The sequence below is a fragment of the Amorphus suaedae genome (assembly GCF_053629675.1).
This window is the reverse complement of record NZ_JBRJIT010000001.1, coordinates 115107-171045: the sequence shown is the minus strand read 5'-3', so window position 1 is coordinate 171045 and position 55939 is coordinate 115107. Positions and strand designations below refer to the sequence as shown.

The 55939-nt window shown below is 66.3% G+C and carries 56 protein-coding genes (2 of these 56 only partly in view); 30 read left to right on the top strand and 26 right to left on the bottom strand.

Features of this window, described 5'->3' with window-relative positions:
- The 4 genes from AB7M35_RS00745 to AB7M35_RS00730 all read left to right on the top strand — a co-directional run.
- Positions 1-382, top strand: the 3' end of a protein-coding gene (locus AB7M35_RS00745; RefSeq protein ID WP_453956429.1) for a TRAP transporter large permease. Its footprint begins 902 nt before the window's first position; the window shows 382 of its 1284 coding nt (coding positions 903-1284); the start codon falls outside the window, past its left edge; its stop codon occupies positions 380-382.
- A gap of 83 nt (positions 383-465) precedes the next feature.
- Positions 466-1479, top strand: a complete 1014-nt coding sequence (locus AB7M35_RS00740) for a TRAP transporter substrate-binding protein (protein WP_453956428.1) — start codon at positions 466-468, stop codon at positions 1477-1479.
- Between the two features lie 113 nt (positions 1480-1592).
- Positions 1593-2033, top strand: a complete 441-nt coding sequence (locus AB7M35_RS00735) for a nuclear transport factor 2 family protein (RefSeq protein WP_453956426.1) — start codon at positions 1593-1595, stop codon at positions 2031-2033.
- Between the two features lie 16 nt (positions 2034-2049).
- Entirely contained in the window at positions 2050-2832 is a 783-nt protein-coding gene (locus tag AB7M35_RS00730) for an enoyl-CoA hydratase/isomerase family protein (protein WP_453956424.1), read from the top strand.
- Positions 2833-2971: 139 nt separating this feature from the next.
- On the opposite strand, the gene AB7M35_RS00725 is transcribed toward AB7M35_RS00730, so the two are convergent.
- The 12 genes from AB7M35_RS00725 to AB7M35_RS00670 all read right to left on the bottom strand — a co-directional run bounded on the left by AB7M35_RS00725 (position 2972) and on the right by AB7M35_RS00670 (position 14125).
- On the bottom strand, positions 2972-3430 hold the full coding sequence (locus AB7M35_RS00725) for a PaaI family thioesterase (RefSeq protein ID WP_453956422.1): 459 nt from the start codon (positions 3428-3430) through the stop codon (positions 2972-2974).
- Complete coding sequence (locus AB7M35_RS00720) at positions 3414-4418, bottom strand: zinc-dependent alcohol dehydrogenase family protein (protein WP_453956420.1); 1005 nt, start codon at positions 4416-4418, stop codon at positions 3414-3416. Before AB7M35_RS00720 ends, AB7M35_RS00725 begins: the two co-directional genes overlap by 17 nt.
- A 46-nt stretch (positions 4419-4464) precedes the next feature.
- The gene (locus tag AB7M35_RS00715) at positions 4465-6564 is read right to left on the bottom strand and encodes a 3-hydroxyacyl-CoA dehydrogenase NAD-binding domain-containing protein (protein WP_453956419.1); all 2100 of its coding nucleotides are present in this window, start codon (positions 6562-6564) and stop codon (positions 4465-4467) included.
- Positions 6561-7781: an acetyl-CoA C-acetyltransferase gene (locus AB7M35_RS00710; RefSeq protein WP_453956418.1), complete on the bottom strand. Its 1221-nt coding sequence runs from the start codon at positions 7779-7781 to the stop codon at positions 6561-6563. Before AB7M35_RS00710 ends, AB7M35_RS00715 begins: the two co-directional genes overlap by 4 nt.
- Positions 7782-7917: 136 nt before the next feature.
- Positions 7918-8388, bottom strand: coding sequence for a DUF3237 domain-containing protein (locus tag AB7M35_RS00705; RefSeq protein ID WP_453956416.1), 471 nt, complete (start codon positions 8386-8388; stop codon positions 7918-7920).
- Positions 8389-8856, bottom strand: coding sequence for a DUF3237 domain-containing protein (locus tag AB7M35_RS00700; protein WP_453956415.1), 468 nt, complete (start codon positions 8854-8856; stop codon positions 8389-8391).
- A 7-nt stretch (positions 8857-8863) separates the two neighbouring features.
- Complete coding sequence (locus AB7M35_RS00695) at positions 8864-9640, bottom strand: ABC transporter permease (RefSeq protein WP_453956413.1); 777 nt, start codon at positions 9638-9640, stop codon at positions 8864-8866.
- Positions 9630-10493, bottom strand: coding sequence for an ABC transporter ATP-binding protein (locus AB7M35_RS00690; RefSeq protein WP_453956410.1), 864 nt, complete (start codon positions 10491-10493; stop codon positions 9630-9632). Before AB7M35_RS00690 ends, AB7M35_RS00695 begins: the two co-directional genes overlap by 11 nt.
- Before the next feature lie 2 nt (positions 10494-10495).
- Positions 10496-11218 carry an ABC transporter permease gene (locus AB7M35_RS00685; RefSeq protein ID WP_453956408.1) on the bottom strand — a complete coding sequence of 241 codons (723 nt, stop codon included), beginning with the start codon at positions 11216-11218 and terminating at the stop codon, positions 10496-10498.
- A 67-nt stretch (positions 11219-11285) separates the two neighbouring features.
- Positions 11286-12335 carry an ABC transporter substrate-binding protein gene (locus AB7M35_RS00680; protein WP_453956406.1) on the bottom strand — a complete coding sequence of 350 codons (1050 nt, stop codon included), beginning with the start codon at positions 12333-12335 and terminating at the stop codon, positions 11286-11288.
- Between the two features lie 128 nt (positions 12336-12463).
- Positions 12464-13399 (bottom strand): NAD(P)-dependent oxidoreductase, encoded by a 936-nt coding sequence (locus AB7M35_RS00675; RefSeq protein WP_453956404.1) that lies wholly within the window; start codon positions 13397-13399, stop codon positions 12464-12466.
- Positions 13400-13426: 27 nt separating this feature from the next.
- The gene (locus AB7M35_RS00670; RefSeq protein ID WP_453956402.1) at positions 13427-14125 is read right to left on the bottom strand and encodes an arylmalonate decarboxylase; all 699 of its coding nucleotides are present in this window, start codon (positions 14123-14125) and stop codon (positions 13427-13429) included.
- A 150-nt stretch (positions 14126-14275) separates the two neighbouring features.
- Between AB7M35_RS00670 and AB7M35_RS00665 the strand changes: the two genes are divergently transcribed.
- The 7 genes from AB7M35_RS00665 (at position 14276) to AB7M35_RS00635 (ending at position 21436) form a co-directional block, all read left to right on the top strand.
- The gene (locus AB7M35_RS00665) at positions 14276-14758 is read left to right on the top strand and encodes a TRAP transporter small permease (protein WP_453956400.1); all 483 of its coding nucleotides are present in this window, start codon (positions 14276-14278) and stop codon (positions 14756-14758) included.
- Positions 14751-16052 (top strand): TRAP transporter large permease, encoded by a 1302-nt coding sequence (locus AB7M35_RS00660; RefSeq protein WP_453956398.1) that lies wholly within the window; start codon positions 14751-14753, stop codon positions 16050-16052. The genes AB7M35_RS00665 and AB7M35_RS00660 overlap by 8 nt, the downstream gene beginning before the upstream one ends.
- A 361-nt stretch (positions 16053-16413) precedes the next feature.
- The gene (locus tag AB7M35_RS00655) at positions 16414-18021 is read left to right on the top strand and encodes an ABC transporter substrate-binding protein (protein ID WP_453956397.1); all 1608 of its coding nucleotides are present in this window, start codon (positions 16414-16416) and stop codon (positions 18019-18021) included.
- Between the two features lie 37 nt (positions 18022-18058).
- The gene (locus tag AB7M35_RS00650; protein ID WP_453956395.1) at positions 18059-19048 is read left to right on the top strand and encodes an ABC transporter permease; all 990 of its coding nucleotides are present in this window, start codon (positions 18059-18061) and stop codon (positions 19046-19048) included.
- Complete coding sequence (locus AB7M35_RS00645; RefSeq protein WP_453956394.1) at positions 19045-19878, top strand: ABC transporter permease; 834 nt, start codon at positions 19045-19047, stop codon at positions 19876-19878. Before AB7M35_RS00650 ends, AB7M35_RS00645 begins: the two co-directional genes overlap by 4 nt.
- A complete protein-coding gene (locus AB7M35_RS00640) occupies positions 19875-20666 on the top strand; it encodes an ABC transporter ATP-binding protein (RefSeq protein ID WP_453956393.1) in 792 nt (263 codons plus the stop codon). The genes AB7M35_RS00645 and AB7M35_RS00640 overlap by 4 nt, the downstream gene beginning before the upstream one ends.
- Positions 20666-21436 (top strand): ABC transporter ATP-binding protein, encoded by a 771-nt coding sequence (locus AB7M35_RS00635; protein ID WP_453956392.1) that lies wholly within the window; start codon positions 20666-20668, stop codon positions 21434-21436. The genes AB7M35_RS00640 and AB7M35_RS00635 overlap by 1 nt, the downstream gene beginning before the upstream one ends.
- Before the next feature lie 142 nt (positions 21437-21578).
- Here AB7M35_RS00635 and ppaT read toward each other — a convergent pair whose 3' ends face one another.
- Positions 21579-22757 carry a pyridoxamine--pyruvate transaminase gene (ppaT, locus tag AB7M35_RS00630; RefSeq protein ID WP_453956390.1) on the bottom strand — a complete coding sequence of 393 codons (1179 nt, stop codon included), beginning with the start codon at positions 22755-22757 and terminating at the stop codon, positions 21579-21581.
- Positions 22758-23073: 316 nt separating this feature from the next.
- Positions 23074-24177: an alpha/beta hydrolase gene (locus AB7M35_RS00625; RefSeq protein ID WP_453956389.1), complete on the bottom strand. Its 1104-nt coding sequence runs from the start codon at positions 24175-24177 to the stop codon at positions 23074-23076.
- A gap of 125 nt (positions 24178-24302) precedes the next feature.
- Here AB7M35_RS00625 and AB7M35_RS00620 point away from each other — a divergent pair, with 125 nt between their 5' ends.
- From AB7M35_RS00620 to AB7M35_RS00605, 4 genes are all read left to right on the top strand, one after another.
- Entirely contained in the window at positions 24303-25967 is a 1665-nt protein-coding gene (locus AB7M35_RS00620) for an alpha/beta hydrolase (RefSeq protein WP_453956387.1), read from the top strand.
- Between the two features lie 19 nt (positions 25968-25986).
- Positions 25987-26895, top strand: coding sequence for a dienelactone hydrolase family protein (locus AB7M35_RS00615; RefSeq protein WP_453956386.1), 909 nt, complete (start codon positions 25987-25989; stop codon positions 26893-26895).
- Between the two features lie 130 nt (positions 26896-27025).
- Positions 27026-27370 carry an ArsR/SmtB family transcription factor gene (locus AB7M35_RS00610; RefSeq protein ID WP_453956384.1) on the top strand — a complete coding sequence of 115 codons (345 nt, stop codon included), beginning with the start codon at positions 27026-27028 and terminating at the stop codon, positions 27368-27370.
- On the top strand, positions 27367-27912 hold the full coding sequence (locus tag AB7M35_RS00605; RefSeq protein WP_453956383.1) for an SRPBCC family protein: 546 nt from the start codon (positions 27367-27369) through the stop codon (positions 27910-27912). The genes AB7M35_RS00610 and AB7M35_RS00605 overlap by 4 nt, the downstream gene beginning before the upstream one ends.
- 28 nt (positions 27913-27940) lie before the next feature.
- Here AB7M35_RS00605 and AB7M35_RS00600 read toward each other — a convergent pair whose 3' ends face one another.
- Together AB7M35_RS00600 and AB7M35_RS00595 are read right to left on the bottom strand one after the other, a co-directional pair.
- Positions 27941-28789, bottom strand: coding sequence for a universal stress protein (locus AB7M35_RS00600; protein WP_453956381.1), 849 nt, complete (start codon positions 28787-28789; stop codon positions 27941-27943).
- 135 nt (positions 28790-28924) lie between these two features.
- Positions 28925-30409: a SulP family inorganic anion transporter gene (locus AB7M35_RS00595; RefSeq protein WP_453956379.1), complete on the bottom strand. Its 1485-nt coding sequence runs from the start codon at positions 30407-30409 to the stop codon at positions 28925-28927.
- 276 nt (positions 30410-30685) lie between these two features.
- On the opposite strand from AB7M35_RS00595, the gene AB7M35_RS00590 reads away from it, so the two are divergent.
- From AB7M35_RS00590 to AB7M35_RS00555, 8 genes are all read left to right on the top strand, one after another.
- Positions 30686-31213, top strand: a complete 528-nt coding sequence (locus AB7M35_RS00590; protein WP_453956377.1) for a DUF6790 family protein — start codon at positions 30686-30688, stop codon at positions 31211-31213.
- Positions 31214-31467: 254 nt separating this feature from the next.
- Positions 31468-31752: a hypothetical protein gene (locus AB7M35_RS00585; protein ID WP_453956375.1), complete on the top strand. Its 285-nt coding sequence runs from the start codon at positions 31468-31470 to the stop codon at positions 31750-31752.
- Between the two features lie 276 nt (positions 31753-32028).
- Entirely contained in the window at positions 32029-32559 is a 531-nt protein-coding gene (locus AB7M35_RS00580) for a hypothetical protein (RefSeq protein WP_453956373.1), read from the top strand.
- 246 nt (positions 32560-32805) lie between these two features.
- On the top strand, positions 32806-34275 hold the full coding sequence (locus tag AB7M35_RS00575) for a cryptochrome/photolyase family protein (RefSeq protein ID WP_453956371.1): 1470 nt from the start codon (positions 32806-32808) through the stop codon (positions 34273-34275).
- Positions 34272-35606 carry an NAD(P)/FAD-dependent oxidoreductase gene (locus tag AB7M35_RS00570; RefSeq protein WP_453956369.1) on the top strand — a complete coding sequence of 445 codons (1335 nt, stop codon included), beginning with the start codon at positions 34272-34274 and terminating at the stop codon, positions 35604-35606. The genes AB7M35_RS00575 and AB7M35_RS00570 overlap by 4 nt, the downstream gene beginning before the upstream one ends.
- The gene (locus tag AB7M35_RS00565; RefSeq protein WP_453956367.1) at positions 35558-36496 is read left to right on the top strand and encodes a DUF1365 domain-containing protein; all 939 of its coding nucleotides are present in this window, start codon (positions 35558-35560) and stop codon (positions 36494-36496) included. Before AB7M35_RS00570 ends, AB7M35_RS00565 begins: the two co-directional genes overlap by 49 nt.
- Positions 36497-36595: 99 nt before the next feature.
- Positions 36596-37831, top strand: a complete 1236-nt coding sequence (locus AB7M35_RS00560; protein WP_453956365.1) for a class I SAM-dependent methyltransferase — start codon at positions 36596-36598, stop codon at positions 37829-37831.
- On the top strand, positions 37828-39168 hold the full coding sequence (locus AB7M35_RS00555) for an MFS transporter (protein WP_453956363.1): 1341 nt from the start codon (positions 37828-37830) through the stop codon (positions 39166-39168). Before AB7M35_RS00560 ends, AB7M35_RS00555 begins: the two co-directional genes overlap by 4 nt.
- Positions 39169-39229: 61 nt before the next feature.
- On the opposite strand, the gene AB7M35_RS00550 is transcribed toward AB7M35_RS00555, so the two are convergent.
- A complete protein-coding gene (locus AB7M35_RS00550; protein ID WP_453960546.1) occupies positions 39230-40036 on the bottom strand; it encodes an SDR family NAD(P)-dependent oxidoreductase in 807 nt (268 codons plus the stop codon).
- A 126-nt stretch (positions 40037-40162) separates the two neighbouring features.
- Positions 40163-40837: a ChrR family anti-sigma-E factor gene (locus AB7M35_RS00545; RefSeq protein ID WP_453956361.1), complete on the bottom strand. Its 675-nt coding sequence runs from the start codon at positions 40835-40837 to the stop codon at positions 40163-40165.
- A gap of 211 nt (positions 40838-41048) precedes the next feature.
- On the opposite strand from AB7M35_RS00545, the gene AB7M35_RS00540 reads away from it, so the two are divergent.
- The 4 genes from AB7M35_RS00540 to AB7M35_RS00525 all read left to right on the top strand — a co-directional run bounded on the left by AB7M35_RS00540 (position 41049) and on the right by AB7M35_RS00525 (position 44582).
- Positions 41049-42089 (top strand): cysteine synthase A, encoded by a 1041-nt coding sequence (locus tag AB7M35_RS00540; RefSeq protein WP_453956359.1) that lies wholly within the window; start codon positions 41049-41051, stop codon positions 42087-42089.
- 14 nt (positions 42090-42103) lie between these two features.
- Entirely contained in the window at positions 42104-42841 is a 738-nt protein-coding gene (locus tag AB7M35_RS00535) for an alanyl-tRNA editing protein (protein WP_453956357.1), read from the top strand.
- 234 nt (positions 42842-43075) lie between these two features.
- On the top strand, positions 43076-43939 hold the full coding sequence (gene sseA / locus AB7M35_RS00530; protein WP_453956356.1) for a 3-mercaptopyruvate sulfurtransferase: 864 nt from the start codon (positions 43076-43078) through the stop codon (positions 43937-43939).
- A 10-nt stretch (positions 43940-43949) separates the two neighbouring features.
- Entirely contained in the window at positions 43950-44582 is a 633-nt protein-coding gene (locus AB7M35_RS00525; protein ID WP_453956355.1) for an FMN-binding negative transcriptional regulator, read from the top strand.
- Here AB7M35_RS00525 and AB7M35_RS00520 read toward each other — a convergent pair.
- The 5 genes from AB7M35_RS00520 to AB7M35_RS00500 form a co-directional block, all read right to left on the bottom strand.
- The gene (locus AB7M35_RS00520) at positions 44579-45451 is read right to left on the bottom strand and encodes an alpha/beta fold hydrolase (protein ID WP_453956353.1); all 873 of its coding nucleotides are present in this window, start codon (positions 45449-45451) and stop codon (positions 44579-44581) included. The genes AB7M35_RS00525 and AB7M35_RS00520 overlap by 4 nt on opposite strands.
- A 120-nt stretch (positions 45452-45571) precedes the next feature.
- Positions 45572-46321, bottom strand: coding sequence for an amino acid ABC transporter ATP-binding protein (locus AB7M35_RS00515; RefSeq protein WP_453960545.1), 750 nt, complete (start codon positions 46319-46321; stop codon positions 45572-45574).
- Positions 46322-46481: 160 nt separating this feature from the next.
- Entirely contained in the window at positions 46482-47780 is a 1299-nt protein-coding gene (locus tag AB7M35_RS00510) for an amino acid ABC transporter permease (RefSeq protein ID WP_453956352.1), read from the bottom strand.
- 9 nt (positions 47781-47789) lie between these two features.
- Positions 47790-48992, bottom strand: coding sequence for an amino acid ABC transporter permease (locus AB7M35_RS00505; RefSeq protein WP_453956350.1), 1203 nt, complete (start codon positions 48990-48992; stop codon positions 47790-47792).
- A gap of 91 nt (positions 48993-49083) precedes the next feature.
- Positions 49084-50103, bottom strand: coding sequence for an amino acid ABC transporter substrate-binding protein (locus tag AB7M35_RS00500; protein ID WP_453956348.1), 1020 nt, complete (start codon positions 50101-50103; stop codon positions 49084-49086).
- A gap of 239 nt (positions 50104-50342) precedes the next feature.
- On the opposite strand from AB7M35_RS00500, the gene metC reads away from it, so the two are divergent.
- The gene (metC, locus tag AB7M35_RS00495) at positions 50343-51521 is read left to right on the top strand and encodes a cystathionine beta-lyase (RefSeq protein WP_453956347.1); all 1179 of its coding nucleotides are present in this window, start codon (positions 50343-50345) and stop codon (positions 51519-51521) included.
- A gap of 131 nt (positions 51522-51652) precedes the next feature.
- Here metC and AB7M35_RS00490 read toward each other — a convergent pair whose 3' ends face one another.
- From AB7M35_RS00490 to AB7M35_RS00480, 3 genes are all read right to left on the bottom strand, one after another.
- Positions 51653-51991: a lipid-A-disaccharide synthase N-terminal domain-containing protein gene (locus AB7M35_RS00490; protein WP_453956345.1), complete on the bottom strand. Its 339-nt coding sequence runs from the start codon at positions 51989-51991 to the stop codon at positions 51653-51655.
- On the bottom strand, positions 51981-52727 hold the full coding sequence (locus AB7M35_RS00485; RefSeq protein WP_453956343.1) for a glycosyltransferase family 2 protein: 747 nt from the start codon (positions 52725-52727) through the stop codon (positions 51981-51983). The genes AB7M35_RS00490 and AB7M35_RS00485 overlap by 11 nt, the downstream gene beginning before the upstream one ends.
- 149 nt (positions 52728-52876) lie before the next feature.
- Positions 52877-54538 carry an ArnT family glycosyltransferase gene (locus AB7M35_RS00480; protein WP_453956341.1) on the bottom strand — a complete coding sequence of 554 codons (1662 nt, stop codon included), beginning with the start codon at positions 54536-54538 and terminating at the stop codon, positions 52877-52879.
- A gap of 183 nt (positions 54539-54721) precedes the next feature.
- On the opposite strand from AB7M35_RS00480, the gene AB7M35_RS00475 reads away from it, so the two are divergent.
- Both AB7M35_RS00475 and AB7M35_RS00470 read left to right on the top strand, forming a co-directional pair.
- A complete protein-coding gene (locus tag AB7M35_RS00475; RefSeq protein WP_453956339.1) occupies positions 54722-55552 on the top strand; it encodes a phosphodiesterase in 831 nt (276 codons plus the stop codon).
- Positions 55537-55939 carry the 5' end (the start) of a threonine ammonia-lyase gene (locus AB7M35_RS00470; RefSeq protein WP_453956337.1) on the top strand. 608 nt of this gene lie beyond the right edge of the window, so the window shows 403 of its 1011 coding nt (coding positions 1-403); the start codon lies at positions 55537-55539; its stop codon lies beyond the right edge, outside the window. Before AB7M35_RS00475 ends, AB7M35_RS00470 begins: the two co-directional genes overlap by 16 nt.

The following is a 55939-nucleotide window of genomic DNA, read 5'->3' as shown; positions in this document are numbered from 1 at the left end:
CCTCGATTTCGTCGCCCACCTCGGCCTGTCGGCAACGCCGTTCATCCTCGCCGTGATGGTGGTGATCTTCATCCTGGGCATGTTCTTGGAGGCGGTGGCGATCATTCTGATCACCACGCCGATCGTTCTGCCGGTGCTGATCGCGCTGGACGTCGACCTGATCTGGTACGGGATCCTCCTGGTCATCAACCTCGAGCTTGCTTTGCTGACACCTCCGGTCGGGCTGAACCTTTTCGTGCTGAAGGCGACCACGCGAGCACCGCTGAAAACGATCATTCGCGGTGCCCTGCCTTACATCGCGATCCTGTTCCTGTTCCTCGGCGCCATCTTGCTGTTTCCCGGACTGGCCACCTTCCTGCCGCGCACCGCAGGCTACTCGTGACGCTGGACAGTCCACGGGCAAAATGATTAACTTGTTATAAAATTGAGGTGCCGCGACAGGCACCCTTTCGGGAGGAAACGTCAATGAGACATCTGGCATTCGCAGGGGCCTTGGCCGGCCTCATCTTCACCGGGACGGCCCAGGCCCAATCCACCAACATGAAGATGTCGCTGTGGATCCCGCCGATGCATCCGCTCGTCGCCAGTCTCAAGGACTGGGGCGCGGATCTCAGCCAGTCGACCAACGGCGAGATTACTGTCTCGGTCTTCCCGGCCCAGCAGCTTGGACAGGCTGCCGACCACTATGACATGGCGCGCGACGGCATCGTCGACATGGCGATGGTGGCCCCCGGCTACTCCGCGGGCCGCTTTCCGCTCTGGAGCATGGTGGAGCTTCCATTCACCTTCAAGAACAGCACCGGTGGCGCGAAGGCGCTGCACGAATGGTACGCGAAGTACGCCGAGACGGAGATGCCGGACGTCAGGGTTTGCCTGATTACCCTGCACCACCCGGGTACGCTCCACACGGTTAAGACCGAGGTGCGCACCCCGAAGGATCTGCAAGGCATGCGGATCCGTCCCGCGGGTCCGGTGACGTCGGCCCTTGTGACCCGCTCAGGCGGTGCAACGGTGCAGGCGGCCCTGCCGGAAATCCGCGAGCTTGCCGAGCGTGGGGTGGTCGACGGGGTCACCTGGCCGTGGGACATCTTCGTCATCAAGGCCGATAGCGTCCTGAAATATCACATGGATGCGCCGTTCTACATCACCGCCCAGGCGCATGTGATCAACAAGGACTTCTACGACGGACTGACCGCGAGCCAGCAGGCCGCACTCGACGCCCACTGCACCCCTGAGTGGTCGGAGAAAGTGAACGAGGGCTGGGCGAAGGGAGAGCTCGCCGCGCATGAGAAGCTCAAGAGCCTCAAGGATCACCACCTCTACAGCCTGACGCCGGAGGAATTGGCCGCCTGGCAGGAGGCGGCCGCGCCGCTGGTCGACGAGGTTCTGACGGCAGCTGGCGAGCGCTACAACATCGATGCCAATGCCGTTCATCAGGAGCTTGTCGACGCCTTGAAGGCGAACGACGCCGCCTACTGACGCCGGCGCGGACCGGGGACATCCACCTTTCGGCCTATCCCCGGCCGCGCACCGCCCCCTTCCCGATCGGCCACGCAACTCGGCGGCAATCCTTACGCACGAAGGAGATCTTTATGTCCATGACGGCCGAGACGGCGTCGGACTATCCGCGCATTCAGATGCTGATCGCGGAATACTCCTGGGCACTTGATACCGCCGACGTCACGGCCCTGGGTGCGCTGTTCCTGGACGATGCGGTGTTTCAGGACACGGCTGGCAATGTCTACTCCGGCCGCGCGGAATTCGAAGGCTACTTCCGGAGCCTGGTCACGACGCCCGTCTTCCGCGGCCGCCAGCACCACATCGACAACCTGGTTCTGACGCCGACCGCCGACGGCTACGACAGCCGCTCCTACTGGACCGTCACCAAGTGGCACAGTGAAGCGGGCCAAAAGATCTTCGAGGTCATCGGCCACTCGACCGATCGCTTCGTCCGGGTGGGATCCGGCTTCCGCTTCACCGAACGCCGCGTGCATTACTGGCGCGACGTGGACTGCCCCTGGTCGCCGACCTGAACGGATGCGGCGACCGATGGGCACCCTGACGACCCGCATCGGAGACAACGTCCTCCTCCTCATCCTCAATGGAGGGCCGGCCAATGCGATGTCTTCGGAAATGGCGCAGGGCCTGCGCGACTGTCTGACGACCCTCCCCCCCGACATTGGTGCCCTCGTCGTGTCCGGCACCGATGGCGGAGCATTCTGTGCGGGCTCAGACATCTCCGAACTGGAACGAGACGGACCGGAAGCACTCCTGCGGCTTGAAAGCGCTGCCTTCGAGGCGCTTGCCGAGGCCCCGGTCCCGACAATCGCCGCCGTGGACGGCGTCGCTTTCGGCGGCGGGATGGAACTGGCCGCCTGCTGCGACTTCATCGTCGCCGGGCAAAAGGCCCGCTTCTGCCTTCCCGAGATCAAGCTCGGGGTCTTTCCCGGCCTTGGCGCGCACGTGCGTGTCACCCGGAGGATCGGCTACACCCGCGCCCTAGAAATGATGCTTCTGGGCACCGAGATCGACGCCGACACGGCCATGCGCTGGCATTTCGCAAACGCCGTCGTGCCGGCCGGCGAAGCTGCCCGGGAAGCAATCACCCTTGCACGACGCCTCGCGTCCGGACCCCGCCAGGCGGTTCGGATGGTCCGCCAATCGATGCGCGAGGCCGTCGGCAAGGACGACGCGGAGGCGATCTCCAACACGCTCGAACGCGCGATCGCACACGGCACCTCGGCAGATGCCGAAGAGGGACTTCGTGCCTTCAAGGCGCGCCGAAAGCCAGACTTCCGGGGCGTGGCCTCGCCGGGGGGGCGCGCCGGTTAGCACCGCTCCAGGCTGTGGCTCGCTGCGCGGTCGTGCGCACCTTCGCCCACCGCGCCGCGCGCAGATTCGCGCACGATCGCGCAGATTCGCGCAGCGAAAACTCGCGCGCTCAGGATCGACCGGCCTCCTGGCACGAAAGCTAGACGACGAGAAGTGTGCTCGTTGCCGTCGCGACCACCGAGGTTCCAGCCCTGATCTCGGCGGACGCGAACATCGCCCGGCGCCCCACCTTGTCGATCCGGCCAAACGCCTCGTAGCTGTCGGCTGTCGCGGGCCGTTGCAGCACCACGTTCATGCTGACGGTGGAGAGCGCGGTCTTCGCATCGACCGACGCGAAGCCGGCGAACGCCATGGCGAAATCGAGCATCGCCGCCAGCGCGCCCCCCTGAACGACACCAGCGCCCTGACGGAACAGCGGCTGTGGGACGTAGCGCATGGCGAGCGTGCGCGTCACCGGGTCGAAGCCGGTGAGCCAGGTCCCCAGCGCGACTGCGAGCGGGTTGGAACCGACCTCGACCGGCGTCTTCGGTGCCATCACGAATTGGCGGACCAGCACGACGTCGGGATTGGCGGGGGGCGCGTTATCCGATTTCGACACAGACCTTGCCGATATGATTGCCAGCCTGAAGGTACCTGAGCGCATCGCCAAGCTCTGCGAGCTTGAAGATCCGCGCGTCGATCACCGGCTTCAGGTCGTTCTTCTCCACAGCGTCGGCGAGCCTCTGCAGCATCAGGCGACTGCCGGCGTTGGCGCCCTGAAGCCGCAGCGCCTGCATGGCGACGATCGGAATGTTCAACTCCGTCTTGGTGCCGGTGACGACACCAATCAGGCTGACGGTGCCGCCCGGCCCGAGCGTCCGCATGGACTGCTTCAGCGTCTCCGCGCCGCCGATATCGACCACATGGTCGACGCCACTACCTCGGGTCAGACCCATGATCGTCTTGCCCCACTCGGGGTCCTCCCGGTGATTGACCACATGGGCGGCACCGAGCTTGCGCAGGAGTTCCAGCTTGGCGGGGCTGGAGGAGGTCGCGAAGACCTCTGCGCCGGCGAGCCGGGCAAACTGCAGGGCGAAGAGCGAGACCCCACCCGTGCCCTGGGTCACCACCCGATGCCCGGGCCCGACGTTCCCCAGCTCGAACAGCGCACTCCAGGCCGTAGCCGCCGCACACGGCAGCGTGGCCGCCTCGACGAAGCTCATCGAGGCAGGAATGCGCACCAGCGCGTCGGCCCTGAAGGCCCGCGTCTGCGTGGCCACACCGTCAAACATCCCGCCGAGATCCTCGCGCACGACCTCCGGCCTGAGCGGCCCGGCCTGCCACAAGGGAAAGAAGCACGACATGACCCGGTCGCCCACCTTCCAATCCCGGACGCCGGCGCCGACGGCAACCACCTCGCCAGCCCCGTCGGAAAGCGGGATCAGCTTTTCCTGCTTCTGCATCCGCCCGTAACCGCCCTCGACCGCGAGAATGTCGCGGTAGTTGAGCGAGGCCGCCTTGACGGCAACCACCACTTCGCCCGGGGCAGGCTCCGGATCCGGAAGATCAACGATGCGAATGTTGTCGATGCCCATCGGATCGACCATTGCGGCTTTCATGGCTGAGCCCTCCCAATCGTGGCTTCTGGTCTGCTCATACGGCGTGGAAACGCTCGCCGTTCCGGGCCATCTTCTGCAGGAGCGCCGGCGGCTCGAAGCGGTCGCCGTAGCGCTCCGTCAACTGCTGCGACCGGGTCACGATCACGTCCGCCCCGCGTGTATCCACATAGGCAAAAGGCCCCCCGAGATGCGCCGGGTAGCCCCAGCCGAGGACGGCTGCGGTATCCCCGGCAAGCGGATCGCCAACGACCCCCTCCTCCAGGGCGCGCACCGCTTCCAGCGACTGGGTAATGATCAGCCGGTCGCGCACATCGTCGACCGGCACGTCGCGGTTCGACGGAAACATGTCCGTCAGCCCCGGCCACGGCGTGGTGCCCTCGTCGCCGTAGTCGTAGATGCCCTTGCCCGATTGCCGGCCCGTGCGCCCGGCCGCCTCGAGCCTGGTGAGCGCATCGATCGCCAACGAGCCGGACATGCACCGAGGCGCGCCTTCACCGCTCATGGAGATGAGAATGTCCCTCAGGAGCGGAATTTTCGTCAGCTCGGCCAGCGTCACGCCGCCGATGGCGAAGCCGCTGGTGGTCATCACGTTGTCGATGATCTGCGGTGCGACACCCTCGGCCACCAGCGTCATCGCCTCGCTGGAGAGGCTCGAGACGATCCGGCTGGTGTAAAATCCAAGGCCGTCGTTGACAGAAATCACCGTTTTCCGGAGCGCCGCCGCAAGCGTCAGCGCGTCCGCGTGCGCCCGGTCGGAGGTTGCGGGCGATCGGATGATTTCCAGAAGCTTCATCGTCTCCACGGGAGCGAAGAAGTGCATGCCGATGACCCGGGCGGGATTGGAGACGGCTTCGGCGAGCGTTGCGATCGGGATCGTCGAGGTGTTGCTCGCGATGGTGACGTCCGGCCGCAGCACCGTCTGAAGCCGGCTAAGGACATCGTGCTTGATGTCGCTGCGTTCGAAGACTGCTTCGATCGCCAGATCGGCCTCGGCGAGCGACTCGTATGCTGCGGAGCCGGAGATGCGCTCGACAATCTCGCCGGCGGCGGCTTCCGTCATACGACCGCGCTCCACCTGACGCGTCGCGAGCTTCCCGATACGGGCAACCGACTCGGCCGCCTTCTCGTCGGACACGTCGAGCAGGGAGACTTTATAGCCCGCCCGCGCCGACGAGAACGCGATGCCCGTGCCCATCTGTCCGCCGCCGACAACGGCGATCTGGCGGATCGACGCGCTCGGATCCGCTTTCGGCCGCGCCGCCCGAGGACCGTAATAGAGCGAGCGGATGCGATTGCGCGCCCCGGATGAAACGACCAGCTTCGCGAACTGGCGGCCCTCGATCACGATGCCGGCGTCGATGCCGCGCTCCAGACCGTGGTGCAGCGCATAGAGGATCGCCGTCGCCGCCTCGTTGGTGGCCGCACTGGCGGCCCGCAGGCGCGCCCAGCTGCCGGCAAAGAAATGGCGCCCCGCTTGCGAATTGGGATCCAGTCCGGGAAGCGCGTAGCCCTTCCGGTCGTAGGGCTGGCTCGCCTGTGGATTGGTGGCGATCCAGGCAAGGGCGGCGGAAATCAGATCGTCCTTCGGCACCACCCGGTCGAGGAGGCCGGCATTCAGTGCCGCGGCGGTGTCCAAGACTTTGCCCGGCAGGATCAGCCCGGCTGCTGCCTCAAGACCAATCAGGCGCGGGAGACGCTGGGTCCCGCCGGCCCCCGGCATCAACCCCAGGCCCGCCTCCGGCAATCCGAACCGCGCGTCTTCGCGGTCAGCGGCGATCCGCGTGTGGCATCCGAGCGCTAATTCGTAGCCACCGCCGAGGGCGGTCCCGTTGAGGGCAGCCACTACCGGCTTGCCACCCGTCTCCAGCTTGCGCAAAGCCGTGTTGAAGGGCGCAACCGTCTCGATCACCTCGGCCGGCGTTCTTGCCGCCCGAAGCTCCTCCAGATCGCCGCCGGCGGCAAACCCGTCCTTGTCGGAGGTGATCACGATGCCGGTCACCGCCGTGTCGGTCAGCAACCCGTCGACGCAGGCCAGGAAGGCCTCATTGAACGCCTTGGTCAGCGTGTTGACCGGACCGTCCGTATGGATCGTAACGAGGGTGACCCCATTCTCCAGCGTGTCCAGACGGATCATGCCGCATCTCCCACGCGCTCGATCAAGGTGGCAACGCCCATGCCGAGCCCGACACAGAGGGTCGCCACCCCGCATTCCAGGTCCCGCCGCTCCAGTTCGTCGACAAGCGTCCCGATGAGCATGACACCGGTGGCGCCAATCGGATGCCCCATCGCGATCGCGCCACCGTTCACGTTGACGCGGTCGTGGCCGACCCCGGTTCGCTCCATGAAGTGGAGCACCACCGATGCGAACGCCTCGTTGACCTCGAAGAGGTCGACATCCGCAAAACTCCGGCCGGCGCGATCGAGACAGCGTTGGGTGGCATCTGCAGGCGCGGCGAGCATCAGGCAAGGGTCCATTGCCGCATTCGCGCAGGACCGGATCACCGCGCGCGGCCGCAGGCCGAGCCGGCGACCGGCCTCGGCACTGCCGATCAACATGGCGGCCGCCCCATCGACGATCCCCGAGGAGTTGCCTGCCGTGTGGACGTGGGCGACGCGGGAGACTTCCAGATAGCGCTGGCGAACGACGGCGTCGAAGCCCCCCTTCTCTCCCATCCCCTTGAAGGCGGGAGCGAGCTTGGAGAGGTCGGACGCGGTGGTTCCGGGACGCATGTACTCGTCGTGGTCGAGCAGCAACGTGCCGTTCACATCCTCGACGGCGACGATCGAGCGCTCGAAATAGCCACGCTGCCAAGCGGCGGCGGCACGCGCCTGAGAGTCGGCCGCATAGGCATCGACATCGGCGCGCGAATGCCCGCACAGCGTGGCCAGCAGATCGGCGGCCTCGCCGAGAGGCGTGAAGTAGGCTTCGTTGTTGAAGACCGCGTCGCTGCCGCTCGGGCCTCCGGTTCCCGCGATCGGCACGAGAGACATCATCTCCACGCCGCCGGCGACGATGAGATCCGCCTGCCCCGCCATGACGCGGGCCGCGGCTGAATTGACGGCGTCGAGGCCGGACGCGCAGAAGCGACTGACAGTGGAGCCCGGGATCGTGTCGGGCATGCCAGCGTGCAGAACCGAGCATCGGGCGACATTGCCGCCCTGATCGTTGACGCCGTCGCCGCAGCCGAAGATCACGTCTTCCGGGGCAGCCTTCGAGAAGCCGGTCCGCTCGTCGAGGGCTTCCAGAACCGTCGCACCCAGATCGATCGGCGACAGCGTGTGCAACGCGCCAGAGGCGCGCCCCTTGCCGCGCGGCGTGCGCACGGACTCGAAAATATAGGCCTCGGACATTCTCGTCTCCCGATCTGGGCAGGCTCGATCACCGGTTACAAGGTGCCGCCGCAATCGCACTTTTGTTTAATATGTTAATTTATTTCGTCAATGCGCCGCGACGATTTTTGCCGGTTCAACCGGCCGTCGCCCTGGATCAGAGCATCCGGAAATAGCGGATCGTATTGCCGGTCGCGTTGCGCTCGCCGAGCCCAACGAAGACATGCCGGGCCAGCCAGTCGTGTTTCCCCGGGGCCACCTCAAAGGTGGGCGTGCAGCGAAAATAGTACTCTTCCGGGGAGACGTGATCGCCCGGTCGAAGGGCCCAGAGCCGCTCCATGACCTCGGGCGATGCGTGCCGGTAACCCCGGTTCTGGAGGAGGATGATCGTGCCGTCGTCGACCCTGAGGTGATAGCGGGCATCGAAGCAGAACACGTCATCGCCGCGCACGTGCGGCCACTCGCCCCCGCCGGGCACGACGGTGCCCGCGATCTGCGGCCCCTCGAACGTTCCGCCCACGATCTGCACACCGAGGCGGCTGCCGCCCACGGCGAGCGGCGCCATCTCAAGGCGCGGCTTCTTCAGCGTCAGGGTGACGGCAAACGCAAACTCGAACCGCGGCTCCATCTACACCACCTCGAAGAGGTCAAGCACGGAGCCCGCGCGAGAGAAATGGCCGGTGCCGACGCAGACGCTGCCCGACAGCCAGTCGTGCCTGCCCACAGGCAACTCGATTGTCGGACTGGACCGGAACGGATGAGCCTGGGTCTCCCCCACACCCTCCGAAAAATCGGAGGCCGCATCCGGACCGAGCCGGATCATGCCGCGATCGCGCAGATAGATCAGCGAGCCGTCGTCCTCCGCGATCATCATGCGCGCGTCCAACTCAACGACACCATCCGGCCGGATGACCAGCCAATACCCGCCATCGTCGACCACGCGGCCGTTGAGGCGGTCCCCGGCGAGCACGCCCGACGCGATCTTGCAGAAGCCACGGTCGCCCGCATGGGAGCCGTAGAGCAACGGTGGCGCGAAGCGCAGTTCCAGCCGGGCCAGATGCACCAGCGTTGGTTGGATCGAAACGGTCTCGCTCACGACACCATCACCGGATCAGGCGCGTCGGCTTCGCGGAGCGCTCCAGGATGCCGAGCGGCACCATGATGACGCTGCTGAGCACGAGGAGCACGACCACCGCCGCGAACACGCCGGCTGAATTGAACTGGGAGGCTGAATATTCGATCAGAAAACCCAACCCCCGGTTTGAGGAGAGAGCTTCCGACACGACGGTCGTCGTCAGCGCATAGCCGATCGAGGTTCTCAGGCCCGTGTAGATCCACGGCAGGATGGCCGGCATGCGGATCTTCCAGGTGACCTCGTCAGAGGTCGCCCCCATCAGCTTCATCGCCTCGATCACATCGCGGTCGATGTCGCGGACGCCGGCGAGCGTCGCGTAGAACAGCAGGAACATGACCACCGACGCGACAAGGGCGATCTTCGAGACGAACCCGATCCCGAAAAAGATCACGAAGAGCGGGAGCAGCGCCACCTTGGGCAGGCCGTAGAGCGCAGCCAGGAACGGCGCGACCACGCGCTCGGTGCGCGGCGCGAGCCCGAGCGCGAGCCCTGCCCCAATGCCGATCACGGCGCCGAGCAAATACCCTACAAACAGCGTCATCACCGTGGAGCCGACGTGCACCCAGAGCGAGCCGTTGGCGATCCACTTCATGATCGCCGAGGTGATGTCGACCGGGTTCGAAATGTAGAACTCCGGCACCAGGCGGCCCGAGGCATACTGCCAGGCGACCAGCACCAGAACGACAACGACGACCTGCTCGACGATGACGAGGCCGCGGCGCGGCTGGCCCGCGTTAGTGCGCATTGCTGACACCGTCGCCTGCGGAGCTGGCTGCGAATTCCTGCTTCAGCTCGTTCCAGAGCTCCTCGTGGATGGCTGCGAATTCCGGCTTGAATCGGAGCTCCGCCGGCTCACGCGGTCGGGCGAACGGAATGTCACGCACGGTGCGAATGCGTCCTGGCCGGGCGGTAAACACGGCGACGCGGTCGGCCATGAGGATGGCCTCCTCGAGGTCGTGGGTGACCAGTATCACCGTCATCCGCCGACGTTCGACGAGGCGAAGGGTCTCCTGCTGCATCACCAGCCTGAGTTGCGCGTCCAGCGCGCCGAACGGCTCGTCAAGAAGCAACGTCTCCGGCTCGTAGATGAGCATCCGGGCGAGCGCCGCCCGCTTGCGCATGCCGCCGGACAACTCTGATGGGTAGTGCTTTTCGAACCCGGTCAGACCGACCAGCTCGATGATCTCCGCCACCCTGTCCGCCCGCTCGCGCCGCAGCGACTTGCGACAACGCAGCTCAAAGGCGATGCCGATGTTGTCGGCCACCGTCCGCCAGGGCAGCAGCGTGTCCTTCTGGGTCATGTAACCGACCTTGGTGTTCGGTCCCTCGACGGGCGAGCCGTCATAGTCCACCCGTCCACCCGTCGGCTTCAGAAGGCCGGCCACCATGTTGAGAATCGTCGACTTTCCACATCCGCTCGGTCCAACAACGGCGAGGAACTGCTGATCCGGAACCTCCAACGTCACCCCATCGACGGCCCGGACGGTCTGTCCGCGGGCAGAGAACTCGATGGAGACACCGTCAAGTGCAATCTTGCGCGGGCCCGACACCACGGGGTCGATCTCCGGCTCGGATCGAACAAGGTTCAATACAGGCATGGTCAGCCTCCGACGGTTTCGACGTGCCGCCAGCGCAGCAGCCGATTTTCCAGCACGGTGGTGGCTTCGTTGATCGCCGCACCGAAGATCATCAGGACGAACAGCGCGGTGTAGATGCCCGTCATGTCGAACTGCTGGGCTGATTGGGTGATCAGATGACCAAGCCCGTCGCGGGACAGCATCATCTCGCCGATCACCGCGGCGATGAGCGCATAGGGCAGCGCGTTGCGCAGTCCGGCGATCGCCCACGTCAGACAGGACGGGCCAACGATCTTCAAGAACCGCTCCCGGGCCGACGCCCCCATCAGGGTGAGCGAGTCGACGAGATCCTCGTCGACCGCGCGCGCGCCGGAAAAGGCATTGAAGAACATCAGAAGGAACGAGACGAACGCCACCAGGACGATCTTCGGCTGCATGCCGAGGCCGAACCACATGATCAGAAGCGGTGTCAGCGCTACGATCGGCAGCGAATTCAACAGAACCACAAACGGCCGGAAGACGGCAGCCATGTGGGCCGACCGGCCAAGGGCCATACCGACCAGGAGGCCGAGAGGCACACCGATGGCGAGCCCGCTCGCAATCTCCGTCGTCGTTACCAGCACGTGGTGGAGCAGATCGCCGGAGGCCCACTCCCAGAACCGATCAAGGATCGCGCTCGGCCGGCTGGTATAGCGAGCGGAACCGAAAGCTCCGTACGCCTCCCACAGGGCGAGCAACGCGGCCAACAGGAAGCCGCGCTGCAGCCAAAGTCGGGACGTGGGGTTCACGTCTCCAGCTCCCTATCGCCGGCCCCTACTTCAACACCTCGGCGGCAGCCTTGTCCGCAAAGGTGTTGTCGACGAACGAGCCGAAATCGACCGTCAGCGGCTCGGGCGACGTGATCGCGACCCATTCCAGCAGCTTGTTGTAGCCCTCCTCGGAGATCACCGGGGTGGACGCCGACCTCGCGCGGAAGTCGGGCTCGGAGGCGGCGTAGATCTTGTCGTCCGTCTGGGGGAAGTAGCTCTTCAGCGACGCGCCAACCTCGTCGGGATGCGCGGCCTGCCTGGCGATCGCCTTCGCGATCGCGGTGACCATCTTCTGGGTCAGCTCGGGCTTTTCCTCAACGAACGCACGGCGGGTGATCAGCGCCGTGTAAGGCACGCCTTCAAGCTCGGGAATTCCGCCCTTCAGCGGGTCGACGACCGTCTTGCCAAGCCCGGCGGCCTCTGCCTGCTGCGGGAACGGGGCGCCCAGCATGAAGCCATCGACCGCCCCCTGTTCGAATGCCGCAAAGATACCGGGAGGGCTGCCAAGCGGCTGGATCGTGATAGCGGCTTCCGGGTTCTTGCCGCGTGCCTGAAGCCAACTGCGAAGGAGCACGTCGGTCGTGCTGCCGATACCGGTGACGGCGATGGAGACACCCTTCAGCCGATCGACCTTCTCGTCGATCGTCATGTCCGGCGTGATCCCGGTCTTCTTCATGGCGTCGTTCGAGAGGACCAGCTGGATCGGATAGCCGTTGAACAGGCTGGCGACGGCGACAAGGTCCGCGCCGTTCTGGTGCGCGGTGATGGCGGCCTGCATACCGACGACCGCAAAGTCTGCGCTACCGCCAGCAACCGCCGCAATCTGGCGCGACCCGGAGCCCACATCGACCCAATCGATCGTGATGCCCTCGTCCTTGAAAAGCCCTGACTGCTCCGCAACGTAGAAGGGATAGAAGTGCAGCGCCGCGCCCGGCGTCGCGATGGTGACAGTCGTATCGTCCTTGGCCTCAGCCGGAACCATTGCTGCCGCGCAGGTCAAGGCGAGAAAACCGATCGACAGCCGACTGGCTGCCCAGAGTGACTTCTGGAACATTGTTTCTTCCTCCCGATGTGAGCGCCTGTTTTTCGCGCTTTTCTTATCGCCCGGTGGTCGGCAGCAGCCGGCGGCCATGCCTGCATCACTCGTCGAAGGCTTTCGATCAAAATAATTAACTTGTTATATTATCGCAAGGTCTTTCTGTCACTGTCCGCGGGTTCGTCGCCGCGCGCGCCAACCAGCACCTCGCCGCCGGCCCACGCCTCGAACACCGTGATCATCCGCGAGTAGTCGGTCTCCGGCCCCAAGATGTCGGCGACCCGGTGGAACAGCGAAGCGACACACGTCGCGACTTCGGCGGGGGCTCCCGTATCCCGCGCCAGCTCCAGAAACAGCTCGACGTCCTTCTCTCCGATCGACAGAGGGCCGCCCCCGCCGAACTTGCGGGAGAGAATCGCGCGCGGAAACTTTTCCAGTGTCGCCGAGTTGCGGCCGGTGCTGACGTTGATGACGTCGATCATGGCCTCGGCGTCGAGACCGGCCTTGACGCCGATGGTGACGGCCTCACAGCTCGCCACGAACGCCGTGATCGACAGGATGTTGTTCACGAGCTTGCACACCTGCGCCATGCCAGGTGTCTGGCCGACGACGAACACGTTCGTCGCGAGCTGGTCGATGACGCCACGGGCGGTCTCCACCGTCTCGGCTCCACCCGCGACGATCGCCGTCAGCGTGCCCGCGCGCGCGCGGCTCGGCCCGCCGCTGATCGGCGCGTCCAGAAAGCCGATTGGAGTTTCGGCGAGCCGTTCGCCGATAAGCGCGATCGGCGCGCGCCCAAGGGTCGACATCTCCACATAGGTCATCACGCGCGCGCCCTTGACGATGCCGTCGGCGCCAAACGCGGCCTCGAAGCTCGCTTCCTTGTTCGGCAGGCAAGCAATGACGGTTTCCGCGTGATCGGCCACCTCCGACGGACTGGTCGCCGCGCGCCCTCCGGCAGACTGCAGGGCCTCCAGCGTCGCAGGGGCGACGTCGAAGCCCACGACCCCCTCGCCCATCTCGAGGAGATGCTCCGCCATCGCCCGGCCCATGTGGCCCAATCCGATGATGCCGATGGTCATTCCGCGTTTCTCCCGATTGGCCTAGCTTCAGCTGTAGAGGCGACCATGGCCGGGCGAACCGCCCTGATGCCCGGCAAGCCGAACTGCCGCCCATGCGCCAGCCATCGCACTGGAAATGACGGGGATCGCGAACTCGTCCTCGAGCCGCGGACAGATCGTGCTGGTTGTCAGACCCGCGCACGACACCACCACCGCCTCGGCCTCGGGCGCCCGCGCGTGAACCCTTCGGGCGATCTCGGCGACGGCTTCCTCACCCGTGTTCTCGGCAGCGGTCAGCGAAACGAGACCCATGCCGCCGATCGAGAGGATCTCGAAGCCCTCTTCCCGGAAATAGCTCACGAAGAGCGCGTCCACGTCGGCATCGTAGGCTGTCGCCACAGCGATCTTCCTGGCCGAGAGACTGCGAAGCCCTTCGACCAATGCGCTCGTCAGCGTCTGCGTTGGCAGGCCCGAGGCCGCGGCCATCCTGCTTTCCAGCACTCGGTTGCCCGATGGCCCGCCAAAGAAGCTGAGAGACGTTCCGTAAAGAAGCAGGGCCTCCGCGCCGCGCTCGGCAAGGCGCCGACTTGCTTCCTCGACCCGCAGAAGGGCTGCAGCGTATGCATCCTGGGCCATCGCAGCCAAGCCGAGCCCTTCGACCAGAAATTCGACGTCCGGGTACATCGCAGCCGCATCCGGCGGAACCCGGCCCTCGAGAGGTGGAACGATCAATCCGACAGCCGTCATCGACCCACTCCTCACGTTCAGTCCCCGATTTTATTTAACATGATTAATATTGACAGCGCGAGTCCCGCGCTCCTACCGTGAGCATGACTGGCAGCAGCGCGCCGATGCGCCCGACAGGCCGGCCCAAAAATAAGTCGCGGGATGGAAACGATGGTCTGGCTGGCGCGTGCGGTCGATCTGGTATCGGGCTTCCTGCTCGCGGCAATTGCACTGGTCACGTTCGCAGAAGCGAGCCTTCGCTACCTGTTTGCCATCCAGATCCCCGATGCCTACACGCTCGCCGGATATGCCCAGGCGATCGCGATCTTCTGGGGCATCGCCAGCGCGACGCTGGCCGGCCGGCACATCACGGTCGATCTCGTCTGGGATGTGGCCGGACGGATGGGCAGGCAGGCCATCGACGTCTTTGCCGCGGCGGCCTCAACCCTTTTCCTGGCCGCGTTCACATGGATGCTCGTGAAGAAAGTCGTGCGGGCCCACAACGGCTTCGAGATCACGAGCGTGCTCCACTGGCCCATCTGGCCGTTCATCGGGATCGCATCCCTCGGCATCGCACTCGCCTGTTTCTTCGCGATCCTGCGGACCATCGCAGCGCTGCGCGGCCGATACGAGGGCACCTCCCCACATGGCTGACTCCACCATCGCCGTGCTTGGCTTCGTCGGGCTCTTCGCGCTCATCGCGTTGCGGGTGCCGATAGGTTTTGCCATGGGTCTCGCCGGCGTGGCGGGGTTCGCCGCGGTCAACGGCCTGAGTCCGGGGCTCAATCTTTTGATGAACTCGCCGCTGCGGACGGCCTCGGACTACACGCTCAGCGTCATTCCGATGTTCGTGCTCATGGGCGTCTTCGCGAGCGCGTCCGGCATGAGCCGCGAGCTCTTCCGGGCCAACCGCGCCTGGTTCGGCCATCTCAAGGGCGGCACGGCGATATCGACCATCCTGGCATGCGGAGGGTTCGCCGCCATCAACGGTTCGTCCGTTGCGACGGCTGCCACGATGACCACGGTTGCATTGCCGGAGATGCGCCGAGCCGGCGTCGATCCTGGCCTTGCCGCGGGCACCATCGCCGCCGGCGGGACCCTTGGCATCATGATCCCCCCCTCGGTGACCATGCTCATCTACGGCATCCTCACGGAGCAGGACATCGCCAAGCTTTTCATGGCGGGCATCCTGCCGGGCGCGCTCGGAATCCTGTTCTACGTGGCGGTGCTCCGTACCATCGCAGCGACAAGGCCCGACCTCTGCCCGGTAGGAAGCAGAACCGCTTGGCGCGAACGGCTGGACTCGCTGAAGGACATCTGGGCGACGCTGCTGCTGTTCACCGTGATCATCGGAGCGATCTACGGTGGCCTAGTGACCGTGACGGAAGCCGCAGGCTTTGGCGCGACCGGGGCGTTTCTTATCGGCGTTATGCGCGGCCGCCTCGGGCCGCAACAGATCGTAAATTGCCTGATCGAGGCGCTGCGCACCACGGCCTCGATCTTCGTGATCGCCATCGGCGCCTACCTGTTCGGCTATTTCCTGACGATTACCCAGACAACGCAGGCCCTGTCTGAGTTCCTCGTCTCGCTGCCCGTCGGGCCGCATGCGACCCTCGCGTTGATCCTTCTCGTCTACATCCTGCTTGGGGCTGTGATGGACGAGCTCGCCATCATCCTGCTGACGGTACCGATCATCTTTCCCGTCATCGTGTCGCTGGGCTTCGACCCGATCTGGTTCGGCGTGATCATCGTCATGACCGTAACCCTCGGGCTGGTGACCCCGCCTGTGGGCATGAACGTGTTCGTCATCAACTCCATTGCGCGCGACGTCCCGTTGACGAAGATCTTCAAGGGGGTCGCGCCGTTCATCGCCGTCGACCTCGTGCGGCTCTTCCTTCTGTGTGCGTTTCCATGGCTGGCGCTGGTCATTCCCCGCACCATGACCTGAGACCGACGTTCAAGGTCCTTGTCCGACCATTGCTCGGTCACGAGCCTCCAACAATCTCTTTGTCGCCCCCAAAGCCCGCCACTGGCCTGTCGTTTGCTTTGACGGGAGGAGCTACGACCGGTTAGTCGAGGCTGTCCGGCCGTGGTCCGCCCACCAAGTCTGATGGTGAAATCCGACCTTCCACCAAGGTCGAATAACCAGATGCCGATCTCGCCAAACAGGACTAGCCTTCCCGTTCGGCTTTCGGCTCTGCCGACCCACCTTGACCACCGACATGAGGCGCTGAGCGAAGGCACAGCCGGACGCAGGGGCGATCCGGCGATACGGGCGGTGCCCATCCGCCCTTGAGAGGAGCTGTCGAATGTCCTTTTCGATGATGTCCCGCCGCACCCTTCTGAAGACCACGACCGCGCTGGCGGGCGCGCTGGCCCTGCCGCGGATCGGCTTCGCCGCGGATGCGCCCACCGGCGGCCGGCTGGTCGTTGCAGCCGATTCCGAGCCGCGGAACCTGAACCCCGCCATGGTCGCCTCCAACGGCGTCTACTTCATCGCCAGCAAGGTCGTGGAGCCGCTGGCCGAGGCTTCTTTCGACGACGGCGGCCTGTCGCCCCGTCTCGCGACCAGCTGGGAAGGCTCCGAGGACGGTTCCACCGTCACCTTCAAGCTGCGCGAAGGCGTGACCTGGCACGACGGCAAGCCGTTCACCTCCGACGATGTCGCCTTCTCGGCGATGGAAGTCTGGAAGCCGCTGCAGAACATCGGCCGCTCGGTGCTGGCCAACCTGGAGAGCGTGGAGACGCCGGACGACACGACCGCGATTTTCCACTTCTCCAAGCCGATGCCGCTGCAACTGATGCGGAACGCGTTGCCGGTGGTGACCGCCGTGCTGCCCAGGCACGTCTACGAAGGCACCGACATTTCCGCCAATCCGGCCAACACGAGCCCGATCGGCACCGGACCGTTCACCTTCGCCGAGTACAAGCCGGGCGAGTACTACCGTCTGGCCCGCAACGAAACCTACTGGGGCGACGGCGAGCCGAAGCTCGACGAGATCATCTTCCGCATCCTGCCGGACCGGGCGGGCGCGGCATCCGCGCTCGAGGCCGGCGAGGTCCAGCTGGCCGCCTTTTCCCAAGTGCCGCTGGCCGAGCTGGACCGGATTTCCAAGGTGCCGGGCCTGGAGGTGATCACCAAGGGCTACGAGGACCTCACCTACCAGCTGATCGTCGAGATCAACCACCGCAACGAGATCCTGTCGAACCTGAAGGTGCGCCAGGCGATCGCCCACGCCATCGACAAGGCCTTCGTCGTCGACACGGTGTTCCTGGGCTATGCCGCGGCGGCTTCCGGGCCGGTGCCGCACAATTCCAAGGAGTTCTACAACGCCGACGTGCCGGACTACGGCTTCGACGTGGCCAAGGCCAACGCGCTGCTGGACGAAGCCGGCTACCCGAAGAAGGACGGCGGCAACCGCTTCTCGCTGCGGCTCCTGCCGGCGCCGTTCTTCTCCGAAACGCGCAACTTCGGCCAGTACCTCCGCCAGGCACTGGCCGCCGTCGGCATCGACGTGGAGATCGTCAACAACGACGCGCCGGCCCACCTGAACGCCGTCTACAAGGACCACACGTTCGACCTGGCGGTAGGGGCCGCCGTGTTCCGCAGCGACCCGGCGATCTCGACGACCAACCTCGTGAAGTCGGGCCTGCCGGACGGCGTGTTCTTCTCAAACCAGGGCGGCTACGCCAACCCGAAGATTGACGCCATCATCGACGAGGCGCTGGTGACGGTGGACGCGGAGAAGCGCATCAAGCTCTACGACCAGTTCCAGGCGCTCGTGGTGGAGGACCTGCCGCTGATCAACGTGGCGGAGTGGAGCTTCACGTCGGTGGCCTCGACCAATCTGGTCAACGTTGCCAACAACCCGCGGTGGGTGGTGTCGAACTGGGCCGACACGGGGCTGAAGTCCTGAGCGACGTGGTGACGCAGTCGGCGGAACGGTTGTCGGCATGCGACGCACGCTGCGGCTGATCCGGCGGCGCGCGATCAGCAGCATCCCGGTGCTGCTGATCGTCGTCGTCGGTACGTTCCTGATGATGGAACTCGCCTCCGGCGATGCCGTCGACGCCTACCTGGTGTCGCTGGGCGGCGGCGGCGCCGGGCTGGCGGAGCAACTGCGGACGAGCTACGGGCTCGACCAGTCGGCGTTCGCGCGGCTGGTTCTCTACGTGTCGTCGCTCGCCCAATTCAATCTTGGCCATTCGGTCGCCTTCAACCGTCCGATCCTCGACGTCATCCTGGAGCGGCTGCCGAACACGCTGTGGCTGATGGGCAGCGCCACCGCCCTCGCCTTCACCGTCGGCTCGGCGCTGGGCATCGTCGCCGGCGCCCGCCCCGGCAGCGCGCTCGACCGGGCGCTGTCGGCGGGGTCGCTGGCGCTCTACGCTGTCCCGAGCTTCTGGCTGGGTCTCGTCCTCAGCCTCGTCTTCGCCGTTCAGCTCCGCTGGTTTCCCACCTCGGGCATCGAAACGATCGCGTCGGGCAAGGCCGGCGTCGCGCGGGCGCTCGACATCGCCTGGCACCTGGTGCTGCCGGTCTCGGCCCTCGGGGTGCTCTACCTCGCGCTGTTTCTCCGGATGATGCGGGCCGGCATGGCCGAGGTCTGGCGACAGGACTTCGTGCTGGCCGCGCGCTCCAAGGGGCTGGCGCGGCGACGCATCGTGCTGCGCCATGTGGCCCGCAATGCCCTGTTGCCGCTCGTCACCGTGCTCGGCCTGCAGGCGGCGACCATGCTCGGCGGCAGCGTCGTCATCGAGAGCGTGTTCGCCATCCCTGGCTTCGGCCGCCTCGCCCAGGAGGCGGTGGCCGCCCGCGACACGCCGCTGCTGATGGGGATCATCGTCGTCAGCGCGGTGCTGGTGATCCTGGTGAACCTGCTGGTCGACATCGCCTACGCCTGGCTCGACCCGCGCGTCGGCAGCGGAGAGGCCTCGGCATGAGCGCGTTTCTCCGACGCTTCGTGCGCTCGCCCGAAGGCATGGTCGGCCTAATCGTGCTGTTGCTGATCGCGGCGACGGCCGTGTGTGCCCCGCTGGTGTTTCCGGGCGACCCGCTGGCGATGGCCGGGCGGCCGCTGCTGGCCCCGTTCGCCGATCCTCGCTTTCCCCTCGGAACCGACCAGCTCGGCCGCGACCTCGCGGCGGAACTGATGCATGGCGCCCGTACCTCGCTGCTGGTCGGAATCTCCGCCGCCGTTGCCGCCATCGTCGTCGGATCGCTGGTCGGCACCCTGGCAGGCTTCTTCGGCGGACTGGTCGACGAGGCGTTGATGCGCGTGGTCGACGCCTTCCAGATCGTGCCGGGCTTCCTGCTGGCGCTCGCCTTCGTCAGCGTCACCGGCCCCTCTCTGGCGGTCATCGTCGGAGCGATCGCGCTCGGTGCCTGGCCGGGCCCCGCGCGGCTGGCCCGCGCCGAGGTGCTGTCGATCCGCGAGCGCGACTACATCGCCGCCGCCCGGGTGATCGGGATGCACCCGGCCGAAATCGCCCTCAAGGAGATCCTGCCGAACGCCCTTCCCCCGGTGCTGGCGCTGGTGTCGGTGATCGTGGCGAGCGCGGTGCTGATCGAGGCGGCACTGTCGTTCCTCGGCCTCGGCGACCCCAACAGCGTCACCTGGGGCTCGATGATCGCCGAGGGCCGCAACATGCTGCGCAGCGCCGCCTACCTCTCCATCATCCCCGGCCTTGGCCTGGTGGCGACGGTGCTCGGCGTCTACCTCTTCGGCGAGGGGCTGGTGGACAGCCTCGCTCACCGCAGGAGGCGCGCATGACGACGCCGCTTGCGACCGTCCGCGGCCTGTCGGTCGCCTACCGCGCCGATGGGACCCGTCATTTCGCGCTCAAGGACATCGACCTGGACCTGATCGCTGGCGAGAAGCTTGCCATCATCGGCGAAAGCGGATCCGGCAAGAGCACCCTGTCGCTCGCGCTGGCCGGGCTGCTTCCGCAGGAGGCCGAGCTCGGTGGCACCATCGCGTGGCCCGGGCTCGACCATGCGCCCCGCGCCGGCCGCGATATCGGCGTGGTGTTCCAGGATCCCGGTTCCAGCCTGAACCCCGTCCTTCGGATCGGCGAGCAGGTGGCGGAGGGCGCGCGGCACCATCTCGCGCTCGGGCGATCGGCGGCCCGCGAGCGGGCGCGCGAGTTGCTCGGCCGGGTGCGGATCCCCGATCCGGACTCGGCTCTCGACGCCTATCCGCACCAGTTCTCCGGCGGCCAGCGACAGCGCATTGCGATCGCCGGCGCCATCGCGGCGCGGCCGGCGCTGCTGATCGCCGACGAGGCGACCAGCGCGCTGGACACCGTGGTCCAGGCCGAGATAGCCGCCCTGCTGGACAACCTGGTGCGCGAGGAGGCGATGACGCTCCTGTTCGTGACCCATGACATCGCCCTTGCCGCGGAACTGTCGGACCGGCTCGCCGTCTTCCGGGCGGCGGAACTCGTCGAGGTTGGAGAGACGGCGCGGGTCATCCACGAGCCGGTGGCGGAGTACACGCGCGGCCTCCTCGCCGCGCACATCGACTTCGCCTCGCCGCGGCTCGTCGGAGGGTTCACGTGATGGAAGACGTGGTGCTGTCCGTCCGCGAGCTCGCGAAGGTCTATCGAACCCGCGGGCGCCGGGTGACCGCCCTTGAGAATGTATCCTTCGACCTGCGTCAGGGCGAAACGCTGGGCCTGGTCGGTCCGTCGGGCAGCGGCAAGTCCACGCTGGCGCGCGTGCTGATGCGGCTGACAGAGCCCGATACGGGGTCTGTGATGCTTGCCGGGGAGGACTGGCTGGCGCTCTCGGCGCGCGCGCTCCGCCGCCGGCGCGCCACGGCACAGATGGTGTTTCAGGATCCGCTGGCGGCCTTCAACCCGCGCACAACCATCGGCGGCGCGCTCGACGATCCGCTGCGCATCCACGCGATCGTCGGGAGGGCCGAGCGACCGCGCCGGATCGCCGAACTGCTGGAGCGGGTCGGACTTCCGGCCGCCTTTGCGCGCCGTCGGATCCACGAGATATCAGGGGGCCAGCGGCAGCGCGTGGCCATCGCCCGGGCGCTGGCCACCAATCCCCGGCTGATCGTGCTGGACGAGGCGGTTTCGGCGCTCGACGTGTCGGTGCGCGGCACGATCCTGGCGCTCTTGGCCGACCTCCAGGAGCGCGAGGGCCTCGCCTACATCTTCGTGGGGCACGACCTCGCCGTGGTGCGCGTGATCTCGCACCGCGTCGCGGTCATGGACGCCGGGCGGATCGTGGAGACCGGACCGGTGGCCGACGTGGTGGCGAACCCGCAATCGGCGACCGCAAAGGCCCTCGTCGCCGCGACACCCCGTCTGGGCTGAACCCCAAACAGATCGGGTGAGCGGTCCGGCGCCGGCGGAACCGGCGCCGAACACGTTGGGTCAGTAGCGGACCGTGCCAGCGTCAGTGCGGTCCTGCCTGCCAATCTGTCGCTCCTGTCCTGCTCCCTTGCCGCGAGATAAATCAGGCCGCGCCGTCGATGACCGCCAGCGCCGCCTCGATGCCGTCACCGACGTTCACCTTGTGGCCGAGCGCACCGAGCGCGCCGGCGTAGGCGGTGAGCGCCGCGATCGCATAGATGGGCTGGGCCGTCGGGCCCATGTGGCCGATCCGGGTGAGCTTGCCGAGCGTTGCCCCGCGCCCGGCGGAAAACACCACGCCGTAGCGCTCGCGCGCCGCGCGGCGCAGGGCCGCCTCGTCGATCCCGTCGGGTGTGCGGACCGCGGTCGTGGTCGGGGATGCGATGTCGTCGCTCGCCGCCCAGATGGCGAGCCCCATCGCCTTCAGCCCCTCGCGGGTGGCGCGCGCGGTCAGGGCGTGGCGGGCCCACACGGCCTCGGGTCCCTCGGCGAGATAGAGGTCCAGCGCCGCGTCGAGGCCGTTGATCTCGGCGACCGACGGCGTGAACGGAAACGGCTTCTCGCGCGACCAGGCGTTTTCCCAGTCGACGATCGACAGCATCGAGGCCCGCGGCGCCGACGGGTTGGCCTTCATCTTCGCCCATGCCCGTTCGCTCACGCCGAGCAGCGTCAGGCCTGGGGCGCCGCCGAGGCACTTGTTGGGGCCGCAGACGAAGATGTCCGCATGGCAGGCCTCTGGGTGCACGTCCATGCCGCCGAAGGAGGAGACCGCGTCGACGATCAGATAGGCGCCGTTCTCGGCCACGATCGCACCGATCTCGTCGATCGGGTTGATGGTGCCCGACGGCGTGTCGTGGTGGCAGGCCGAGACGACGGTGATCTCCGGATGCTTGCGGAACATCTCGGCGACGGCGTCCGGCGTGATCGCCTCGTTGTACGGCACCTCGATCTCGAGGAGCTTCGGCGAATGGCGCAGCGCCCAGGAGCCGAAGCCCTTGCCGTAGACGCCGGAAGCTAGGTTGAGGACCGTATCGTCGGGCGTGATCATGGATGCCGCGGCGGCCTCCAGCCCGAGGACAGGCTCGCCCTGCTGGATCACCGGGCGGTTGGACAGGCGCATCGCCGTCGTGGCCTTGTCGACCACACGTTCATAGAACGCCTGGAAGGCCGGGTCGTAGTCGTAGAGAACCGGGCGGCCCAGCCCCTGCAGGACCTCCGGATAGGCGTTCACCGGACCCGAGGTCAGCGTGATCACCGGCGGTCGATCGTTGGAGTAGCGCATCTCATCCTCACCGCCCGGTCACCGGGCCTTGCTGGCGCCCGTCGGGCGGGCCGGAAGGCCCACACCGGTGGCGAGCACGACGTCCGTGGCCCCTTATTCGTAGAACAGTGTGCCGCCTCGACAGGTATTGAAGATCTCCATCTTGCGGGAAAGAAGAGCTCGACATCATGCTCTTCGGCAAGCTGCTTCACACGGCGCATGGAAGTCACGCCGGCCACCGGATCGATGTGGAACGACGCCTGGCACAGCGTTTCCAGGCACTGCTGGGTGTCGGCGGCGTCCATGCCCCCTCATGGGCGGCCCACGGTGGCCTTCGTCAGTCCGCGTGGCTGCCCGTCTCGATGAAGTCGAGGATGATCGGATAGGTCAGCTCGGGGTTCGCCCCCGGCTCCATCGGATCGATCAGCTCGTGGCCGAGCCCGTGCTTGGCGTCGAACACGTAGGTCGTCAGCGAGACGCCCTGGTCCGCCCAGGCAGCCGCGACCGCGTCGGTCGTTCCGTTCGACACCGCCGTGTCCGCCTCGTTCGTGACCACCACGATTTCCGATGCAGCCGCCTTGCGCTCCGTCGCCTGCCGCCACGTGGCATAGCCCAACCGCATGATCTCGCCCGTCGCGGTGGTCGACTGGCGCTTGTAGGCGTGCGGCATGACGTTGTCGGCATTCTCCCTCATCACCGGATCCTTCCAGATCGAGACCTCGGGGAGCAGCAGCATGGCCCGCATCAGCATGCGGTTCACGTCGGGGCCGAAGCCGTGCAGCCCGAAGAACGGCGCAAGCAGGACCGCACGATCAACGTCCGCGCGGTTCTGGGCCACCCACCCGGCAATGGTGCCGCCGGCGGAAATGCCCACGAAGACGACCTCGTCGCCGAGACCCGTCGCCATGTCCACCGCATCGTCGCCGAACTCCGCCAGTTGCCGCGCGGTCATGAAGCGCAACGCGTCGGTGGCCCGGTCGGCGTAGCCGTTCTGCGGCATCCGGAGCACCAGGACGTTGTAGCCCTTGTCGAAGAGGATCGGCGCGAAGTCCACGTAGGCCTGGGGACAGCTCGACACGCCGTGAACGAGGACGACCACCTTGCCCGTCCGCTCGCCATGACCGAGCAACTTTGGCTCGCACAGCGGGTTGAGGGGCTCGGTGGTCCTGGCACGGTCTGCCTCGAAGCGCGCCACCGCACCGGCGTAGTCGGTGGTTGGGTCGGGGGATGACGCGAGCCCGTCGGTATCGACCGGCAGGAAGGTCAGCGTCGCCACCACCAGGGCCAGCAGAACGACCCAGGCAAGGACCGCCCGGCGCACCCCAATGAGCAGCGCGGTCACGCCGACCAGCACGATCAGCGCGATCACCGCGACGGCGATCCCGATCAGGGCGCGCTGCATCACGCTCACCGGACCGAACCATTCCATCAAGCCGCTCATCTGGTCATTCCCCCCGGTGCGCGAAACGCGCTACGACATCTTCGGAGACCGCAAAGGTGAACGCGCCGCCCGGCCTCACCCGAACAGGTCTAATGGGTCCGGATAGATCGAGGAAGGACGAAGCGATGGATGAGCCGGCAGACGACGCGTCGCAGGACGGCCATACGCGCCCCGGTTTCGCTCGGCTCTCCCGGCTCGTATCGCCAAGCGGCCTGTGTCTCGGCCTCCTGCTGTTTGCCGCATCGCTCACCCCCTCGCTGATCCCGCGCAACGCGTTGATGCAGGGCCTTCTGGGCGGCGCCTCTTTCGCCATCGGCTACGGCATCGCCATTGGCCTCGTCGCGCTCTGGGAATGGCTGGGCTTCAGGACACGCGGCGGACGCGTGGTAGCCTGGACCATCGTCCTGGCGGGGGTGCTGGTAGCAGCCTATGCGCTCTCGCAGGTCACTCCGTGGCAGGACTCCATTCGCGTGCTGATGGGCATGCCGGCGCTGGAGTCGTCGCATCCGGCGAGCGTGCTGGCGATTGCGGTCGCCACGGCTGCCGTCCTTTTCGTCATCGCCTGGCTGTTCAAGCTGCTCGCCAGGCTGGCGCTCGCATGGGCGCGCCCGTTCGTCCCCGAGCGCGTCGCCATCCTGACGGCGATCGTCGTAGCGCTGGCGCTCTTCGGCATGCTGATCGACGGCGTGCTGGTGCGCTATGCCCTGACGGTGCTCGACGCTTCCTACGCCGAGCTGGACGAACTCATCGAGCCGGAAACGGCGATGCCCACGGCGTCGTGGAAGACCGGCAGCCCCTCGTCCCTCGTCAGCTGGGTCGACCTCGGCCGGGAGGGACGCCGGTTCGTCGACGGCCTGCCCTCGCGCGAGGACATCGCGGCGTTCTGGGGCGGCGAGGCGGAGCAGCCGCTCAGGGTCTACGTCGGGCTCAACGCCGGCGACACGGCAGAAGAACGCGCCGACCTGGCCCTCCGCGAGCTCATCCGTGTCGGCGGTTTCGATCGCGCCGTCCTGTGCGTCTCGGTCCCCACCGGCACCGGCTTCATGGACGCGGCCGCGACGACGCCGCTCGAGTATCTGCACCGGGGCGACGTGGCCACGGTGGCGCTTCAATACTCCTACATGCAGAGCCCGTTTTCGCTGATCTTCGAGCCGGGATACGGCGCCGAAGCGGCGCGCGCGCTGCTGCGAGCGGTCTACGACCACTGGACGAGCCTTCCCGCGGAAACGCGGCCGAAACTCTATCTCCAGGGCCTCAGCCTCGGTGCGCTCAGCTCCGAGCAGTCGCTGCGCATGCACGAGATCATCGGCGATCCGATCCAGGGGGCGCTGTGGAGCGGTCCTCCCTTCCCGAGCCCCATCCACACCTGGGCGACGGCCGAGCGTAACGAGGGCTCGCCGGAGTGGCTTCCGACGTTCGAGGAGGGATCGCTCATCCGCTTCATGATGAAGCCGGAGATCCCGGAACCCGACCGCCCGTGGGGCCCGCTTCGCATCGTCTACCTCCAGCATCCGAGCGATGCCATCGTGTTCTTCTCGATGGACATGCTGTGGCGCGAGCCCGACTGGATGCGGGCGCCGCGCGGCCCCGACGTCACCTCCGCCATGCAATGGGTGCCGGTGGTCACGGCGCTGCAGGTGGCAGCGGACATGGCGCTGTCCAACAACGTGCCACTTGGTCACGGTCACCAGTACTCCGCGGCAAGCTATATCGACGCCTGGATCACCGTTACCGCGGCGGACATCCCGCCCGCGGACGTGGACCGCCTGAAGGCCCATTTCGCCCGGTGAGGGCCGGAGGCGTTTCACAATGACAGCAATGAGCCGGCGGCGGCGTGCAACGCGCATCCTGCTGATCGCGGGACCTGCCGTCGTCTGCCTGTTCATCCTCGCCGTCGGGCTGAACACCGTGGCCCACCACCGCGGCTGGATCGTGCAGCGGCTCGACCCGCAGACGCTTTCGGCGGAGCTGCGCCCGTTCTACCGGATCTTCCGGCCCGATGGCCCCGGACCTTTCCCCACCGCCCTCCTCTATTCCGGCTGCGACGGCCCCCACGACAACATGGACCGGTGGGCCAATGCGCTGGTGGCGGACGGCTGGGCGGCGGTGGTCGTCGACAGCCACAGTCCGCGCGGCTACGAGGAATTCGAGGCTTGGCGCCTGGTGTGTCTCGGCCAGTTGATGGCCGGCGGCGAACGCGCCGGCGACGTGCTGGTATCGCTGGCCGACGTCCGCGCGATGCCGTTCGTCAATCAGGATCGGATGGCGCTGATCGGCATGTCCCATGGCGGCTGGTCGATCATGGACCTCCTGGCGCTGGATGCCGAAGGCCGGTTGCCCCTCAACCTGAAGCGCGCGCCCGGCGGCACGGACGACCCACCGCTCTCGAGCGTTGCCGCCGTGGTGCTGGTCTATCCGTGGTGCGGACCGACAAACCGGGCGGCGAAGGCCGGCTGGCAGCACCCTGCCCCCGTTCTGTTCGTGCTTGCCGACGACGACGTCATTGCCCCGGCGGAGGACTGCCACGCCGTGGCGGATACGCTGGAAGCGGAAGGGCGAACGGTCGAGATCCTGAGCTTTGCCGGGGTCACCCACGGCTTCGACCAGCAGGACCACTCGGGCATCAGCACCCTTGTCTTCGACGCGGCCGCCACCCGGCAGACGATCGACCGTGCGATCGCCTTCCTCGACTCCGCTTCGGAACCGTTGCCCCGCTGACGGCACGCGCGATCTCCCAATGCCCGCCATTGCAGGGATTGAGCTGCAGCCACAGCGCCGCGTTCGGGACAACTGTTAGGCATATGCCTAAGTCTCTTGACGGAAACTCGCCGCCGTGTCACTTAGTCATATGCCTAACCGTGATGCATCCCTCGACGACGCCTTTCGAGCCCTCGCGGATCCGACGCGGCGGGCGGTGATCCAGCGCCTCGGCCGTGGCCCGGCGAGCGTCACCGATCTCGCCGAGCCCTTCGAGATGGCCCTGCCCTCCTTTCTCCAGCACCTGAAGATCCTGGAGAAGAGCGGTCTGGTGCGATCCACGAAGGTCGGGAGGACGCGCACCTGCGAACTCAGCCCCGAGGCGCTCGCGCCGCTTGAGGGCTGGCTCGCCGAACAGAAGGCGATGTGGGAGGCACGATTCGACCGGCTCGACGCCGTGGTGCGTGAGCTTCAGACCAAAGGAGACGCCACATGACCGCTGATGAAGACCACCTCGAGGCCGCCCATCATTCCACTGCATCCTCGACGCGGCCGTCCCCCGACCCCGCGCTTGATCTGGTCATCAGCCGCCGGATCGATGCTCCGAAGGCGCTGATCTGGCGCGCTTGGACCGATCCGTCGCTGCTGGAAAAATGGTGGTGCCCCCGGCCGTGGCGGGCGGAGGTCGTCGATTTCGAACTCGTGCCGGGCGGCGCGTTCAACGTCCGCATGCATGGACCGGAGGGCGAACGGCACGAACATCCCGGCTGCTTTCTCGAGATCGTGCCCGAGCAGCGGATCGTCTTGACCTCGTGCCTCGGACGCGGCTGGAGCCCCATCGCCAACCCGTTCATTCCGCTCTCGGCCATCTTCACGATGGAGGATATCGACGGCGGCACGGCCTACACCGCAACGGCGCGGCACATGGACCGTCCGGGCCGGGACCAGCACGAGGAGATGGGCTTCTTCGAAGGCTGGGGCACCTGCATCGACCAGCTCGTCGAAGTGGTGAAGGCCACCCAGAGCAGGCTGGACTAGGCGCCTGCCCCGGGGGTTCCCGCCGACATCAGCGGAACAGCAGGACCGGGATCTTGCAGGAGCGCACCATCTCGGTCGTCGTCGAGCCGATCACCAGGCTGCGGATGCGGGAGTGGCCATACGCCCCCATGACGAGGAGGCCGACGTTCTCGTCGCGCACGACGTCGGCGATCACGGTATCCGGCTGGCCGGGAACGATCTCGGCCTTGACCCAGTAGCCGGCGGCTTCCAGCACGGCGCGGGCATTGCCGATCTGCCGCTGGGTCACCGAGGTGTCGTGCCCGACCATCAGCAGCCGGCACTCCAGTCCGGCGAACAGCGCGCTTCTGGCGATATGATCGACGGCCTTCATGCTGGAGACGCCACCGTCGTAGGCGACGAGGAAGCGTTCGATCGGCGCAAAGGCACGGGAGGCGACGAACACCGGCTTGGCGCTCGACCGCACGATCCGCTCGAGGTTGGAGCCGAGATGCGCCTTGGCGAAGTCGGCCGCCTCGCCGCGCTTGCCGATGATCACGAGGTCCGCGTCAGCTTCGCTCTCGGCCACGGTCTCGACGATGTCGCCGATGCGCAGCTTGGTCGCGACGGTCACGCCGGCAGCCTCGACGATCTCCTTGGCATCGTCGAGGATGGCGCGGCCGCGGGCCTGGGCAAGCTTGGCGCGCTGCTCGTCGAGCGCGCTCAGTTCCTCCAGCAGCGCCGTCCGGGCCCCGAGCGAGATCGATCCGGAGAGGTCCCTGCTGCCGCCCGTCTCCCGCCGACCGAGAACATGCAGGATATCGACCGACGCGCCGGTTCGTCCGGCGACCCAGGCCGCATGATCGCAGACGCTCTGCGCGTAGATCGAGCCGTCGACCAGCGCCACAAGCTTCGTCATCGCCCTGACCTCCCTTGTTGTTGGAGCCTCCACTGCGCCCCGGATTGATCCGACCCAAGGCAAATGCAGGCTCAAAACATTGAATACGTTGCGAGTTCTTGCGAGCCAACCGGTTTCGCGCGAGGCAAAGCCCCATCAGTGGCCGAGAAGGCCCTCCAAGGCGCCAGGCTTGTCGTGAACGGCCAGCCTGTCGACGATGGTTTCGCTGGCGGCATTGAGCCCCACGATGTCGACGTCCGCGCCGTCGCGACGGAATTTCAGCACGATCATGTCGAGCGCGGCCACGCTCGAAATGTCCCAGATGTGGGCTTTGCTGACGTCGATCGTAACCTTGTCGAGCGCCTCCTTGAAGTCGAAGGCGGCAGCAAACGCATCGGCGGAGGCGAAGAACACCTGCCCCTCAACGACGTAGGTGCGATGGGTGCCGTCCTCGGACAGCGTCGAGGTCACGCGCAGGAACTGGGCGATCTTCCAGGCAAAGAAGATGCCCGAGAGCAGCACGCCGACGAGCACGCCGATGGCCAGATTGTGGGTGAGCACCACGAAGACGACCGTCGACAGCATGACGATCGAGGACGAACGGGGATGCGAGCGCAGCGACTTGATCGACGACCAGGAGAACGTGCCGATCGACACCATGATCATCACCGCAACCAGCGCCGCCATGGGGATCTGCTTCACCCATTCGCCCAGCACAACGATGAGAAAGATCAGGAAAGCACCGGCGACGAAGGTCGACAGCCGCCCTCGCCCGCCGGACTTCACGTTGATCATCGACTGTCCGATCATCGCGCAACCTGCCATGCCGCCGATGAAGCCGGTGCAGAAATTGGCCACGCCCTGCCCGACGCACTCCCGGTTCTTGTCGCTGGGCGTGTCGGTGAGCTCGTCGACGATGGCCGCCGTCATCAGGGATTCCAGCAGCCCGACGGCGGCGATCGCCGCCGCGTAAGGCAGGATGATCAGCAGCGTGTCGAGCGTGAGCGGCACATTTGGGAGCAGGAAGATCGGCAGCGTCGACGGCAGGTCGCCCATGTCGCCCACGGTCCGGAGATCGAACCCGAAGCCGATCGAGACGGCCGTGAGGACGAGGATGGCGACCAGCGGCGACGGGATCGCCGTGGTGATGCGGGGAAACAGGTAGATGATCGCCAGCCCCGCCGCGACCATCACGTAGGTGAGCGAAGGCACGCCGATCAGCTCCGGCAACTGGGCCATGAAGATCAGGATCGCCAGCGCGTTGACGAAGCCGGTCATCACCGAGCGGGAGACGAAACGCATCAGGCTGCCCAGCCGGAGAAGACCCGCCCCCACCTGCAGGATGCCGGCAAGGATCGTCGTCGCGAAGAGGTACTCGAGTCCGTGGTCGCGCACGAGCGTCACCATCAGGACCGCAGTGGCCGCCGTCGCCGCCGAGATCATCCCCGGCCGCCCTCCGACGATCGCCGTGATCACCGCGATCGAGAACGACGCGTACAGCCCGACCCGGGGATCGACGCCAGCGATGATTGAAAAGGCGATCGCCTCGGGGATCAAAGCCAACGCGACGACGAGGCCCGCGAGGATGTCGCCGCGGATGTTGCCGAACCACTGGTGACGATAGGCGTGGAGTGACTGCATGACCCGTCCAGGCACAGGGCGGTCCCGCCCGCGACTGCAGGGCGCTGGGTGGAAGCCGTCGAAACGTGGGAAATCGCCGGCGGCGCCTGAGCGAGCGGCGCGTACAATCCGGTGAATGACCTGCCCTCTTTATGCAAGTTCATGCTGCATTGCAACATCGAGGCGGCTTTGGCATTGCCGGTGCCGTGTTGAACGGACGCGCGAATGCAGGAACACAGTTTCCAGCATCCGCCTGCTCAGTCTATCGTCTGAACGGGATGCGAGGAGTTCAACCCGATGCAGACTGCGATCATATTCATCCTTTCGAACTTTACGCTTACCATGCTCGTTTTGGGTCTCATTGCATCCGCCATAGCGATCGCACGAGCGCCGCGGCCGACACGCGAAGTCGTCGTTGAGAAACTGTTTGCCTACTTCCTGCTGTTCTCGATCTTCCTGTCCCTCACCTACAATTTCGTGATGCATGTGTTCTTCGGGGACATGGCGGCGCGCTTCATCGGCTGGGCCCAGAGCCCCTTCCAGGCAGAAGTCGGGTTCGCTTCGCTTGGCTTCGCCGTGGTCGGGTTGTTGGCGTTCTTCGGAAACCGCGGGCTGCGGATCGCGGCGATCGTGGGTCCGGCGATGTTCCTGTGGGGCGCGGCCGCCGGCCACATCTACCAGATGGTCACCGCGCACAACTTTGCGCCCGGCAACGCCGGCATCATCTTCTGGACCGATATCCTTCTCCCCGTGATCGGGTTTGCCTTTCTGTGGCTGCAACGAGGGACAGAAAAACATCGGCGCGAGGGGGCGTCGCTCGGGTGAGCGACAATTTGCGGCAGGTGTTCGCCGCGCCCACACACGACGTATCGATTGCGTCGAGGCAAAAAATCGGCAAAGGCTAAAGTCCAGGCGAGATGTGATGGGACAGTGGATCGGGCGAATGTTTGCCGCTGCTGCAGACATCGCTCCAGCGGAATGATTTCGCGACATCTCATTCCGTGAGCGTCTCGCCAATTGCCGTTGTGTCGCCCTTTCGTCCGACGGCCGGCCCCGAACCGGGTCGCGGAGGTGCAAAAATGCGCATTCTCAGCGTGATCGGTGTCGCCTGCGCCTTTGCCGGAACGACACTTGTCCTCAACGATCTCATCGCGGCGTGGTGGGGTGACAATGCGGGTGTGTCCGCAAGCCAGGCACGAGTATCGGTGACTGGTGTGACCTTGGCGGTTCTTGGAATCGTGCTGGCACTGGGGGCCGGCTTGGCGAGGGCGCGGCCAAAGCCCGCGAAGCCCAAAGTCGATGCCGAGAAGGCCAAGCCGGAGAAGGTCGTCCTCTACGAGCACGGACCCGACCAGCCGTATTGATCCGCTGGACTTCTCCGGTGCGCGCCGCCGTTTGCGGGCCGAACCGAAAAAATTTCATAAAATGCGAGCGTTCGGCGCTCCGGACCCTCGATCCTGGAAAAAGCCCGGGATTCCGGGACTTGTGGCCTCCCAATGTGCTCACGTTTTCGCGATTGACGTTGGAACCCGCTTCGATGCGACCCAACTGACAAGGAACGGATTGGAAACAGGCGCGTTGTTAGCCGCAAGAGGAAGCATCCTTGACGTATTTGCCGTCGAGAGCTTGGAGTGCCTACGATGAAGCGTAACAACGAAAATGCGGTTGTCCTGGCGGTTCTGACGGGCGCGGTTCTGTTTACTGCGCCGCTCGCGATCGCTGAAACGCTCCGGTCGGACCGGCTCGAGCCCGCAACCATTTCCGAGGACGCAGGGTCGTTCAGCCCGACTGTCCGCATCGGCTCCATTTCCCATGTCGGCAACGAATCTTTCGTCGTGGCGCTTCTCGACGAAGCGGGTCAGAAGATCGGCGACACGACGCTTCGTCCCTCCGAAACCGTTCTGATCAAGGACGGCCCGTCGGTGACTGCCCGTCCTTCGCTCGCTGGCGGCGAGATGGCCAAGACCAGCGACCGCATCGATGGTGGTGCTCCGACCAACGTTTCGCTGAAGGGCGACAAGCAGACCGAGACCGGCCAGGCCGTGATGATCGAAGCCTATCAGCCGCGCGCCTCTGAAAAGACCGACGATGTCTTGAAGATGGCCAAGTTCGGACAGCTCGTTCACGAGCGCGCTCGCGCCGCCGTCGATCAGGCCCTCAACTGGATCTGATCGAGCGACTCCGCACACCGAGTGCGGTTGAACTGACGAAAGCTGAGTGACGAGCCCTTTGTCGGCGGTGCCTCGCGCACCGCCGATTTTTTGTGCCCGCAGCAAGGCTCAAACGAGCCAGACCCACGAAAACGAACCGTTGAATGTCCGAAGACGGCTTCGGAGCAGGCGTGTCGTGATCCAGACCCGACCGTCGCACGTATTCCGAAAGACGTCGCGACCTGCCAGCCATCCTCAGGACATTGAATGAGCCGAACCAACCCTTCCCCCTCGATCGTCTGGTTTCGCGACGATCTGCGCCTTGCCGACAATCCGGCGCTGCGTGCGGCCATCGAGGCAGGTGATCCGATCATTCCCGTCTATATTCAGGAGACCGGTCCGGAGAGCATGCGTGCGCTCGGCGGAGCCGCCCGCTGGTGGTTGCACGGATCCCTCGAGGCACTTGATGGTGAGCTCCGCAAACTCGGCTCGCGGCTGATCCTGCGTAGGGGCGAGGCAAAGGCCGAACTCAGCGCGCTCGTCAGCGAGACAGATGCCGGCGCGGTCTTCTGGAACCGGCGCTACCACCCGGACGCGCGGGAGGTCGACGCCGCCATCAAGACTTCGTTCGAACGGGATGGCCTGACGGTCCGAAGCTTCAATGGATCGCTGCTGATCGAGCCCTGGGAGGTCGAGACCGGCGAAGGGTCTTTCTATCGCGTCTACACGCCGTTCGCCCGCGCCGCGCGCCAGAAGCTCAGCGCGATGATGCCGATGGCGGCACCGGAGTCAGATCTGCCACCTCCAAGGCGCTGGCCCGACGGCCTCGCTCTGGCTGAGCTGAAGCTTCGTCCGGAAAAGCCCGACTGGGCCGGTGGCCTGCGCGAGACCTGGACCCAGGGCGAGGCCGCGGCTCTTCAGACGCTGGCCGACTTCATCGACGACCGCCTTGGGCTCTACAAGACCAAGCGCGACTTCGCCGCGGTGGATGCGACGTCGCGTCTCTCTCCGCATCTGCGCTTCGGCGAGATCTCACCACGAACCGTCTGGTCGGCGCTGTCTCGGGTGGCTGACGAAGGATCAGGCTCCACGGAGCGCCAGTCTGCCGAGAAGTTCCTGAGCGAGGTGTTGTGGCGGGAGTTTTCCTATCACCTCCTCTACCATCTCCCGCCGCTCGAACATGCCAACGTGCAGGACAAGTTCGATGCGTTCCCCTGGCGCCAGTCCGACGCGAAACTCGCGTCGTGGGAGGCGGGCAAGACCGGCTATCCGATCGTAGATGCCGGAATGCGCCAGCTCTGGCAGACCGGCTGGATGCACAACCGCGTGCGGATGGTGGTCGCCTCGTTCCTGACCAAGGATCTGCTGGTCGACTGGCGCGACGGCGAAGCCTGGTTCTGGGACACGCTCGTCGACGCGGACGCGGCCAACAATCCCGCAAGCTGGCAGTGGGTGTCCGGATCCGGCGCCGACGCGGCACCCTATTTCCGCGTCTTCAATCCGGTTCTCCAGGGCAAGAAATTCGATCCGGAGGGCGCCTATGTCCGCGCCTTCGTTCCCGAGCTCGCGGAACTGCCGGACAAATACATCCACGAGCCCTGGACCGCCCCCGACGACGTCCTGAAGGACGCTGGGGTGGTCCTCGGCGACACCTATCCCGAGCGCATCGTCGATCATGCCGACGCGCGCAAGCGCGCACTCGAGGCGTACCAGAAGATCAAGGAACAGGCCGCTTGAACGCGCACGCATCTCACTTTCCGGCGTCGCGCATCGCGGTGGTTGGCTCCGGCATCGCCGGCAACGCAGCGGCATGGTCGCTGTGCGACCGGCACGACGTCGTCCTCTACGAAGCGGAGCCAAGAGCCGGCGGACACTCGGCTACCGTGGACGTCGACTATGACGGGCGAACCATCCCCGTCGACACCGGCTTCATCGTCTACAACGAGCTGAACTATCCGAACCTCGTCAGCCTGTTCGACCATCTGGGTGTGCCGACCGAACCCAGCGACATGAGTTTCGGTGCCTCGATGCGCGGTGGAACGCACGAATGGTCCGGCCAGTCCCTGGCAGGCCTTTTCGCCTGCAAGCGCAACCTGGTGTCGCCGCGCTTCATCGGGATGCTGCGCGAAATCCTGCGCTTCAATGCGACCGCGCGTGGCGATCTTGCGCGCGGCATCGCGGCCACGACGACGCTGCGTGCCTACCTCGCCGAACGCGGCTTCCGCTCGTCCTTCGCCGAGGACTATCTGGTGCCCATGGGGGCCGCGATCTGGTCGATGCCGGCGGAGCGCATGCTGGAGTTCCCGGCGCGCGCGCTGCTGGCCTTCTTCGACAACCATCGCCTCATCGACCACGACCGGCCGCTCTGGCGCACCGTCAGTGGCGGCAGCCGTGTCTACGTCAATCGGATGCTCAACAAGATCGTCCGACAGGGCACGCTGCGCGTCGCCACGCCCATTGCGCGCATCGAGCGAAGCGCGACGGGCGTGACCGTGATCGACAGCACCGGGCATCGCGACACCTTCGACCAGGTCGTACTGGCCTGTCATACGGACCAGGCGCTCGCCATTCTCGACGCGCCCAGCTCGGCGGAACGCGCGGTACTGAGCGCGATCGACTATCGGCCGAACGCGGTTTACCTGCACCGCGACCCGCGCCTGATGCCCCGCCGCAAGCAGGTGTGGTCCTCATGGAACTACCTGAGCTGGCCCGGTGACCACGCGGGTGAAGGCGTGGCGCTGAGCTACTGGATGAACCGGCTGCAGAACATCGACCCCGCCCTGCCCCTCTTCGTGACCCTCAATCCGCCCTTCGTGCCGGATCCCGCCCTGACTTTCGGCACTTACAGCTACAGCCATCCGCAGTTCGACCGTCTGGCCCTGCAGGCCCAGTCCGCCTTGCCGGCGATCCAGGGTGGCGACCGCACCTGGTTTTGCGGCGCTTGGACAGGCTATGGTTTCCACGAGGATGGGCTGACGTCGGGGCTCGCCGTGGCCGAGGCGCTGGGTGGCACCGTGCCTTGGCGCAGCAACTCGTCCCCGACCGTCCAGTTGGAGGCCGCAGAGTGAGGACGCGCATCCCCACGACCTGGGCTGCGAACGGTGACGCGCCCGCCGCGCCCGTCGCGCTTTACATGGGCGACGTGATGCACGCCCGCCTGAAGCCGGTCGGTCACCGGTTCGCCTATCGGGTCTATTCGATGCTGGTGGATCTCGACCGGATGAACGACACTAGCGGCCTCGCGCCGTGGTTCGCCTTCGACCGGTTCGCCCCGCTTTCCGTCCATGCGCGCGATCACGGCGCCGGCGATGGATCGCCGTTGCGTCCGCATGTCGATCGCCTGCTTGGCGAAGCAGGTGTCGCGCGCCCGCAGCGCGTGCTCATGCTCTGCTATCCGCGCGTCTTCGGCTACGTGTTCGACCCGATAACCGTCTATTTCGCCTACGCTTCCGACGGTTCCCTCACCGCCCTCCTCTACGAGGTGCGCAACACGTTCGGCGGCCGTCATACCTATGTCGCGCCGGTGCGCAGCGGCGAGGCGAGCGAGGCCGGCATCGAGCAGAAGGCCACCAAGGCCTTCCACGTGTCTCCATTCCTGGGCATGGACGAAACCTACCTCTTCCGCGTCCTGCCCCCCGGCGAGGCCGTCCGAATCCGCATTCTGGAAACCGACGCCGAGGGGCCGACGCTGGCGGCGACGTTCGCGGGACGGCTTCGGCCGGCGACGCGCGCCAATCTCGCGCGCGCCTTCTTCACCGTCCCGCTGATGTCGCTGAAGGTGATCGCCGCCATCCATTTCGAGGCCCTGCGCCTCTGGTGGAAGCGCGTCCCTCTCGTGCCGAAGCCGCGCACCGAAGCCCCCTCGAAGCAGGCTTCGGGATCGGTTCCAGCGGGCGGACGCGCGCAAGGGCGACCAGGCGGCCATCAACTTGCAGCCAATTTGCCGCCTCCGGGTTAGGATCCCTGGTCCTCCGTCAGCAATGAACGGAACCCGCTCGACTTTCGCCGTCCGGACGTTGTCCGGCCCATACTGTCTCAGCTGGAAGGTTGTCTCGGTATGACGATCGCCTCTGCCCCCGTGCCGCTCACAACGGCAAACGCATCCGACGCCCTGCGCGGCCTGCCCGCCTTCGCGCGCCGCGGCTTCGCGGTGGCCCTGAAGCTCCAGAAGGGCTCGCTGGGCGTGACCGTCCCTGACGGCCGGAGCTTCCGCATCACCGCTCCGGAACCCGGTCCCTGTGCCGATTTCGCCATCCACGACTGGCGCTTCGCGCGCCGTCTGCTCCAGGCGGGCGACATCGGCGTTGGCGAAGCCTACATGGCGGGCGAATGGTCCAGCCCGGACCCGACGGCCTTTCTCGAGCTGTTCGCCGCCAACCGCGGGGTGATGATGAACGCGCTCGCCGGCAATCCGATCGCCCGCGCGATCGTCTCCTTCCGGCACTTCCTCAACCGCAATTCGCGCGCCGGATCGAAGCGCAACATCGCGGCGCATTACGACCTCGGCAACGCGTTCTACTCCGCCTGGCTGGACCCCTCGATGACCTACTCGTCCGCCTACTTCGGCGGCGGGGCCAACAATCTCGAGGCTGCGCAGCGCGACAAGTACCGCGAGCTCGCCGAGCGGACCGACATCCAGTCCGGCGACCATGTGCTGGAAGTCGGCTGCGGGTGGGGTGGCTTCGCGGAGTACGCCGCCCGGGAGATCGGTTGCCGGGTCACCGCGGTCACCATCAGCCGCGCCCAGCACGACTACGCCCGCAAGCGGATCAGCGACGCCGGCCTGAACGACCGCGTGACGGTCGATCTCGTGGATTACCGCGACATCGAGGGCAGTTACGACCGGATCGTCTCGATCGAGATGTTCGAGGCCGTCGGCGAACGTTTCTGGCCGGGCTATTTCCAGATGCTGAGCGACCGGCTGCGCTCCGGCGGACGGGCCGGGCTGCAGATCATCACCGTCGAGGACGAGCACTTCGAGGCGTACCGACGGGCGCCGGACTTCATCCAGCGCTACATCTTTCCCGGCGGCATGCTGCCGTCGCCGAGCCGGGTCGGCGCACTCGCCGACGCGGTGGGGCTGACGGCAACCCACGAAGCCGGATTCGGCGGCGATTATGCCCGTACGCTGGCCGAATGGCGCGACCGCTTCCGGTCGGCCTGGCCGAAGCTTGCGCCCGGCGGCTTCGACGACCGCTTCCGGCGGATGTGGGAATTCTACCTGCACTATTGCGAGGCTGGATTCCGCGCCGGAGCCATCGACGTGAAGCACTTCGTGTTCGCCCGCCCGTGAACGCAGGCGGCAGGCGTGCTGCGGCTCCGACCTGGGGGCATCTGCTTCTCTACGCCCTGCCGGCCCTGCCGCTCGCGACGCTGCAGTTTCCGCTCTTCATCCTGCTGCCGACATTCTACGCGGACGGATTGGGCCTGCCGCTGTCGGCGGTGGGGGCCACCTTCCTAGCGATCCGCGTCGCCGACGCCGTGTCGGACCCGGTGGTCGGCGTGCTGGCGGACCGGTGGCGGCCGCGCTTCGGCCGGCGACGCCTGTGGCTCGCGGCCTCCGCGCCTGCGACGGCCATCGCCTGCTATTTCCTGTTCGTCCCTCCGCCGGATGCAGGCATCGGCTACCTCCTCGCCTGGGGCGTGCTGGTCTCGCTCACCAGCACCGCAGCGCTGGTGCCCTTCAACGCCTGGGGCGCCGAACTCTCCGTCGACTATCATGGCAGGAGCCGGATCGCGGCCGCGCGTGAGGGGCTGATCGTCGCCGGAACGCTGGCGGCCGCGGGGATACCGGCCGTGCTCTCAAAAGGCGACCAGGGCCTGGCGCTGTCGTGGATCGCGGTCAGCGTACTCGTCCTGCTGCCCGTGACAGCCTTCGTCGCCATCGCCTTCGTGCCCGAGCCGCACGACAGCTCCACCCGCTCCCTCTCGCTTCGAGACGGCCTGGGGTTCATCCGTCGCAATCGACCTTTCATCCGGCTGGTCGCGGCCTTCGCCATCAACGGCCTCGCCAACGGCCTTCCGGCCACGCTTTTCCTGTTCTTCGTGGCCCGGGTAATCGACGCGCCGCAGATGCAGGGACCGTTTCTCTTTCTCTACTTCCTGTGCGGGATTGTCGGCATTCCGATCTGGCTGCGCCTGTCGCGGGCCGTCGGAAAGCACCGCGCCTGGTCGATCGCGATGATCGCCGCGTGCGTGGTGTTCGCAGCCGTTCCTTTGCTCGGCCCGGGAGACGTTCTAGCTTTTGCGGTGGTCTGCGTCCTGACCGGCCTGGCCGTGGGGGCGGACCTCGTGCTGCCGGCCGCGATCCAGGCCGACGTGGTCGACATCGACACTGCCGCCTCGGGAAGCCAGCGGACCGGCCTCTATTTCGCGCTGTGGGGCCTGGCGACCAAGCTGGCGCTCGCAGCGGCGGTCGGGATCGCGTTTCCGCTGCTTGCAGTCGCCGGATTTCGCACAGGCGCGGGAGAAGGCGACGACGGCCTGTTCGCCCTTGCAGTCCTCTACGCCTGGGTCCCGATCGTACTCAAGCTCGCGGCCGTCGCGTTGATGTGGCGGTTTCCGATGGATGAGGCGGAACAGGCCCGGGTGCGCGCGGCGATCGACGCGGAGCCGGCGTCGGCCGGCTGAAGCCCCAGCGGCAAGCGCACTGAGGCCCAACAGGTCCAATCGTCATTCTGCCCGAACCGCCCTATTCGTCTTTCGATTTCGGCTTGTTCCAGCCCGTTGCCGAGCCAATCAGCGGGAAGAAGGCCCAGTACGGGAGGACGCGGATCACCTTCAGCGCATAGGTGAAGCGCCGCGGGAACGTCACTTCGAAGCGTCCGCTCTGGAGACCCTCCACGAGCCGGCGCGCGGCCTTTCCGACCGACATGAGATACGGCATGGGAAACGGGTTGTCGGCGGTCGCCGGAGTGTCGACGAAGCCCGGCGCGATCACCTGGATGGTGAGGCCCTGGTTGTCGAAATCGAACTTGAGCGCTTCGGCGAGATTGATGAGCGCGGCCTTGCTCGCGCCGTAGGACGCCGCCGTCGGCAATCCGAAATAGCCGGCCACGGAGGCCACGATCGCGATCTGGCCCCTGCCCCGTGCCAGCATCGGGCGGGAAGCCGGGATGAGGCAGTTCACAGTGCCGCGGATGTTGACGTCGAAGGTCTTGTCGAAGTTGGCGCGGTCGAGTGCGTCGCCCGTCACCGGCAGATAGACGCCGGCGTTCAGAATCGCCAGCGCGATCGGACCCAGTTCGGTCTCGATCCGACCAACGACCGCCTCCATCGCAGCGGCGTCGGTGACGTCTCCGGGGAACGGAACAATGCGGCCTGGCCCTGAGGCGTCGGCTGCAACCCCGGCCAGCTCCTCCTCGCGACGCGCCGTAATCGCCACCGTGAAGCCCGCGGCCGCGAGGCGCTGGGCGACGGCCGCCCCGATCCCCGAACTAGCGCCGGTGATCCATGCGACACCGTCTTCCGGGCGGGCGACATAGGGCTTCTTCGACATGCACACACCCTGAACAAAACGCCCGGACGCAAGACGCGGGAACAACCGAGAAAACGCAGATCGCCGAAGGTCTCATGGGCCGGGGCAGTGCCACGTGCCGCGCGGTCGGGTCTGCGAAAGCCCGGGTCAGCCCGGCAAGAATGGTGCCAGCAGGCGCCCCAGACGACCGGTAAGACGCAGAGAGGCATTGCTGACCACGAAGCCGATGCAGTCGCCGTCGTCATCGGCGATCGGCCGATGATCGATCAGGTCGTCGGCGATCGACACATCGCCGACGCCGTAGTGGCCGGTGGTGTCGGTGAAGCCACCGTGGAGGACGAGGGTCATTTCCGTCCCGCGATGGGTGTGCGGCGGAAGCCCATGGCCGGCACGGAGGCAGAACAGGCTCGTCACGAACCCGTCGTCGCTGCCGACCCGCCACTCCCGGATGCCAGGCAGCCGCGTCTTCCACGGCACATCGGCCAACGGACGGCCGACATAACGCAGCAGCGAGGCGGGAAGCCCGCTCTCGTCGACGGAGCCGCCGGCCGGCACGACCGATCCGAATGCGGGATCGGAGATGGCGTCCGCGTCAGGAGCGAGGGAGAAAATCCGCTCGAGCTTTCGATCGCGCTCCGGCACATCGACCGGCTCGATCCCCTCAAGAAAACTCGCCGCAACGGCTTCGAGATCGCCCACCCACCGGTGGTTGCGCGGGCTCAGCTCGAGATGTGCCTCGACGAGGACCTGCACCGGCAGCGGCAGGCTTCCGGAGACATACCCGGCGATAAGGCCGTCGAGGGCCTGAGAGGTTTCGGTCATGCGCTCAGTCACTGAAGGAGACAGCCGTATCGGCAACGGCGAACTGGATACTCTGCCCATAGTACGGTGCGGATGACGGACCGGATCAGGGTATCATGACGAAATCGCATACCACCGCTGCATTTCTCCCGAGCATTCGCGGGCCTTAGACGGTTGATGTGACCTAGAGGTGTCGATAGCTTGGCCGCTCCAACCCAACCAAGGCAAGGTCATGGCCGAACTCGCATCCGTGCTCGACGCCATCGGCAACACGCCCTTGATCCGTCTCAACCGCGCCTCGGAAGAGACGGGCTGCGAAATCCTGGGTAAGGCAGAGTTCATGAATCCCGGCCAGTCCGTCAAGGACCGTGCCGCCTATTATATCGTGCGCGACGCCATGGAGCGTGGCGAACTGAGGCCGGGCGGAACCATCGTCGAGGGCACCGCCGGCAACACGGGCATCGGGCTTGCGCTCGTGGGCGCCGCGCTCGGGTTTCGAACCGTCATCGTGATCCCCGAGACCCAGTCCGACGAGAAGAAGCAGATGCTTCGCCTCGCCGGAGCGGAGCTAATCGAGGTTCCCGCGGTTCCCTACCGCAACCCGAACAATTACGTGAAGCTGTCGGGCCGCCTCGCGGCTCAGATGGCCAAGAGCGAACCCAACGGCGCCATCTGGGCAAACCAGTTCGACAACGTCTCGAACCGCGAGGCGCACATCCTGACCACCGGTCCGGAGATCTGGGAGCAGACCGACGGCGACGTCGACGGGTTCATCTGCGCGGTCGGATCCGGCGGAACGCTGGCCGGGATCGGCATGGCCCTGAAGGAGCGCAACCCGGAGATCACCATCGGCCTTGCCGATCCAATGGGTGCCGCGCTCTACAATTTCTACACCCACGGCGAGCTGAAGTCGGAAGGCTCCTCGATCACCGAGGGGATCGGCCAGGGCCGCATCACCAAGAATCTCGAGGGTGCGCCGGTCGACATCGCCTTCCAGATCCCCGACGCCGAGGCGCTGCCGATCGTCTTCGACCTGCTTCAGCACGAGGGGCTCTGCCTCGGGGGATCTTCCGGCATCAACGTCGCCGGCGCGATCCGGCTGGCACGGCACCTCGGCCCCGGCCACACGATCGTGACCATCCTGTGCGATTACGGCAATCGCTACGCGTCGAAGCTGTTCAATCCCGAGTTCCTGCGATCGAAGGACCTGCCTGTCCCGGAGTGGATGGAGAAGATGCCGTCGATCGCCATCCCGTTCGAGACGTCGGAATAACCTGGACGCAACCCATGGAAGTCGTGACCGAGCCCCTGTTCCGAGACGACGCCTACCTGCCCTCCTGCGAGGCGGTGGTGCGACACGTCACCGAGGCGGGCGGCGTGGTCCTCGATCGCACGGTCTTCTACGCGTCCGGTGGCGGGCAGCCGGGGGACATCGGACGCATCGAGTTCGCCGACGGCACCATGGCCGCGGTCGCAAACACCGTCTACGGGGACGACCGCGCGGGCATCGTTCACCTGCTTGCCGAAGAGGCCGCCCGCCCCGCGCCCGGCGACCGGGTGATCGCGCATCTGGACTGGGAACAGCGCTACAAGCACATGCGCATGCACACGGCACTGCATCTTCTGACGGCGGTGCTTGCCTATCCCGTCACCGGGGGACAGATCGGTGCAGAACAGGGCCGGCTCGATTTCGACATTCCAGAAGGCGCGCTCGACAAGGACGAGATCACCGAAGCGCTGAATCGTCTGATCGAAGGCGATCACGCCGTCACCACGGAGTGGATCACCGACGCGGAGCTCGAGGCCAATCCGGGGCTCGTGAAGACGATGAGCGTCAAGCCGCCGATGGGGTCCGGTCGCGTGCGGCTCGTGCGTATCGGGGACGACGTCGACCTTCAGCCGTGCGGCGGAACACACGTCCTCAAGACCGGAGAGATCGGGACGGTCGTCGTCTCCAAGATCGAGAAGAAGGGAAAGCTGAACAGACGTGTCCGGCTGCAGTGGGCGGAGAACACCGCGCTCTGACGAAGACGAACGATCGACTCTTTGGGAGTTCGGTCGGACCGTTCGGAACCGGCCAACGCCACCTTACGGTCCCCGCATGACGCGAGGGCCGGTTTCGGCATGCTATCGCGTGCCGCCAAACGGTCGGATAATGCGGCAAACGCCCGACCCATCGTGTCCTCTCCGTCCAAAGGCCAGAAGGGCCGACGGCGGGGCCGACAAAACGCACTCTGACTCACTCGAGGATCCGCCCAAGTGCAAGACCACCGTTTCGATTATCTGGTCTCTACTGCCTGGCTCGCCGAGCATCTCGATGCCCCGGACGTGCTCATCGTCGACGGCTCCTGGCATCTGCCTTCGACAGAGCGCAAGGCGGAAACGGAGTATCGCGAAGCCCATATCCCGGGCGCGGTTTTCGTCGACATCGATGAAGTCTCCGACCACACCTCTTCCCTGCCCCACATGCTGCCGCGGCCGGAAGCCTTCGCCAGCGCCGCCCGTCGCCTCGGCATCGGAGATGGCCAGACCATCGTCGTCTACGACACGGTCGGGATCTATTCCGCCCCCCGCGTCTGGTGGATGTTCCGCGCCATGGGCGCCGAACGCGTGTTCGTGCTCGACGGCGGCCTGCCCCGCTGGCTGTCGGAGGGCCGGCCCGTCGAGGAGGGCGTCGTCAAGCGCCCGCCGCGCCATTTCACCGCCCGGCTGAACCACGCCCTCCTGGCGACGCGCGCGGACGTCGAGGAAGCCCTCGATAGCGGCACTTCACTTGTCGTCGACGCCCGCTCGGCCGAGCGTTTCGCCGGCACCGCCCCAGAGCCTCGCAAGGAGCTGCGCTCGGGCCACATGCCGGGGGCGCTCAACCTGCCCTACACCAACCTCATCGGACCGGACGGCTCGCTGAAGTCCGTCGATGCGCTCATGGGCGCGTTCGCTGATGCCGGGGTCGAACTGGACCGGCCGGTGATCACGACATGCGGGTCCGGCGTCTCGGCCGCGATCCTCAGCCTGGCGCTCCGCTCCATCGGCCACACGGCGGTGTCGGTCTATGACGGATCTTGGGCGGAATGGGGCGCCGATCCGAGCCTGCCGCTCGCCACCGGCACCGCGCGGCGATAGCGGGGATCGCATGTATACGCCGCCCGCCTTTCGCGAGGACGACCCGGCGGCGCTACGCACCATCATCCGCGAGGCCGGGCTGTCGACATTGGTGACTGCGACCGCGGACGGCATTGTCGCGACGCCAATGCCATTGATCCTGGAAGCGAGCGAGGGACCGCACGGGACCCTTTACGGGCATATCGCCCGCGCCAATCCCCAGTGGAAGGCGGAGCCGGCCGGCGATGCCCTGGTGATCTTCACGGGGCCGGACGCCTACATCAGCCCGTCCTGGTACGCCGCCAAGCGCGAGCACGGAAAGGTCGTTCCCACCTGGAACTACGTGGCCGTCCACGCCTATGGGCCGGTCGCGTTCTTTCACGATCCCTCCGATCTGAGGGCGGTCGTGACCCGACTGACCGACCGTCACGAGGCGTCACGTGCAGAGCCCTGGCAGGTCTCCGATGCTCCGGACGCGTTCACGGACGCCCAGTTGCGGCTCATCGTGGGAGTGCGCATTCCGATCACGCGGATCGAGGGAAAGCGCAAGATGAGCCAGAACCGGTCGGAGGCCGACCGGTTAGGCGTCGCCGAGGGCCTGGCGGCAAGTCCGAGCAGGGCAGACCGCGATGTGGCAGCGCTGATCCCGACGACGCGCAGCTAGCCGTCGATCGCACCGGCGAGGAACCGTCTCAGCGCGCCGGCGACTTCCTCGGGGGCCTCTTCCGCCATGTGGTGGCCACTTTGGATCGCCTGCCGGAACACCTTCTGCGACACCCAGGCGTTCCACGGCTCGGTGGGATCACCGTAGAGCGCCTCCATGTCGTCGCGCACCGACCAAAGCACGGCGAGCGGACACGCAAGCCTGCGCCCGGCCTCTCGATCGCTCCTGTCGTGAAGGTAGTCGACGTCCAGCCCGGCGCGGTAGTCGGCGAGCATTCCCCGGACCACAATCGGATCTCGGGTGGCGGCAAGGAAATCTGCGGCATTCTCGGCGCCCATCGTCTCCCTGTCGCAGGGATACCAGAGGTCCGGAGCAGAGGTGACCGCAGCCGCCGCCTTTTCGGACTGGGCAAAGAAAAACCAGTGATACCAGGCCCTCGCGAACCGCCAGTCGGCGCGCTCGAGAGCCTCGTAGATTGGCACACCATCCATCACCGCCAGCGCGGAAACGCGATCGGGGAAATCCATCGCCAAGCGAAACGCGCGGTAGGACCCTCGGTCGTGACCTGCCACGGCAAACTGCCGGTGCCCCAGCGCGGCCATGCACTCCGCCAGGGCGGACGCCTTCGCGCGTCCACTCGAGCCTTCGACACCGACGGGCTGATAGCTCTTCCCGAATCCCGGCATGTCGGGACAAACCACGGTGTAGGTCTTCGAAACTTCCGGGGCGACTTTCCACCACGTGGTGTGTGTCCGGGGGTGGCCATGAAGGAGCAGCAGCGGCGGCCCCTCCCCGCCACGACGCAGCCGGATCGGCCCTTTGCTCGTCTCGACGACCTCCAGTTGGAAGCCGGGAAAGAAGGAGCCCAACTTTGTCTCCCCGCAGGTGCCCAGGCCCAATCCGGCCCATCGTCACCGGCACCCGACCGGCGATTCGACGAACCACAATGGCCGACCTGAGAGCGGCCGCGACCGGCCGGTCGGCCGAACTCAGTGGTGCAGGATCTGGCTCAGGAACAGCTTCGTCCGCTCGTGCTGCGGGTTGGTGAAGAACGGCTCCGGCGCGTTCTGCTCGACGATCATGCCCGCATCCATGAAGATGACGCGGTTCGCCACCTGGCGGGCGAAGCCCATTTCGTGGGTGACGCAGATCATCGTCATGCCCGACTGGGCAAGGTCGATCATCACGTCGAGCACTTCCTTGATCATCTCCGGATCGAGCGCGGACGTCGGTTCGTCGAACAGCATCACGTTGGGGTTCATGCACAGCGCCCGCGCGATGGCCACCCGCTGCTGCTGGCCACCCGACAGCTGGCCCGGGTACTTGTTGGCCTGTTCCGGGATCTTGACGCGCTCGAGGTAGGTCATCGCCACCTCTTCCGCTTCCTTCTTCGGCATCTTGCGCACCCAGATCGGCGCAAGGGTGCAGTTCTCCAGGATGGTCAGGTGCGGGAACAGATTGAAATGCTGGAACACCATGCCGACCTCGCGGCGGATCTCGTCGATCTTCTTGAGGTCGTTGGTGAGTTCCGTATTGTCGATGATGATGCTGCCCGACTGGTGCTCCTCAAGCCGGTTGATGCAGCGGATCAGCGTCGACTTGCCGGAGCCCGACGGGCCGCAGATGACGATGCGCTCGCCCTTCTTCACGGTCAGATTGATGTCCCTGAGGACGTGGAACTCGCCGAACCACTTGTTCACGCCGACCATGCTGATCATGGTCTCGTCGGAGACCATCATGTCTCCGACCTTGGCGCGGGGTTCGGTCTGAAGTTCTGACACCTCGGTCATGGCCTACCACCTTTCACTTGCGCCACCGCCGGACGAACCGTGTCCGGCCGCGGCCGTCGAACTCTTGTGCGGGCGCGCCGGAACTCCCGGCGCCTTGCCCATGACTGCGTCACCGGTTCGTCCTGTCGAGCCGCCTCTCGATGAACATCGAGTAGCGCGACATGCCGAAACAGAAGATCCAGAAGATGAACGCCGCGAAGATGTAGCCGGTCGCTGGGGTCACCGGTGACGACCACTTCGGATCGACCAGGCTGAGCTTGACCATGCCCAGGAGGTCGAAAAGCCCGACGATCAGCACCAGCGACGTATCCTTGAACAGGCTGATGAAGCTGTTCATGATCCCGGGGATCACGTGCTTGAGCGCCTGCGGCAGGATGATCAGCCGCATCTTCTGCCAGTGGCCGAGCCCCAGCGCGTCGGCGCCCTCGTACTGCCCCTTGGGCATCGCCTGCAGGCCGCCGCGCACGGTTTCGGCCATGTAGGCCGAGGCGAACATCGCAACGCCGATGATGGCGCGCAGCAGCTTGTCGAACGACACGTCGTCCGGCAGGAACAGCGGCAGCATCACGCTGGACATGAACAGGATGGTGATCAGCGGCACGCCGCGCCAGAACTCGATGAAGATCACCGAGAACAGCTTGACGATGGGCATCTTGGAGCGCCGACCGAGCGCCAGCAGGATCCCGATCGGCAACGAGGCCGCGATGCCGCATAGCGCCAGCACCAGGGTCACCAGCAGCCCGCCCCACAGCGACGTCTCGACCTCGCGCAGGCCAAAGTCGAGGCTCATGACCACGAAGATCACCGCCAGTGTCGCGAACGGCACCAGCGCAAGCGTTGCCGGCCGTCTCAACTCGGCGTAGCTCGTCGCCCCCAGGATGGCCGGCAGGAAGATGACAGCTTCCACGATGAGCAGCAGAACGACCAGCGAGATCCACCAGCCGAGGCCGATCTCGAAGTCGCCGCCGGACAGCAGCACCAGCGCGACCAGCGGAAAGACGACGAGGAGAAAGACGGCGTTCAGCGCCTTGAACGGCACCTTCGGGATCGCCATCGGCAGGAGGCCGGCCGCCAGCAGGAAGAAGACGATGTCGACGCGCCAGCGCTCGTCGATGGGGTAGCGGCCATAGATGTACTGGGGGAAACGGGTCTTCACGAACGCCCAGCACGCGCCGACGTCCGCCCCCACGCAGGCCTCGCGGTCGCTGCCGTTCCAGACCGCATCGATGAACAGGAAGTTGATCAGCGGCGGAATGGTGATCCACAGCAAATAGAGCGCGACCAGCGTGATGACGGTGTTGCCGATCCCGGAGAACAGGTTCGCCCGCACCCAGCCGACGGCGCCCTTGGCGCTGTTGGGAGCCGGCAGCGCCGGGGCCGGCTCGGACCTGACGTATGCGATGTCCATGGCCATCCCCTACCGCTCCACCAGCGCCACGTGCGCATTGAACCAGTTCATGAAGGCCGACATCAGCAGCGAGATCACCAGATAGACGAGCATGGTGAGCGAAATGCACTCGACCGCCTGGCCTGTCTGGTTCAGGACCGTGCCCGCCAGGACCGAGACCAGGTCCGGATAGCCGATCGCCACCGCCAACGACGAGTTCTTGGTGAGATTGAGATACTGGCTCGTCAGCGGCGGAATGATCACCCGCATCGCCTGCGGAATGACCACGAGCCAGAGGGCCTGACCGGACCGGAGCCCAAGCGCGTGAGCCGCCTCGGTCTGCCCCTTGCTGACGGACACGATGCCCGCGCGCACGATCTCAGCGATATAGGCGGCGGTGTAGATCGCCAGGCCGAGGACGAGCGCGACCAGTTCCGGGATCACCTGGACGCCGCCCTGGAGGTTGAAGCCCTTCAGCGCCGGCGTTTCCAGCGTGATCGGCTGCCCGGCCACGAAGAAGGCAATGATGGGCAGGCCGATGATCAGGCCCAGCACGGCAATCGGAACGGGAAAGCGCTCGCCGGTCGCCATCTGGCGCATCCGCGCCCATTTGGCCACCGCGAACGAACCCACGATACCGACGAAAAATGCGGCGATGACGATCCAGCTTCCCGGTCCGAGGATCGGTGCGGGAATGTAGAGGCCGCGAATGTTCAGGGATGCGCCGAGGCCCAGATCGATCGAATCGCGCGGGCCAGGCAGCTGCTTGAGCACCGCGAAATACCAGAAGAACAGCTGGAGCAGCAGCGGGATGTTGCGCAGCACTTCCACGAAGGTGGTGGCGATCTGGCGGATCAGCCAGTTCTTCGAGAGGCGCATCACGCCGACGATAAATCCGAGGATCGTCGCAAGGACGATACCGACGAACGCCACCAGCAGGGTGTTCAGGAGGCCGACAAGGAAGGCCCTCCCGTAGGTCGAGGTGGCCGCATAGGGAATCAGCGTCTGCGAGATTTCGAAACCGGCCGTCTGGCCCAGAAAGCCGAACCCGGAAGCGATGTGCTGCCGCTGGAGGTTGGCGATCACATTGGAGGCCGCCACGTAGACCAGGAAAAGCACCACGACCAGAACGACAGCCTGGAAGACCGTACCGCGAACCTTCGGATCGTAGATAAATGAGCCGCGTGAGCGCCCGGCCGGCAATCGGCCCGCGCCTTGATCCTGAACCGCCATCTAGTGCCCCTCGGAAGGTGAGGTTGTTATTTGGGACACGGAGATCAGACTGCGGCCGACCTTGGGCCGACCGCAGTCCGATCAGGTGCGATTAACGGACCGGAATGCCGTATTGCAGACCACCATCGGTCCACAGCGCATTGATGCCGCGTTCGATCGCAAGCGGCGTCGACGGACCGATGTTGCGGTCGAAGATCTCGCCGTAGTTGCCCACGCCGGAGATCACCTTGACGGCCCAGTCGTTGTCGAGACCGATGGCCTCGCCATACGCACCTTCGGTGCCGAGAAGACGCTTGATCTCCGGATTGTCGGAGCCCTTCATCTCTTCGACGTTGGCCTGGGTCACGCCCAGCTCCTCGGCGTTGACCAGCGCATAGCCGACCCACTTGACGAGGTTGAACCACCCGTCGTCACCCTGGCGCACCACCGGGCCAAGCGGCTCCTTGGAGATGACCTCCGGAAGGATCATGCTGTCGTCCGGGTTGGTGAGCTTCAGGCGCTCCGCGTAGAGGCCCGAGGCGTCCGTCGTGAACGCGTCGCACCGACCCGCGTCGTAGGCCTGGATCGCCTCGTTCGCGGATTCGAACACCACCGCGTTGATGTCCATGTCGTTGGTGCGGAAGTAGTCGGAGAGGTTCAGCTCGGTGGTGGTGCCGGTCTGGACGCAGATCGAGGCGCCGGAGAGTTCCAGCGCCGAGGTGATGCCGAGCGACTTGCGAACCATGAAGCCCTGGCCGTCGTAGTAGCTGACGCCGGTGAAGTTCAGGCCGAGCTGGGTGTCACGCGACATGGTCCAGGTGGTGTTGCGGACCAGCACGTCGACCGAACCGGACTGCAGCGCGGTGAAGCGCTCCTTGGCGGTCAGCGGCGTGAACTTGACCTTCGAGGGGTCGCCGAAGATCGCCGCGGCGTAGGCGCGGCAATAGTCGACGTCGAAGCCGTTCCACTCACCCTTGTCATTGGTGGTGGCGAAGCCGGCAAGTCCGCTCGCGTTCGCGCCGCACTGGACGAATCCCTTCGATTTAACATCTTCGAGCGTCGCTGCGCTGGCAGCGGCCACGCCCAGCCCGATGGCGGCGGCAATGGCAATCGGGAGCACGGTCTTGTTCATGAGGATGCCTGCTCATTTCTAGCGTTTGACTGGAATGGTGAACGTTCTTGCAACCGGAGACTGCCGCGTTGGAATGGCCCAGATCGGTCAGTTCGATCCGGCTCGCCTCCCCAGCTCCTCCAGAGATTGTCATCACAGGCTATTACGAAGGGCCGGTCAAGGGGTTGCACGGTGAGAGGAAACCGCAGATCAGTTGGCCTACTCGCAAGCTTCGTTCCAACTTTGCTGAAAATGGCGCCATGAACAAAACAAAATCAGCCGGTTCCGCGGATATCGCGACCCGGCTTGCCCACGCGGGCCCCTCGCCGCACGACAATCACGGCTTCGTCAACCCGCCCGTCTACCACGGGTCCACCGTCCTCGCCCCCAATCTCCAGGCGGCCCAGGACCGGACCCGACGTTATGTGTACGGCCGCCAGGGCACCCCGACCATGGATGCGCTGGAGCAGACGGTGACCGACATCGAGGGCGCCGCGGGCACCATCCTGACGAGTTCGGGACTGGAAGCCTGCACGGTGGCACTGCTGTCCGCCACCAAGGCGGGCGACCACGTCCTCGTCGCCGACAACGTCTACGGACCCACCAGGCGGTTCTGCGACAAGGTGCTGGCCCGCTTCGGCGTGGAGACCAGCTACTTCGACCCGCAGCTGGGCGCGGATGTCGCCCGGCATTTCCGCGACAACACCACGACGGTCTTTCTCGAAGCTCCGGGATCGCTGACGTTCGAGATGCAGGACATCCCGGCGATCGCGGGGGCTGCCAAGCAGCGCGGCCTGACCGTCGCCATGGACAACACCTGGGCGACGCCGGTCTACTTCAGGCCCCTGGAGCACGGCGTCGACCTGTCGATCCAGGCGGCGACGAAGTATTTCGGGGGCCACTCCGACCTGCTCCTCGGCACGGTGGCCGCGAGCGAGGCGGCCTACCCGGCCCTCAAGGACATGCGCCTCTTCCTCGGCGTGAACGTCGGGCCCGACGACGTCTCCAACACGCTGCGCGGCATGCGCACGCTGCCGCTGCGGCTAGCCCGCCACTTCGAGAGCGGCGTCACGGTCGCGCGTTGGCTGGAAGGCCGGCCGGAGGTCGCCCGGGTGCTGCATCCGGCGCTGGAAAGCGACCCGGGTCACGCGATCTGGAAGCGCGACTTCACCGGCGCCTGCGGGCTGTTCGCGATGGTGCTGAAGCCGTGCTCGAAGGCGCAACTGTCGGCCTTCGTCGACGGCTTGAGCTATTTCGGCATCGGCGCCTCGTGGGGCGGGTTCGAAAGCCTGATCACCTGCCCCGATCCGAGCGCGATGCGCACGGCGACACCCTGGGAACCCGAGGGGCCGCTGGTGCGGCTTCATATCGGGCTGGAGGATCCGGCCGACCTGATCGCCGATCTCGAGGAAGGCTTCGGCCGGCTGGCGCAGGGCTGAGCGGCGCGGCAATCCACGCAAAGACTTGGCATCAAGCCCCTGACAAGAAAAAGAACCCGGGATCGGCCATCGAGCCGATCCCGGGTTTCTTTATCTCGGCTCGAGACGCTGGCGCGCCGAAGCGGCGTTGGCTAGTCCGTCTTCACCAGCGCAGCGCGATGCTCGCGCAGGATGAGCCAGAGATTACGGATGTAGATCACCAGCCCCGCCGCCTGACCCGCGATGAAGACCGGGTCCTTCTGGTGGATGGCGTAGGCGAGCAGCATCCCGCCGCCCCCCAGCGAGAAGAACCAGAAGGCGACCGGCACGACCGAACGGCGGGCCTTCTCGCTGGCGATCCACTGCACCAGAAAGCGCATGGTGAACATCGCCTGGGCGGCAAAACCCAGAATGAGCCAGAGGTCCGCCTGAGAGACGAAGACGTGGTGAAACCAGTCCGCGATCGCCGCCAGAGTTCCTTCACTGCCCATCGGAACGCATCTCCTTCGGGCTCTGGATGCGACGCCGCCGCCGCATGAGCCACCAAACGCCGAAAAGATCGAGGATGCCCACGGCCGCACGGTCCCACAGGCCGTAGTGCGAGGCGCCGAACTGGCGCTCGCGGTCGACGACGTCGACGTAGCGCACGCCGCCGCCTTCCCGCTTCACCAGCGCCGGCAGATAGCGGTGCCACCCATCGAAATAGGGAAGCTCCAGGAACACCTCGCGCCGGATCGCCTTGAGGCCGCAGCCGGTATCGCGGGTGCCGTCGTTCAGCAGGGTGCGGCGCAGGCCGTTCGCCGCGCGGGACCCGTAACGCTTGCCCCACGAGGCCTTGCGCCCCTGGCGTTCGCCCGCGACCATCGCCACCCCGTCGCCACCCGCCTCCATGGCCGCCAGCATTTCGGGGATGAAGCGCGGGTCGTTCTGACCGTCTCCGTCGATGGTCACGATCACGTCGCCGCGGGCATATCGCACGCCGGTACGGATGCTGGCGCTCTGGCCGCAGGATTCCGCGTGCCGGATGTGCCGGAGCCAGGGCGCCGACGAGGCCGTCATGTCGGCCAGAACGCGATCGGTCTCATCCGTAGAGCCGTCGTCCACCACCAGCACCTCGAACGGCCTGCCGGAAAGCGCCGTCCCGATCTCCGTGACGAGCCCCGGCAGGTTGCCGGCCTCATCCTTGGCGGGGATGACGACGGACACGTCGGGGCGGTCGCCGGTCAACGGCGTCGGGTCGGTCGAAGGTCGGGTTGATGCGGACAAGGTTCGGGTCGGGCTCGGTCGGATTTGCGGATGACGATCGATGGGGAGCGCCGGTCAATTCCGGATCCCGTGCGTATGGGAGAGCCTGCTATCCGCCTTCCGAGGCTCAATCAAGGCTGCGCGCGACGAAACAGCGTCATCTCGAGGATATCGCCGTTGCCGATATTGCGGCCCGTCTCGGTGCCCGTCTCCTCCAGCACGACGCCCTTTGCCTCGATCGCGGCCAGCGTTTCGGCCTTTTCGTGGGCGTCGACGGCGAGCACCGCGCAGGGCGTCGCGGCCAGGACGTCGGCTGCCTGCTGCGGCGAGGCGATCACCGTGTCGGTGCCGGCCAGGAAGACCAGGCTCATCTCCCGAAAGCCCACCGAAACGAGCACCGGATCCGGGCAACCGGCGTCGGCCTGCGCGGCGGCCGCGATCCGGGGGCTGAGCCAGAGCGAATCCAGCCGGGGCAGCACGAGGCCCCAGGCGGCGACGTTCAGAAGGATCGAGGCACCGACCGCGAGACAGACCGCCCGCAGCCGATCGCGATCCTCGATGAGCAGCTTGGCGGCGTAGACGGCCGCCGCAGCCCCCAGGAGCGTGAGGACGATCGCAACGAACGAGATCCTGTCGCCGAGCAGCAGCGGGAGCACGACAACCGCCGGCACGAGCACGATGGGCAGCCCCGCCAGTTCAAGCGCACCGAGCCACCTCAGCCAGCGCACCGGCAGCGGCCGATCGTTTCCGAGGAGCGCGAAACTCGCGCCGATGGCGAGCGCCGGCAGAAGCGGCAGTGTGTAATGGGGCAGCTTCGTCGCCACCATCTCGAAGACGATCCACGACGGAATCACCCAAGCCATCAGGAAGCGCATCACCTGCGTGCGGCGCTGCGCCCACATGGCGCCGGCGCCGACGACGGCGAGGGCCATGGCCGGCCATGCCACCCCCACCGACATCAGGAGATGGGTGAGCGGCGGCGCCCAGTGTCCCTCCTGCCCGCTGCCCGCCTTGCCAAGGAAGTCCTTCACCACGGCTTCCTGAAAGAACGCGCCGTGCGTCGCCATGTTGATGGCGATGAACCACGGAAGCACGAGGGCGATGGCCAGGAGCAGTCCGGGCAGGATGTGCAACCGGCCAAGCCAGCGCCACTTGTGGGCATTGGCGACGGTCAGCCAGGCGACCGTCAGCCCGCACACCATCAGCCCGATCGGCCCCTTGATGAGAATGCTGGCGGCGATGGCGATCCAGAATGCCAATGGCCAGCCCAGGAAGGGCGACTTGCGCTCCGCGAGCCAGATGCGCGCCAGCGCGGCCTGCGCGAAGACCACCGTCGCGGTCAGCATCGCATCGGTCTTGGCCAGATGCGCCTCGACATTGAGCACCACGATCGCGAGCGTGATCAGCCCGGCCGCCAGCGCGGGAAGCGGGCCCATGAAGGCGCGCGCCGCGATCACCGTGCCAAGCACGGTCAGGACCGCGCCCAGCAGCGAGGGCAGCCTGTAGGCCCAGAGCGGAGCGTCGGCGCCGTATCCCGACACCTCGACCGCCGCCGCCTGCAGCCAGTAGATCCCGATCGGCTTCTTGTAGCGCGGCTCGTCCTGGAGGCGGATATCGACATAGTCGCCCCGCTCGACCATCTGCTTCGACGCCTGGACGTAGCGCGGTTCGTCGCGATCGATGGGCGGCACGCCGGCGAGGCCGGGAATGTAGGTGAGCGCGGCAAGCAGCACGAGCAGCGCCGTGCACAGCCTGAAATGGGCGCCGACGAAGCCGGCGAAGCCGCCCGTCAACTGCGCATGGGTCCGGCTCGTCGGTCGGGGCGAAGGGGCTGACGCGGAAATGACGGTGGTTCCTTCGTGAGGGAGCAGGCGTCGGGCGCCGCGTTTCTGGCGCACACCGGGATCTCGCCCGATCCGTCCCCGCGTGATAGCCGTGCAGCATCGAGAACGTCAACGCGACTGAAGGGGGCAGCCTTGACCACGTTCGTGCAACTGACGGATTTGCATCTTCGCCCACGCGGAGCCCCCGCGCTGCGCATCGCCGAGTCGAACATGCTGACCGCCCGTGCCGTGAAGGCGGTGCGCGCCCTGCTGCCCGCCGCCGATGCGGTCATCGTGACCGGCGATGTCGCGGATACCGGCGATCCGCGCGAGTACGAGGTGGCAAAAGAGCTCCTGCGCGCCCTCCCCGTCCCGGTCTACGTCATGCCCGGCAACCACGACAGCGCGGACGAAATGCGCGCCGCCTTCGCCGACTGGCCGGGCGTGCGCGATGCGCCGGCCGACCATTTCTCCTACACGGCCGACATCGGAAAGGTGCGCCTGGTGGTTCTCGACACCTCGGTTCCGGGCGAGCCACATGGGGAACTCGGCACTGCGCAGCTGGCATGGCTCGATGCGCGCCTCGCAGAGGCTGCCGATCGACCGACCGTCATCGCGATGCACCACCCGCCCTTCCGCACCGGCCTCGCCCACATGGACACCTACGATCTGCGCGACGGCGCAGCGCTGGCCGAGGTCGTCGGCCGCTACAGCCACGTCGAGCGGATACTGACCGGCCATGTGCACCGCCTGATCGTCTCGGCCTTCGCGGGAACGTCGGTGATGATCATGCCGGGCGTTTCCCACCAGGTGGAGATGAACCTCGACCCGGAGGCGCGCGCGCAGATCGTGCTCGAGCCCCCCGCTTACGGGATTCACACCTGGGTCGGGTCCGGTCTGGTCTCCCACATGGCTTACGTGGAATCCTATCCGGGTCCCTACCCCTTCACTCCGGCTCGAGGTGTCGCATGGACGGGCTACTGACGGAGATCCCCGCGGAAAACGACATTCCGACCATCGAGGACGTGCACGCGGCAGCTGCGCGCATCCTCGGCTTCGCGGTGCGCACGCCCATCCTGCACGCCCACATCCTCGACGAAATGGCCGGCGGGCGAGTGCTGGTGAAGGCCGAACCGCTGCAACGCACCGGTTCGTTCAAGTTCCGGGGCGCCTACAATCGCCTGTCGATGATCCCGCTGGAGGCCCGTTCCGCCGGCGTCGTCGCCTGCTCGTCCGGCAATCACGCGCAGGGGGTGGCGGAGGCGGCGCGCCTGCTCGGCATGCCCGCGACCATCGTGATGCCGTCGGACGCGCCGGCCATCAAGCGCGGCCGCACCCAGCGCTCCGGCGCCACCGTGGTCGACTACGACC

What these genes read in the sequence shown, in the direction of transcription:
- AB7M35_RS00740 (WP_453956428.1), top strand. Translation starts at nt 466, where the DNA reads ATGAGACATCTGGCATTCGCAGGGGCCTTGGCCGGCCTCATCTTCACC.
- AB7M35_RS00735 (WP_453956426.1), top strand. Translation starts at nt 1,593, where the DNA reads ATGTCCATGACGGCCGAGACGGCGTCGGACTATCCGCGCATTCAGATG.
- AB7M35_RS00730 (WP_453956424.1), top strand. Translation starts at nt 2,050, where the DNA reads ATGGGCACCCTGACGACCCGCATCGGAGACAACGTCCTCCTCCTCATC.
- AB7M35_RS00720 (WP_453956420.1), bottom strand. Translation starts at nt 4,418, where the DNA reads ATGGTCGATCCGATGGGCATCGACAACATTCGCATCGTTGATCTTCCG.
- AB7M35_RS00715 (WP_453956419.1), bottom strand. Translation starts at nt 6,564, where the DNA reads ATGATCCGTCTGGACACGCTGGAGAATGGGGTCACCCTCGTTACGATC.
- AB7M35_RS00710 (WP_453956418.1), bottom strand. Translation starts at nt 7,781, where the DNA reads ATGTCCGAGGCCTATATTTTCGAGTCCGTGCGCACGCCGCGCGGCAAG.
- AB7M35_RS00705 (WP_453956416.1), bottom strand. Translation starts at nt 8,388, where the DNA reads ATGGAGCCGCGGTTCGAGTTTGCGTTTGCCGTCACCCTGACGCTGAAG.
- AB7M35_RS00695 (WP_453956413.1), bottom strand. Translation starts at nt 9,640, where the DNA reads ATGCGCACTAACGCGGGCCAGCCGCGCCGCGGCCTCGTCATCGTCGAG.
- AB7M35_RS00690 (WP_453956410.1), bottom strand. Translation starts at nt 10,493, where the DNA reads ATGCCTGTATTGAACCTTGTTCGATCCGAGCCGGAGATCGACCCCGTG.
- AB7M35_RS00680 (WP_453956406.1), bottom strand. Translation starts at nt 12,335, where the DNA reads ATGTTCCAGAAGTCACTCTGGGCAGCCAGTCGGCTGTCGATCGGTTTT.
- AB7M35_RS00675 (WP_453956404.1), bottom strand. Translation starts at nt 13,399, where the DNA reads ATGACCATCGGCATCATCGGATTGGGCCACATGGGCCGGGCGATGGCG.
- AB7M35_RS00670 (WP_453956402.1), bottom strand. Translation starts at nt 14,125, where the DNA reads ATGACGGCTGTCGGATTGATCGTTCCACCTCTCGAGGGCCGGGTTCCG.
- AB7M35_RS00665 (WP_453956400.1), top strand. Translation starts at nt 14,276, where the DNA reads ATGGTCTGGCTGGCGCGTGCGGTCGATCTGGTATCGGGCTTCCTGCTC.
- AB7M35_RS00660 (WP_453956398.1), top strand. Translation starts at nt 14,751, where the DNA reads ATGGCTGACTCCACCATCGCCGTGCTTGGCTTCGTCGGGCTCTTCGCG.
- AB7M35_RS00655 (WP_453956397.1), top strand. Translation starts at nt 16,414, where the DNA reads ATGTCCTTTTCGATGATGTCCCGCCGCACCCTTCTGAAGACCACGACC.
- AB7M35_RS00650 (WP_453956395.1), top strand. Translation starts at nt 18,059, where the DNA reads ATGCGACGCACGCTGCGGCTGATCCGGCGGCGCGCGATCAGCAGCATC.
- AB7M35_RS00645 (WP_453956394.1), top strand. Translation starts at nt 19,045, where the DNA reads ATGAGCGCGTTTCTCCGACGCTTCGTGCGCTCGCCCGAAGGCATGGTC.
- AB7M35_RS00640 (WP_453956393.1), top strand. Translation starts at nt 19,875, where the DNA reads ATGACGACGCCGCTTGCGACCGTCCGCGGCCTGTCGGTCGCCTACCGC.
- AB7M35_RS00635 (WP_453956392.1), top strand. Translation starts at nt 20,666, where the DNA reads ATGGAAGACGTGGTGCTGTCCGTCCGCGAGCTCGCGAAGGTCTATCGA.
- ppaT (WP_453956390.1), bottom strand. Translation starts at nt 22,757, where the DNA reads ATGCGCTACTCCAACGATCGACCGCCGGTGATCACGCTGACCTCGGGT.
- AB7M35_RS00625 (WP_453956389.1), bottom strand. Translation starts at nt 24,177, where the DNA reads ATGAGCGGCTTGATGGAATGGTTCGGTCCGGTGAGCGTGATGCAGCGC.
- AB7M35_RS00620 (WP_453956387.1), top strand. Translation starts at nt 24,303, where the DNA reads ATGGATGAGCCGGCAGACGACGCGTCGCAGGACGGCCATACGCGCCCC.
- AB7M35_RS00615 (WP_453956386.1), top strand. Translation starts at nt 25,987, where the DNA reads ATGACAGCAATGAGCCGGCGGCGGCGTGCAACGCGCATCCTGCTGATC.
- AB7M35_RS00610 (WP_453956384.1), top strand. Translation starts at nt 27,026, where the DNA reads ATGCCTAACCGTGATGCATCCCTCGACGACGCCTTTCGAGCCCTCGCG.
- AB7M35_RS00605 (WP_453956383.1), top strand. Translation starts at nt 27,367, where the DNA reads ATGACCGCTGATGAAGACCACCTCGAGGCCGCCCATCATTCCACTGCA.
- AB7M35_RS00600 (WP_453956381.1), bottom strand. Translation starts at nt 28,789, where the DNA reads ATGACGAAGCTTGTGGCGCTGGTCGACGGCTCGATCTACGCGCAGAGC.
- AB7M35_RS00595 (WP_453956379.1), bottom strand. Translation starts at nt 30,409, where the DNA reads ATGCAGTCACTCCACGCCTATCGTCACCAGTGGTTCGGCAACATCCGC.
- AB7M35_RS00590 (WP_453956377.1), top strand. Translation starts at nt 30,686, where the DNA reads ATGCAGACTGCGATCATATTCATCCTTTCGAACTTTACGCTTACCATG.
- AB7M35_RS00585 (WP_453956375.1), top strand. Translation starts at nt 31,468, where the DNA reads ATGCGCATTCTCAGCGTGATCGGTGTCGCCTGCGCCTTTGCCGGAACG.
- AB7M35_RS00580 (WP_453956373.1), top strand. Translation starts at nt 32,029, where the DNA reads ATGAAGCGTAACAACGAAAATGCGGTTGTCCTGGCGGTTCTGACGGGC.
- AB7M35_RS00575 (WP_453956371.1), top strand. Translation starts at nt 32,806, where the DNA reads ATGAGCCGAACCAACCCTTCCCCCTCGATCGTCTGGTTTCGCGACGAT.
- AB7M35_RS00560 (WP_453956365.1), top strand. Translation starts at nt 36,596, where the DNA reads ATGACGATCGCCTCTGCCCCCGTGCCGCTCACAACGGCAAACGCATCC.
- AB7M35_RS00550 (WP_453960546.1), bottom strand. Translation starts at nt 40,036, where the DNA reads ATGTCGAAGAAGCCCTATGTCGCCCGCCCGGAAGACGGTGTCGCATGG.
- AB7M35_RS00545 (WP_453956361.1), bottom strand. Translation starts at nt 40,837, where the DNA reads ATGACCGAAACCTCTCAGGCCCTCGACGGCCTTATCGCCGGGTATGTC.
- AB7M35_RS00540 (WP_453956359.1), top strand. Translation starts at nt 41,049, where the DNA reads ATGGCCGAACTCGCATCCGTGCTCGACGCCATCGGCAACACGCCCTTG.
- AB7M35_RS00535 (WP_453956357.1), top strand. Translation starts at nt 42,104, where the DNA reads ATGGAAGTCGTGACCGAGCCCCTGTTCCGAGACGACGCCTACCTGCCC.
- AB7M35_RS00525 (WP_453956355.1), top strand. Translation starts at nt 43,950, where the DNA reads ATGTATACGCCGCCCGCCTTTCGCGAGGACGACCCGGCGGCGCTACGC.
- AB7M35_RS00515 (WP_453960545.1), bottom strand. Translation starts at nt 46,321, where the DNA reads ATGATGGTCTCCGACGAGACCATGATCAGCATGGTCGGCGTGAACAAG.
- AB7M35_RS00510 (WP_453956352.1), bottom strand. Translation starts at nt 47,780, where the DNA reads ATGGACATCGCATACGTCAGGTCCGAGCCGGCCCCGGCGCTGCCGGCT.
- AB7M35_RS00505 (WP_453956350.1), bottom strand. Translation starts at nt 48,992, where the DNA reads ATGGCGGTTCAGGATCAAGGCGCGGGCCGATTGCCGGCCGGGCGCTCA.
- AB7M35_RS00500 (WP_453956348.1), bottom strand. Translation starts at nt 50,103, where the DNA reads ATGAACAAGACCGTGCTCCCGATTGCCATTGCCGCCGCCATCGGGCTG.
- metC (WP_453956347.1), top strand. Translation starts at nt 50,343, where the DNA reads ATGAACAAAACAAAATCAGCCGGTTCCGCGGATATCGCGACCCGGCTT.
- AB7M35_RS00490 (WP_453956345.1), bottom strand. Translation starts at nt 51,991, where the DNA reads ATGGGCAGTGAAGGAACTCTGGCGGCGATCGCGGACTGGTTTCACCAC.